The 57,671-nt window shown below is 43.2% G+C and carries 52 protein-coding genes and 5 pseudogenes (1 of these 57 only partly in view); 30 read left to right on the forward strand and 27 right to left on the reverse strand.

Annotated features, from left to right (window positions below):
* Positions 1-337 precede the first annotated feature (337 nt).
* The 4 genes from OCV52_RS17180 (at position 338) to OCV52_RS17195 (ending at position 4,035) form a co-directional block, all read left to right on the forward strand.
* On the forward strand, positions 338-937 hold the full coding sequence (locus OCV52_RS17180) for a chromosome partitioning protein ParA (RefSeq protein WP_137408210.1): 600 nt from the start codon (positions 338-340) through the stop codon (positions 935-937).
* A gap of 191 nt (positions 938-1,128) precedes the next feature.
* Positions 1,129-1,728 carry a chromosome partitioning protein ParA gene (locus tag OCV52_RS17185; protein ID WP_116870378.1) on the forward strand — a complete coding sequence of 200 codons (600 nt, stop codon included), beginning with the start codon at positions 1,129-1,131 and terminating at the stop codon, positions 1,726-1,728.
* Positions 1,729-1,919: 191 nt separating this feature from the next.
* The gene (locus OCV52_RS17190) at positions 1,920-2,519 is read left to right on the forward strand and encodes a hypothetical protein (protein WP_061031589.1); all 600 of its coding nucleotides are present in this window, start codon (positions 1,920-1,922) and stop codon (positions 2,517-2,519) included.
* A complete protein-coding gene (locus OCV52_RS17195) occupies positions 2,512-4,035 on the forward strand; it encodes a hypothetical protein (RefSeq protein WP_206383572.1) in 1,524 nt (507 codons plus the stop codon). The genes OCV52_RS17190 and OCV52_RS17195 overlap by 8 nt, the downstream gene beginning before the upstream one ends.
* A 420-nt stretch (positions 4,036-4,455) precedes the next feature.
* Here the strand turns inward: OCV52_RS17195 and OCV52_RS17200 are convergent, their stop codons facing one another.
* Together OCV52_RS17200 and OCV52_RS17205 are read right to left on the reverse strand one after the other, a co-directional pair.
* Positions 4,456-4,668: a hypothetical protein gene (locus OCV52_RS17200; RefSeq protein WP_137408212.1), complete on the reverse strand. Its 213-nt coding sequence runs from the start codon at positions 4,666-4,668 to the stop codon at positions 4,456-4,458.
* A gap of 8 nt (positions 4,669-4,676) precedes the next feature.
* Positions 4,677-4,844, reverse strand: coding sequence for a hypothetical protein (locus tag OCV52_RS17205; protein WP_170222460.1), 168 nt, complete (start codon positions 4,842-4,844; stop codon positions 4,677-4,679).
* A gap of 545 nt (positions 4,845-5,389) precedes the next feature.
* Here OCV52_RS17205 and OCV52_RS17210 point away from each other — a divergent pair.
* Positions 5,390-6,417 (forward strand): annotated as a pseudogene (locus OCV52_RS17210) (phage integrase).
* 113 nt (positions 6,418-6,530) lie between these two features.
* Here the strand turns inward: OCV52_RS17210 and OCV52_RS17215 are convergent.
* Positions 6,531-6,632: pseudogene (locus tag OCV52_RS17215) on the reverse strand (AraC family transcriptional regulator); the annotation flags it as partial.
* Between the two features lie 34 nt (positions 6,633-6,666).
* Positions 6,667-7,200, reverse strand: coding sequence for a YbhB/YbcL family Raf kinase inhibitor-like protein (locus tag OCV52_RS17220; protein WP_137408213.1), 534 nt, complete (start codon positions 7,198-7,200; stop codon positions 6,667-6,669).
* Positions 7,201-7,475: 275 nt separating this feature from the next.
* On the opposite strand from OCV52_RS17220, the gene OCV52_RS17225 reads away from it, so the two are divergent.
* The 4 genes from OCV52_RS17225 to OCV52_RS17240 all read left to right on the forward strand — a co-directional run bounded on the left by OCV52_RS17225 (position 7,476) and on the right by OCV52_RS17240 (position 12,759).
* Positions 7,476-8,885 (forward strand): ATP-binding protein, encoded by a 1,410-nt coding sequence (locus tag OCV52_RS17225; RefSeq protein ID WP_137408223.1) that lies wholly within the window; start codon positions 7,476-7,478, stop codon positions 8,883-8,885.
* Positions 8,863-9,513 carry a response regulator transcription factor gene (locus tag OCV52_RS17230; protein ID WP_137408214.1) on the forward strand — a complete coding sequence of 217 codons (651 nt, stop codon included), beginning with the start codon at positions 8,863-8,865 and terminating at the stop codon, positions 9,511-9,513. The genes OCV52_RS17225 and OCV52_RS17230 overlap by 23 nt, the downstream gene beginning before the upstream one ends.
* Entirely contained in the window at positions 9,510-10,328 is an 819-nt protein-coding gene (locus tag OCV52_RS17235) for a DUF2861 family protein (RefSeq protein WP_137408215.1), read from the forward strand. The genes OCV52_RS17230 and OCV52_RS17235 overlap by 4 nt, the downstream gene beginning before the upstream one ends.
* A gap of 118 nt (positions 10,329-10,446) precedes the next feature.
* On the forward strand, positions 10,447-12,759 hold the full coding sequence (locus OCV52_RS17240) for a glycoside hydrolase (RefSeq protein WP_137408216.1): 2,313 nt from the start codon (positions 10,447-10,449) through the stop codon (positions 12,757-12,759).
* An 86-nt stretch (positions 12,760-12,845) separates the two neighbouring features.
* Here OCV52_RS17240 and OCV52_RS17245 read toward each other — a convergent pair whose 3' ends face one another.
* The gene (locus tag OCV52_RS17245) at positions 12,846-13,748 is read right to left on the reverse strand and encodes a LysR family transcriptional regulator (RefSeq protein ID WP_137408217.1); all 903 of its coding nucleotides are present in this window, start codon (positions 13,746-13,748) and stop codon (positions 12,846-12,848) included.
* A gap of 127 nt (positions 13,749-13,875) precedes the next feature.
* On the opposite strand from OCV52_RS17245, the gene OCV52_RS17250 reads away from it, so the two are divergent.
* The 8 genes from OCV52_RS17250 to OCV52_RS17280 all read left to right on the forward strand — a co-directional run bounded on the left by OCV52_RS17250 (position 13,876) and on the right by OCV52_RS17280 (position 23,878).
* Positions 13,876-14,940 (forward strand): HlyD family secretion protein, encoded by a 1,065-nt coding sequence (locus tag OCV52_RS17250; protein WP_137408218.1) that lies wholly within the window; start codon positions 13,876-13,878, stop codon positions 14,938-14,940.
* 3 nt (positions 14,941-14,943) lie between these two features.
* On the forward strand, positions 14,944-16,494 hold the full coding sequence (locus OCV52_RS17255) for a DHA2 family efflux MFS transporter permease subunit (RefSeq protein ID WP_137408219.1): 1,551 nt from the start codon (positions 14,944-14,946) through the stop codon (positions 16,492-16,494).
* Between the two features lie 268 nt (positions 16,495-16,762).
* Complete coding sequence (locus OCV52_RS17260) at positions 16,763-18,352, forward strand: response regulator (protein WP_137408220.1); 1,590 nt, start codon at positions 16,763-16,765, stop codon at positions 18,350-18,352.
* Positions 18,346-18,678: an Hpt domain-containing protein gene (locus OCV52_RS17265; protein ID WP_008216978.1), complete on the forward strand. Its 333-nt coding sequence runs from the start codon at positions 18,346-18,348 to the stop codon at positions 18,676-18,678. Before OCV52_RS17260 ends, OCV52_RS17265 begins: the two co-directional genes overlap by 7 nt.
* A gap of 435 nt (positions 18,679-19,113) precedes the next feature.
* Positions 19,114-19,662 (forward strand): type 2 periplasmic-binding domain-containing protein, encoded by a 549-nt coding sequence (locus tag OCV52_RS25665; RefSeq protein WP_390903404.1) that lies wholly within the window; start codon positions 19,114-19,116, stop codon positions 19,660-19,662.
* Positions 19,663-20,316: 654 nt separating this feature from the next.
* Positions 20,317-22,323: a response regulator gene (locus OCV52_RS25670; RefSeq protein WP_390903412.1), complete on the forward strand. Its 2,007-nt coding sequence runs from the start codon at positions 20,317-20,319 to the stop codon at positions 22,321-22,323.
* A 9-nt stretch (positions 22,324-22,332) separates the two neighbouring features.
* The gene (locus tag OCV52_RS17275; RefSeq protein WP_137408221.1) at positions 22,333-22,809 is read left to right on the forward strand and encodes a hypothetical protein; all 477 of its coding nucleotides are present in this window, start codon (positions 22,333-22,335) and stop codon (positions 22,807-22,809) included.
* A 1-nt stretch (position 22,810) separates the two neighbouring features.
* The gene (locus tag OCV52_RS17280; protein ID WP_137408222.1) at positions 22,811-23,878 is read left to right on the forward strand and encodes a sulfate ABC transporter permease; all 1,068 of its coding nucleotides are present in this window, start codon (positions 22,811-22,813) and stop codon (positions 23,876-23,878) included.
* Between the two features lie 77 nt (positions 23,879-23,955).
* Here OCV52_RS17280 and OCV52_RS17285 read toward each other — a convergent pair whose 3' ends face one another.
* The 4 genes from OCV52_RS17285 to OCV52_RS17300 form a co-directional block, all read right to left on the reverse strand.
* Complete coding sequence (locus OCV52_RS17285) at positions 23,956-24,174, reverse strand: IS3 family transposase (protein WP_086738441.1); 219 nt, start codon at positions 24,172-24,174, stop codon at positions 23,956-23,958.
* A gap of 70 nt (positions 24,175-24,244) precedes the next feature.
* Positions 24,245-24,790, reverse strand: coding sequence for an IS3 family transposase (locus OCV52_RS17290; protein WP_261900891.1), 546 nt, complete (start codon positions 24,788-24,790; stop codon positions 24,245-24,247).
* The gene (locus tag OCV52_RS17295) at positions 24,771-25,292 is read right to left on the reverse strand and encodes a transposase (protein WP_261900892.1); all 522 of its coding nucleotides are present in this window, start codon (positions 25,290-25,292) and stop codon (positions 24,771-24,773) included. Before OCV52_RS17295 ends, OCV52_RS17290 begins: the two co-directional genes overlap by 20 nt.
* An 83-nt stretch (positions 25,293-25,375) precedes the next feature.
* On the reverse strand, positions 25,376-26,470 hold the full coding sequence (locus OCV52_RS17300) for a substrate-binding domain-containing protein (RefSeq protein ID WP_137407677.1): 1,095 nt from the start codon (positions 26,468-26,470) through the stop codon (positions 25,376-25,378).
* A gap of 81 nt (positions 26,471-26,551) precedes the next feature.
* Between OCV52_RS17300 and OCV52_RS17305 the strand changes: the two genes are divergently transcribed.
* The 3 genes from OCV52_RS17305 to OCV52_RS17315 all read left to right on the forward strand — a co-directional run bounded on the left by OCV52_RS17305 (position 26,552) and on the right by OCV52_RS17315 (position 31,027).
* The gene (locus OCV52_RS17305) at positions 26,552-27,670 is read left to right on the forward strand and encodes a substrate-binding domain-containing protein (RefSeq protein ID WP_137407676.1); all 1,119 of its coding nucleotides are present in this window, start codon (positions 26,552-26,554) and stop codon (positions 27,668-27,670) included.
* Entirely contained in the window at positions 27,667-30,156 is a 2,490-nt protein-coding gene (locus OCV52_RS17310; RefSeq protein WP_105023378.1) for an EAL domain-containing protein, read from the forward strand. The genes OCV52_RS17305 and OCV52_RS17310 overlap by 4 nt, the downstream gene beginning before the upstream one ends.
* Positions 30,157-30,370: 214 nt before the next feature.
* Positions 30,371-31,027: a DUF2057 family protein gene (locus tag OCV52_RS17315; RefSeq protein ID WP_137407675.1), complete on the forward strand. Its 657-nt coding sequence runs from the start codon at positions 30,371-30,373 to the stop codon at positions 31,025-31,027.
* Positions 31,028-31,139: 112 nt separating this feature from the next.
* Here OCV52_RS17315 and OCV52_RS17320 read toward each other — a convergent pair whose 3' ends face one another.
* A complete protein-coding gene (locus tag OCV52_RS17320) occupies positions 31,140-31,292 on the reverse strand; it encodes a hypothetical protein (RefSeq protein WP_198779063.1) in 153 nt (50 codons plus the stop codon).
* Positions 31,293-31,471: 179 nt separating this feature from the next.
* Between OCV52_RS17320 and OCV52_RS17325 the strand changes: the two are divergent.
* A pseudogene (locus OCV52_RS17325) lies at positions 31,472-31,639 on the forward strand (LuxR C-terminal-related transcriptional regulator); the annotation flags it as partial.
* A 162-nt stretch (positions 31,640-31,801) separates the two neighbouring features.
* On the opposite strand, the gene OCV52_RS17330 reads toward OCV52_RS17325, so the two are convergent.
* A complete protein-coding gene (locus tag OCV52_RS17330) occupies positions 31,802-32,302 on the reverse strand; it encodes a GNAT family N-acetyltransferase (protein ID WP_137407674.1) in 501 nt (166 codons plus the stop codon).
* Between the two features lie 139 nt (positions 32,303-32,441).
* A complete protein-coding gene (locus tag OCV52_RS17335; RefSeq protein WP_137407673.1) occupies positions 32,442-33,425 on the reverse strand; it encodes a DUF2860 family protein in 984 nt (327 codons plus the stop codon).
* A 203-nt stretch (positions 33,426-33,628) separates the two neighbouring features.
* Here OCV52_RS17335 and OCV52_RS17340 point away from each other — a divergent pair, with 203 nt between their 5' ends.
* Positions 33,629-34,126, forward strand: coding sequence for a fasciclin domain-containing protein (locus OCV52_RS17340; RefSeq protein ID WP_137407672.1), 498 nt, complete (start codon positions 33,629-33,631; stop codon positions 34,124-34,126).
* Positions 34,127-34,238: 112 nt separating this feature from the next.
* Here OCV52_RS17340 and OCV52_RS17345 read toward each other — a convergent pair whose 3' ends face one another.
* The 7 genes and pseudogenes from OCV52_RS17345 to OCV52_RS17370 all read right to left on the reverse strand — a co-directional run bounded on the left by OCV52_RS17345 (position 34,239) and on the right by OCV52_RS17370 (position 37,689).
* Positions 34,239-34,535 carry a hypothetical protein gene (locus tag OCV52_RS17345; RefSeq protein WP_137407671.1) on the reverse strand — a complete coding sequence of 99 codons (297 nt, stop codon included), beginning with the start codon at positions 34,533-34,535 and terminating at the stop codon, positions 34,239-34,241.
* A 152-nt stretch (positions 34,536-34,687) separates the two neighbouring features.
* Positions 34,688-34,867 (reverse strand): annotated as a pseudogene (locus OCV52_RS25675) (hypothetical protein); the annotation flags it as partial.
* Positions 34,868-35,033: 166 nt separating this feature from the next.
* Positions 35,034-35,504: a GNAT family N-acetyltransferase gene (locus OCV52_RS17350; protein WP_137407669.1), complete on the reverse strand. Its 471-nt coding sequence runs from the start codon at positions 35,502-35,504 to the stop codon at positions 35,034-35,036.
* A gap of 103 nt (positions 35,505-35,607) precedes the next feature.
* Positions 35,608-35,826: a DUF7661 family protein gene (locus OCV52_RS17355; RefSeq protein WP_137407668.1), complete on the reverse strand. Its 219-nt coding sequence runs from the start codon at positions 35,824-35,826 to the stop codon at positions 35,608-35,610.
* A gap of 24 nt (positions 35,827-35,850) precedes the next feature.
* Positions 35,851-36,165: a cupin domain-containing protein gene (locus OCV52_RS17360; protein WP_061031063.1), complete on the reverse strand. Its 315-nt coding sequence runs from the start codon at positions 36,163-36,165 to the stop codon at positions 35,851-35,853.
* 58 nt (positions 36,166-36,223) lie between these two features.
* Positions 36,224-36,727, reverse strand: coding sequence for a YgjV family protein (locus tag OCV52_RS17365; protein WP_137407667.1), 504 nt, complete (start codon positions 36,725-36,727; stop codon positions 36,224-36,226).
* Positions 36,728-36,891: 164 nt separating this feature from the next.
* Positions 36,892-37,689: a PhzF family phenazine biosynthesis protein gene (locus tag OCV52_RS17370; RefSeq protein ID WP_137407666.1), complete on the reverse strand. Its 798-nt coding sequence runs from the start codon at positions 37,687-37,689 to the stop codon at positions 36,892-36,894.
* A 417-nt stretch (positions 37,690-38,106) separates the two neighbouring features.
* Here OCV52_RS17370 and OCV52_RS17375 point away from each other — a divergent pair, with 417 nt between their 5' ends.
* Positions 38,107-39,144 (forward strand): ABC transporter substrate-binding protein, encoded by a 1,038-nt coding sequence (locus tag OCV52_RS17375; RefSeq protein WP_137407665.1) that lies wholly within the window; start codon positions 38,107-38,109, stop codon positions 39,142-39,144.
* 3 nt (positions 39,145-39,147) lie between these two features.
* Positions 39,148-41,586 (forward strand): putative bifunctional diguanylate cyclase/phosphodiesterase, encoded by a 2,439-nt coding sequence (locus OCV52_RS17380; RefSeq protein ID WP_137407664.1) that lies wholly within the window; start codon positions 39,148-39,150, stop codon positions 41,584-41,586.
* A gap of 276 nt (positions 41,587-41,862) precedes the next feature.
* On the opposite strand, the gene OCV52_RS17385 is transcribed toward OCV52_RS17380, so the two are convergent.
* Positions 41,863-42,882: a diguanylate cyclase domain-containing protein gene (locus tag OCV52_RS17385; RefSeq protein WP_102422926.1), complete on the reverse strand. Its 1,020-nt coding sequence runs from the start codon at positions 42,880-42,882 to the stop codon at positions 41,863-41,865.
* A gap of 9 nt (positions 42,883-42,891) precedes the next feature.
* Positions 42,892-43,359: a hypothetical protein gene (locus OCV52_RS17390; RefSeq protein ID WP_390903405.1), complete on the reverse strand. Its 468-nt coding sequence runs from the start codon at positions 43,357-43,359 to the stop codon at positions 42,892-42,894.
* 371 nt (positions 43,360-43,730) lie between these two features.
* Here OCV52_RS17390 and OCV52_RS17395 point away from each other — a divergent pair, with 371 nt between their 5' ends.
* From OCV52_RS17395 to OCV52_RS17420, 6 genes are all read left to right on the forward strand, one after another.
* Positions 43,731-44,117 carry a c-type cytochrome gene (locus OCV52_RS17395; protein ID WP_137407662.1) on the forward strand — a complete coding sequence of 129 codons (387 nt, stop codon included), beginning with the start codon at positions 43,731-43,733 and terminating at the stop codon, positions 44,115-44,117.
* Positions 44,118-44,141: 24 nt separating this feature from the next.
* Positions 44,142-45,566: a cytochrome-c oxidase, cbb3-type subunit I gene (ccoN, locus tag OCV52_RS17400; protein WP_137407661.1), complete on the forward strand. Its 1,425-nt coding sequence runs from the start codon at positions 44,142-44,144 to the stop codon at positions 45,564-45,566.
* Positions 45,567-46,181, forward strand: a complete 615-nt coding sequence (locus OCV52_RS17405) for a cbb3-type cytochrome c oxidase subunit II (protein ID WP_181143960.1) — start codon at positions 45,567-45,569, stop codon at positions 46,179-46,181.
* Complete coding sequence (locus OCV52_RS17410) at positions 46,178-48,334, forward strand: cytochrome c (RefSeq protein WP_137407660.1); 2,157 nt, start codon at positions 46,178-46,180, stop codon at positions 48,332-48,334. The genes OCV52_RS17405 and OCV52_RS17410 overlap by 4 nt, the downstream gene beginning before the upstream one ends.
* A 218-nt stretch (positions 48,335-48,552) precedes the next feature.
* The gene (locus OCV52_RS17415) at positions 48,553-48,780 is read left to right on the forward strand and encodes a PAS factor family protein (protein ID WP_102426376.1); all 228 of its coding nucleotides are present in this window, start codon (positions 48,553-48,555) and stop codon (positions 48,778-48,780) included.
* 289 nt (positions 48,781-49,069) lie between these two features.
* Positions 49,070-49,252, forward strand: a complete 183-nt coding sequence (locus tag OCV52_RS17420; protein ID WP_004741177.1) for a hypothetical protein — start codon at positions 49,070-49,072, stop codon at positions 49,250-49,252.
* Positions 49,253-49,392: 140 nt separating this feature from the next.
* On the opposite strand, the gene OCV52_RS17425 is transcribed toward OCV52_RS17420, so the two are convergent.
* From OCV52_RS17425 to OCV52_RS17450, 6 genes and pseudogenes are all read right to left on the reverse strand, one after another.
* Entirely contained in the window at positions 49,393-50,685 is a 1,293-nt protein-coding gene (locus tag OCV52_RS17425) for an alpha/beta fold hydrolase (protein WP_137407659.1), read from the reverse strand.
* 316 nt (positions 50,686-51,001) lie between these two features.
* Positions 51,002-51,739: a DUF3726 domain-containing protein gene (locus tag OCV52_RS17430; RefSeq protein ID WP_137407658.1), complete on the reverse strand. Its 738-nt coding sequence runs from the start codon at positions 51,737-51,739 to the stop codon at positions 51,002-51,004.
* Positions 51,736-53,549, reverse strand: a pseudogene (locus OCV52_RS17435) (hypothetical protein). The gene OCV52_RS17430 and the pseudogene OCV52_RS17435 overlap by 4 nt, the downstream one beginning before the upstream one ends.
* A 257-nt stretch (positions 53,550-53,806) precedes the next feature.
* The gene (locus tag OCV52_RS17440) at positions 53,807-55,414 is read right to left on the reverse strand and encodes a BCCT family transporter (protein WP_137407656.1); all 1,608 of its coding nucleotides are present in this window, start codon (positions 55,412-55,414) and stop codon (positions 53,807-53,809) included.
* Positions 55,415-55,645: 231 nt separating this feature from the next.
* Positions 55,646-56,641: a membrane dipeptidase gene (locus OCV52_RS17445; RefSeq protein ID WP_008217072.1), complete on the reverse strand. Its 996-nt coding sequence runs from the start codon at positions 56,639-56,641 to the stop codon at positions 55,646-55,648.
* A gap of 165 nt (positions 56,642-56,806) precedes the next feature.
* Positions 56,807-57,671, reverse strand: the 3' portion of a protein-coding gene (locus OCV52_RS17450; RefSeq protein WP_102426528.1) for an aldehyde dehydrogenase family protein. 596 nt of this gene lie beyond the right edge of the window; only the last 865 of its 1,461 coding nucleotides appear in the window; its start codon lies off the right edge, out of view; its stop codon occupies positions 56,807-56,809.

Consider the following 57,671-nt stretch of genomic DNA (forward strand, 5'->3'; position numbering starts at 1 on the left):
AAAGGATTCATTTGTCGTTTTCCAGTTACAAACATTTGAAACTCATTTTTGGACAAAAATGCGTTTCGGAAAATAGAACATTAGCAAAACATGAATAACTAAAAGTATGGAAAGTCACTTAACTTGGTATCCAGTGTTGATGGAGCAGGTCATTTTGACAATGAACGTGATTAAAACTGCTCGATAAGTACTTGCAATTCTTGTTCTTGGTTCATGCTCGCTTACGATTCATTCTGCCTATCACCACTCCTTATGCTGTCATTAAAATTTCTTATTATTCAGTGAGTTAATTTGTCCGTATTCTCTGGTGTCTACTTGAAATACTAGGGAAACAAAAATGAAAAATGGGTTAGTCTGCACATTAGCCGTGATGTTAATTGTAGGGTGCAAAGAATCGAATGAGCCAAACGCTGCTGTAGTGGAACAACCGAGTGTCATATCACACATAGAGAAAACACCTGAGCTAGTCGCGGAATTAAAGGCACAAGAGACAATTGATGCTCAACTTAGGCTGCTTTATGAGCGTTTTGAACCCATGCTTGACCGCAGTGACTCTCTTACTGGTACTGATGTAAACAAAGATGGTATCCGCGACGACATTGAGGCGTTTATCGATGCGTTAGAAGTGCCCGAGCCTGTCCGAAAAGCCTTAAAACAAAACGCTCGCTACTCACAAGAAAACCTTTACCACGACTTCTCGAAAAAGACTAAAGCCAATATCGACAAGGCAATGGCGATGGGTAATAGATATAACAAAGTTATCGCCTGTAAGAAGTTTGTTGGCATTCCAGTCAGAGATAGAACAAATACAGGAAGAACCATCAGGGCGCTCACTTACAACACCAAAGCCCGTACTATGGCGTACTTAGCTTATAATCATTTACAAGATGGCTCTGTAAGTTCTTCTCTGAAAGCTGAGGCTATGTACTGTGAATAAGCTAGTCACCCCGTTCAAATCTCCCCCTTAATTGATATTTTCCCCCTTTTTTGAAACACAGAAAAGGCGGAGGGTAAGAACATCTAACTTTCTATTTCTCTTTGTTATGCCCCTATGCAAATTCTTTATTATTCAGTGAGTTAATTTATCCGTATTCTCTGGTATCTATTTGAAATACTAGGGAAACAAAAATGAAAAATGGGTTAGTCTGCACATTAGCCGTGATGTTAATTGCGGGGTGCAAAGAATCGAATGAGCCAAACGTAACTGTAGTGGAACAACCGAGTGTCATCTCTCACATAGAGAAAACACCGGAACTAATTGCAGAATTAAAGGCACAGCCGACCATTGATGATCAACTTAGGCTTCTATATGAGCGTTTTGAATCCATGCTTGACCGCAGCGACTCTCTCACTGGTACTGATGAAAACAATGATGGTATCCGCGATGACATTGAGGCGTTTATTGATGCGTTAGAAGTGACCGAGCCAGTCCGAAAAGCCTTAAAGCAAAATGCCCATTACACACAAGAAAACCTCTATCACGATTTTTCACAAAAGACCGACGCTAATATCAAAAAAGCTCTATATATTTCAGATAAATACGACAAAGTCATTGCTTGTAAGGAATTTGTTGGTATTGATGTGGATGACAGGATAAACACCTCCAACACAATTACAGCTCTAACCTATAACACCAAAGCTCGTACTATGGCGTACTTAGCTTATAATCATTTACAAGATGGATCTGTAAGTACTTCTCTGAAAGCTGAGGCTAAGTACTGTGAATAAGCTAGTCACCCCGTTCAAATCTCCCCCTTAATTGATATTTCCCCCCTTTTTTGAAACACAGAAAAGGCGGAGGGTAAGAACATCTAACTTCCTATTTTTGTTTGTTATGCCCCTATGCAAACTCTTTATTATTCAGTGAGTTAATTTGTCCGTATTCTCTAGTATCTATTTGAAATACTAGGGGTACATAAATGAAAAATAGATTAGTCTGCACGTTAGCCGTGATGTTAATTATGGGGTGCAAAGAATCGAATGAGCCAAACGTAACTGTAGTGGAACAACCGAGTGTCATCTCTCACATAGAAAAAACACCGGAACTAATTGCAGAATTAAAGGCACTGCCGACCATTGATGATCAACTTAGGCTTCTATATGAGCGTTTCGAATCCATGCTTGACCGCAGCGACTCTCTCACTGGTACTGATGCAAACAATGATGGTATCCGCGATGACATTGAGGCGTTTATTGATGCGTTAGAAGTGCCCGAGCCTGTCCGAAAAGCCTTAAAGCAAAATGCCCATTACACACAAGAAAACCTCTATCACGATTTTTCACAAAAGACCGACGCTAATATCAAAAAAGCTCTTGATATTTCAAGTCAATACGACAAAGTCCTCGCCTGTGAAGAGTTTGTAGGAATTGATATTGATGACGGCATAAACACCTCCAACACAATCACATCTCTCACCTACAACACCAAAGCTCGTACTATGGCGTACTTAGCTTATAATCATTTACAAGATGGATCTGTAAGTACACTCCTTCCTGCTGAGGCAAAATATTGTGAATAGGCAAACAATATTATTCATATTAGTGGTTTTACTGCCATTCAATGCAATCGCTAACTCATGCAAAATAGAAGGTTACACTATCGGCTTTTTTAATGGGGTAGCAACAACCAAAGAACAAGCTAAAAGGGGACAAAAGAAGATCAAAGCCACTCTAGGTATCAGCCATTACAACGGTGAGTCTGTCGAATACCAGCTTTTCTACAACGATTCTTATATTGAAGGAAGTGGCCTTAACGTACTGGCTGATTTCGCTGAAACCTTTGACCAAAGAACTTCCGAGTTAGAGCAGAAACAATTCGACCGGTGGGAGGCCTTTTGGGATATTATGAGCAGTAGGCAAAACAGCGCTATCATCAAAAAAATCAGCGCCACTTTTGCTTGGTTTGCTGGATTCGTTCTCGACTTCACCAGTGAAGCCATCAATGCAACCATCACGACATTTTTAAAAGAATTAGCATCACTTGTTGATGCCCCCGAAACCAGCCAAACTAGAATGAAGCATCATCTTTTAAATAACTCTCTTACGTGGAAAGGAAAAAAGCTCATTTACATCGCTCATTCACAAGGGAACTTATGGGTAAACGAATCATATAAGCATGTTACGTCCCAATACGGTTACAGTGCCGATAACATTCGCGTCGTTCACATCGCTCCCGCTTCCCCAACCCTTAGCCCGGACAGTGATTATATTTTATCGACCTCAGATCTTGTGATTAATGGGCTGAACTTTACAGGGATAGGCAGCGTTCCGCCTCCCAACACCGTGATAGCACCGAGCAAATTAGACTTTGCGGGACACGGATTAATTCCGATTTACCTCACTCATCCTAAATCTATTGAAAAACTTAAAGCCTCCGTCGATAAGGCTTTCACGTCTCTGACTAAACCCGAGATGGAAGATTTTTTGTTTAAAATTGAGTTCGATTATAGTGCGAGTTATGACGCACTTCATGATAATCCTGTTTATGAAATTGTTGACGCAAATAAAACTGACGATTTTGGTTCTTACCTAAAGTCTCCTTCTTTTTATCTCAGCCCAGAGGGTGATTCTTGGTTCAAAAGGAACGTGGATTCTTATATACAAGATGAAGATAGATTACCATTTAGAGTTGAGAACAATGCTGTGGTTTTGTTTGATACTTGTAAAAGCCCGAACGAGACGTTGGATGACATACCATCGATTCCCTCGCAAGACACTTATATGTTCATACAATGGCGAAATTTGAAACGCTTTGAGCGAGGTACATTTAAAGATATTTGGAGGTCAAGAAAGATGACCGATAGATATGGATTGGTAGATGAAAGTTCAGTAGCGTTTCAAAGCATGGACGATGGTTATTTCATTTGCGTTGGTGATGGTGAAGCTATTGAACTAGAGGCAACACAACACTTTTACAGTGAACAGCAACGTCAATATTTAGCCTCTCAGTATTTGTCAGGACGTTATGATGTGTCGGCACGATATGAGACACCTTACCTTCCTTTCCAACCTACCAATCTTTGCCAAGGTCATTGATCATTATCTTCATCCACAGAATCAATGTATTAGTAACAAATTCTCATCAACTAATCGCTAAATGACAAATATTATGTAGTCATGATTTAGATAACGATTAATAAGTAAAAACAGTATTAGCAAGACGCTGATGAGTATCAACTCTAAATGATAATGGGGCAAAAGCGTTTTAAAGTGCTCGCACTAAAAGCACTCTTGTCCCGAAACACGTTAGAAACAAACTCAAATGCTTGAGGGAAATACCTTAACCAGAAATATTAGTGACATCCGTCACATTTTAATGTTATTTTCTTGAGTCCCCCTCAGTGTTACCCCAAATATATTAACTACTTATTTTTTAATTACAAAACAACAACTTAAAAAACAAATAAAAACCCCTCTTAAATGCTTTGTTAAATGCAATTTAATACACTTAAAAGTCTAAGATGTTAGATCAAAAGTCACATTGCCATTACCAGCTTTAGCAATTTCAACAAGCTGTTCAACAGATTTATTGGCTTTAATTGTTACTTTTGCTCCACTTCGTGATGAAGCAGAAGCGAGTACAACTAGTTGTTCTACTGACTTGTTGCCAACAATTACATTACCGCCAGCTTCTACGATTTGAATTAACTGTTCAATTGATTTGCTCATGATAATCCCTATTCCATCATCAATGTAATAACTAACGCATCTGCAAGCTCAATTGCTTCGTTGTAGCTTGTTGCAGCGTTAGCATAGTATTTTTTACTGGTTTTAGTGCATACGACAACTACTTGAAAGCCGCTTCTACACTTTGTCATTTTGTAGTTGTACTGTGTGTTTTTCATACTGAGTCCATTTTTTATTTACGCCATAGTATAAATAAGGTTCAAACTAAAATTCTCAAGGGGTGAGTAAAATTAATTGCACTTAACAGCTATATTAGACAGAATAATTCTGTACTTAAATATAGAATTATTCTGTATAGTATCTTAATGACGTAAACCATACATCTTTTTTGCTAAGAATAACGATAGTTTAAGTTCTACAGTTCCGTACCTACATCACTAAATACAGATTTTTTCTGTCTAGCATAAATTGATTGGCAAAATATTTTCCAGCCTGATGCACGAATAAGTGTTAGACGATTTGCCAGCAAGCTGTTGCCACAATAGTTATCATGCTAAATTCATACGTTCTAAAAACACTTTGGGGCATTTTTGATTTTAAACAGCCAATAAAAGGTTGTTCTTGCCATTAACAATTACAAACCCTGCTCTGCTCATTTCGATTACGCTAAAAATACGATGTTCCCCAACCTCAATTTAAAACATTGCTATGCATTTGAACACCCATTACACTGTATATAAACACAGTTTAATAAGGCTTGATTATGTCTGTTAGAAATCTGAAAGACGGCTCAAAAAAGCCATGGATATGCGAGTGCTACCCCAGCGGGCGAGATGGAAAGCGTATAAGAAAGCGTTTTGCCACCAAAGGAGAAGCGACAGCATTTGAACACTTTACGATGAGTGAGGTGAACGACAAGCCGTGGTTAGCTAATAAGGTCGACAATCGCAGGTTAAAGGACTTGCTTGATACCTGGTGGGAAGTTCACGGCCATACGGTGAAAACAGGTCAGAACTCATATCATCTTATGGCTAAAACGATCACCATGCTCAATAACCCAATAGCACATCTATTTACGAAAAAAGACTATTTGGCCTATCGCGCCAATCGTGTGAGCTACCATCGTAACCACCCAATTTAGCTATTTCATCATCTACTCAAAACATCGAACTAAAAACCTTACGTTCAATGTTTAATCGACTGATCAAGTATGATGTATGGAAATTACCGAACCCTTTAGCGGATATTGAACTCGTCAAAATTGCAGAGAAAGAACTTAGCTACTTAACAAAAGAGCAAATACATAACGTTCTTAGTGCTTTAGCTGCTGATGACAGCCTTCCAGCAAAACAGATTCATGTTGTCGCTAAAATATGTTTGGCTACTGGATGCCGTATAGGAGAGGCTCTTTCACTCAAACATTCTCAAATAACAAAATACAAGCTGACCTTCACTGAAACGAAAGGTAAAAAGAATCGATCCGTCCCTATTTCCCCTACTCTGTATGAAGAGATCTTAAGGAACTCAGTAAGTAGTCACGCTATATTCAATGTCAATTACAAAAAGGCTTGGATGTGTGTTAAACGAGCATTACCAAACCATGTACCCGCAGGACAAGCCACTCACGTTTTTCGACATACCTTTGCTAGCCACTTTATGATGAATGGTGGCGATATTTTGGTGTTACAGCGTATTTTGGGTCACCAGAAGATAGAGCAAACTATGACTTATTCGCACTTCGCACCAGAGCACTTAATACAAGCCGTTGAACTAAATCCACTAGAAAATTAGTGGCGACAAAATGGCGGCAAATCTCGGTTATGGTCTGATTTAGTCGGCTTTTCTCGTCTTTTCATGCTTCCCCAAAAACAGGTAAAACCAACAAAATCAGATACTTATAACAATCCAGCGTCAATATCGATAAAACTAGGGGATAGAATCCTCACATTACGCAGCTTTTGTAACTGCTCAGCTCGAAACACTGTCACTTGATATTGATGATTCATCTCATCCCCTTATTTGTTTTTTGTCTATAGCAAATTAACGAGTGTAAGTTGCTGTTAACCTTGCTTTGTCTAGCGCCATGCTATTCAGCGTAAAGCCCACGACTGCTGACGGTGTATTCTCATCGAGGTTTAACTTATCAGTTGATAGCGCCCAAACCGTAAATTGATAACGATGCATGCCGTCTTTCTCAGGAGGGCAAGCGCCACCAAAACCAACCGTTCCGTAATCGATGCGCCCTTCCTTACCACCCAACTTCGTAATGTCCGCTGCGCGAGGTAATTCATTCACGGTTGCTGGAATATCAAATGCAACCCAATGCCAAAAACCACTTTCGGTTGGTGCGTCTGGGTCATAAACCGTGATTGCAAAACTTTTGGTGCCTGCCGGTGCGTCTTTCCACATTAGTTGAGGTGATAAGTTCTCACCATCACAACCCCAACTAGAGTATTCAAACGTCTTAGCCATTGGGTGACCTTCTTGAATATCGTTACTGGTTAATTCAAATGCGTGAACTGAGCTTGCAGCCAAGATGCTCGCTGCCAATACTGATTTGATCATTGTTCTCATGATGATTCCTCTTGTTAGGTTTAAATCCAGTATATTCAGTTCCACCCTTTAATAAGTAACAGTAAGTACACAATTATCTAATCAAATTTAAATAAATGATACTTTCTGCACTTTAGAACCATTATTTTAAGAAATCATCGATTGATGATGTATCGCTAATTTCGCGACTCGCGGTCACAAATTGATAAAGTGGGGACACTTGTTGACATTCAGGTTACAAATCTCGAGCAAAATTCTTTAGACTCGCGCTAATGACTTTTAATGAGAATAACTGGATGCGCAGGCTGACATTAGCCCTTTGTTTGATCTTTTGGCTCCCTACGCTAGCCAACGCCCAAAGCTTGCAAGATAAATGGCAGTCCCTGTACCAATTGAGTTGGCAGGCGTCTCCGATCTTTGTTTCTCAGCAAGAGTTATCTCATTACCCAAAGGCTCTGCTTCAAGACAACAGCCGTTACCCAAATTTCAAAAAATTCACATGGCAAGATATTGCTTTATTGGCTGAGATTCAGCAGACCTGCCAAGCAATTGAGCCTTCTAACCCGGCTTTAAATGATGCCATAGAGTTCGAGCTTACTTTGTGTCGACAGCAAACGTTGGACTCTATCTGGTTTGCCGCACACTCAAAACGACATCCCGCTGGTGGCAGCTTTGCTGACCGTTATTTCGCTCATTACCCAGAAAACCGCGAACCAATACACCCATTTTTGACCATTTCGAACCCACTACATCCCCTCTATACTAAGCTGGAACCCTTGAGCCCAGAAGGAAAAGAAGCATTACTTAACGGATACCGAGCTTGGCAGCAAGGTGATGTTCTTTGGTTAAGTGGTGAGCAAGGTTGGAAAGTGGTCCCGCATGATGTTTGGAAGCCAATTGCGAAGGAACAAGGCATAACCTTATCTGAAGAAAGCTGTTCGTTTCGATACAGTAATCTCTGCCTGAGTGAAACGAACAACGACACTCTTTTCATGAAAGTGATGATCTTCTCTTTGCTAGTTGTTCTATTTTCAATATTAGCAAGGTCACTATTTCTAAGAACAAAACAGCGTAAAGAGAAACAGTTTGTGTTGCAGCTCCTGACTCATGAACTTCGCACACCAATTACCAGCCTTGGGTTAACCGTCGAAATGTTCAGAAATCGTTACGACGAGTTCCCTGATACCACTCAAGATGCAGTTTGGCGTTTGATATCTGACTATCAGAGGCTATCTCAACTTACTGAAAACAGTAAGGTTTACTTGAGTACAGAAAACGCTGAACCTTTATTGAAGCAAAACGCTTCTCTCGAAGAGTGGCTTGAACATGTATGCGAAAAGCACAACATCGACTATCAATGTGATTCCGGCGAAGTAGAGCTTAACCTGCCCTATTACTGGCTGACCATTTGCTTAGATAACTTGATCAAGAACGCTAAGCAACACGGCAAAGGTAATGTGTTAGTGACCGTTACCCTTGCTGACAAGTTAAGAATTGAGGTCCAAGATCAAGGACATTTCCCTTCATTCTTAGAACGAACCTTGTCCCGAGTCACTCCAAATGATGAGCATAGACACGATAACATGGGTATTGGACTCACCATTGTTGAACACTTGATGAAACAGGCGAATGGACGCCTCATTATTCTCCGTAATCCAACCCGATGTATTTTGGAAATAGCTTATGAACACCCTACTGCTGATTGAAGATGACCCACTACTTGGACAAGGCCTAGTCAGCTTCTTTGAGTCCAATGGTTATCAATGCCTTTGGGCACAAGAAGCTGCGCATGCCAATAAGCTTTGGTTACGAGCCGACCTCGTGGTGCTTGATAGGCAACTTGAGGACGGCGACAGCTTACAACACCTGCCAAACTGGTTACTTCTTAAAGCACTACCCGTGATCGTATTAACCGCGAAAGTAGAAGTTCAACAGCGTGTAGAAGGCTTAATGGCTGGCGCCAAAGATTATGTGACCAAGCCTTTTTCAAATGAAGAATTACTGGCGCGGGTCATCACTCAGTTGCGTCCACTGGGTGTCAGTCATCTAAATTACGCCAATATCCAAATCAACTTATCGGAAAGAACCGCCTATCTCGATCAAGCCCCAGTAGCGCTTAAACCGAAAGAGTTTCAGCTATTGGTCCTGTTTGTCCAGAGCCAAGGGCGAGTGTTCCACCGAGACGAGCTGCTTAACAAAATTTGGGGATACCAAGCCTTTCCGAGTACTCGAACTGTAGATAACCACATACTGCGTTTGCGCCAAAAGTTGCCAACACTCCAACTAGAGACACATCGTGGCGTTGGCTACCGTTTAGTTGGGGATTCGAAATGAAAGTAACATCGTTAACCGCTTTGCTGTGTGCGTTACCGTTTGCGAGTCATGCGACTTGGTTTACAGAGACACCTTTACAACGATCTTATCAATCGCTACTTAATGAGCAACCGCAGCTTGCATGGCAAGAGCTACAGATCGCACTCAATCAAGAATCGCTTGATAGTCAGCTTTGGCTGCCCGTAAAACAAGAAATACTCACTAGAACTCAATGTGGAAGAACACTTAAACAAAGCGACGGACCTGCCCACCACATCCAAGTGAGTTTTATTAAACGTTACGGTCTTTCGTCACAAGGCTATCAGATTAAGATCTCAGCCGAGCCACGCAGCAGTGACCTAAATAAAAAAGCACAGCCAGTCACACTCATCGCTCCTGATGGTCTTACGATGATTGAAGGACAGCTCAACTCGGGCGTCGACTATCAAGAAATCGAAACCAATGAGATGTTCATCAAACCAGAATCTGGTGTTTATCAGTTAACCGTTGGGACGAACAACTACCCACTTGTAGTCGCTTTAGATGACAGCAATCGCTGGTTAGCACTGGAGAATAAGCTTGAGAACGCACACGTTGTGGTCACGCCGCCAGAGGTTATCGATAACTGCCCTAGCACCCATGTAAGTTGGCAATGGTTTGATGAAAACTACAACATGTTAGGTTTCAAAGTTCCGATCAAAGCAAAACACGTCGCTGTTCCTACAGAAAGCCCATCAGTAGGTAAAGCTAGCCACTTGAGTGCCTCTGTAGAAAAGTTTGAATACCAAGGCGCGATTGAAATCCAATATGTTCAGCGTGTTGCGGTGCCCTTCTGAAGGCCAACCACAACAACATACTGATGGTTGTTTGAATTAGAAATAGAGACATATAGGTGACAAAACACTAACGCATCTCAGATGTAATAACCGTACTTACTCTTTACGGAATATCGATATGCTTAGTATCCACCACAAATTTAATGCTACATCTTGTGCCATTTTGGCCGTATTCGCCGCTTGTGCTTTTTCAACACATGCTCAAGAGAACGATTTAATACTTGCTGACCACACCGCCAACGACACCGTTTCGATATCACCAGAAACGCTCATGATAGATTGGAATGACCTAAGCATTAACAGTGCTTCGCTCACCGTTAACCGTATACCTCAAACAGTGGCCGAGATAACCAAGGATTCAACCAGTGCCGCTTGGACGTTAATGCCAAGCCGTATCGCAGTAACCGCAGAGTTAAATCAAGGTGAACTTGACCTCCAATTCACGCTACCTTCCGATATCAAGGTAAAGCGCAATCAACCAATAGAACTAGCGTGGTTCAACCTTGCGGAACAAGAAACACAAACACTGCTTCTGCCCTTTAGTGAAGGTATGCGCGTGCCTACCAACAATAAGCGATGGGCGAATTATCTCGCCAATAACCACTCTGGAAGCAACACCACTCAAGACCTAAAGATGCCGTTTTGGACCACACAACAGAATGGTCAATTCATCAGCTACCAATTGATCAACCCAACCAATAACCAACTGTTTTTTAATGATGTAACGTCTGAATCGGACTGTAAAAACAAGTCCCTTATCGATATGAGCTCATCACATCAGTTCACCGCGCTAAATCAGTCACAACCTTTTGCTGTACGTATCACGCTTGGCGATTCAATGCTCCATGGTGCCAAGCAATACCGCGACTGGCGCATCGCCAATGGGTTGTCAGAATCACTAGCCTCAAAGCAAGCGCGTAATCCAGACATTAGCAAGCTGGTTGGTGCAAGTCATGTCTACCTGTTTGGTAAAGATCCTTTGAGTATCCAAGATGTAACAGACTGGTGGGGAGCAAAAGAGTGGTACTTTGAACGCTCTAAGCTCAACATATCCAACCAAGCTAAGCGTGAGCTATCCACTTTATTTCAAGGTAAGGACTGGTTGAGCCGATATCATAAACAGTTGCTGTTGGATTCTATTAGCCAATCTCTACAAAGCTTATACCCCGTCGCATCCCCGACACTCACTGATAACACGATTGAGGCGCAATACATCGCGGCGCAAAGTCGAAAAAACTGGTTGTCTGAACACGCGTCGTCATTTCTCAACTCACCAGATACTTGGGGGCAAGCCTTATCATCCGGCATGGTCGATAATCTAAACAACGCAGGATTAAACAAGCTTTGGTTGGGCTTTGATAACTGGAAGCCTGCTTTTTATCAACCAAACGCAGTCGAGTTAGCAAAGCAATCTGGTTATCTGGTGGGGACTTACGACTCCTATAACACTGCAATACCGGCTCAGTTAAATGACAGCTGGTTAACCGCTCAGCTGCCAGATCCAATAAGAAAAACATGCGCGATTGAGCTAGCCGATGGGAGTTTAAAAAAAGGATTTCGTGGTAACGGGTTCTACTTAAATCCCAATTGCCATTTGGACTATGTAAAACAGCGCGCCAAAGACATCATGAACTTTGGTCACTTCAATAGTTTGTTCTTAGATGTCGATGCAACGGCAATGGCCCGTGAGGACTACAGAGACAATACCAGTGAGTCGGAAATGCTTTCTGCCTTTAATAACCGAATGCAGGGGCTGAGCGAACAACCGTCTCCGGTGTTGGGATCTGAAGACGGCAACAGCTTGACCACCAAGGGCATTGCGTTTGCACACGGCTTGGAAACGGTAGGGTTTGGTTGGACAGATAAAGATATGAAAGAAAACCGCCAGTCTCCCTACTTCCTAGGTCGCTGGTACCCAGATCATAAGCCGGACTTTTTCTTCAAACCAGCAAAGGTTAAAGAGCCCTATAAGTCGCTACTGTTTTCGCCGCAATATCGTGTACCGTTATACCAAACTGTATTCCATGATGAAGTGATTAATACGCACCATTGGCACTCAGACAGTCTCAAGTTTACCGATGTGAAAACCAACCGTGACTTAACAGCCATGCTATATAACACGCCCGCGATGGTGCACTTAACCAGAGGCGAAGCTCTCAAAAGTACAAGCCCGAGGCTCAGAGCGTTAAAACACTATCAAGATGGGTTTGAGCCGATACATGAACAGTTGTGGAATAAAACGTTGATTGATTTTTCATGGTTAGATACCCACGGTGCCGTCCAACAAACCACGTTCAGTGATGGCAGTAAGATCATCGCCAACTTCTCTGACCAAGCGTTTGATAAAGATGGCATCGATGTGGCTGCGGCTTCTATCAAAGCGATGTTAAGCAATGGAGAAGTCATAAAGTGGGGAACCAAACTTAACTGAATGTGATTGGTTTAGTCCCTTAGCTGTTAGCAGAAAGCTAAGGGATTGAGCTTTCGGTAATAACGCTCAGGCTCAAGCTAACCAAGCTAATTACGCTTTTGACTCTGAAACGCTGTGAGTAGATAATCGATAAATACCTTCTTGCGCTTCGGCATTAATTGTCTATCGGCATACACCAAGCTTACCGAGACTTGGGGCATGTTGTATTTCGGCAGCAGATTCACCAGTCGACCAGTCTTGAAATGCTCACGACAGATGAACTCAGGTAACACTGCCAGCCCTAAGCCATCGACACAGGCCGTTAAACAAGCGGTAATCGTATTTACCCGAAGTTGGCTTGGTAGCTGAATCAATTCAGACTCCCCATCACCTAGTTGCAATTCCCACTTAGGTAAACGTGCGGCTTTGTTTACCACCTCTATCATGCGAAATGGGCTCTTCAGATCCTTTGGCGTGTTTATCGGGCCAACTTGTTCTAGATATTTAGGACTCGCCACTAGCACACGTTTAGAGGTTGTTAGATATCGTGATACTAGGCTTGAATCGACTAGCTCACCAATCTGTGCGTACAGGTCAATTCCTTCACCGATGATGTCAACTTCTCGGTTGGTTAGCTCCAAGTTCATCGTCACATTCGGGTATTCAAGCAGAAAGCTATGGATGTATTTAGCAAGCACTTGATGACCCAACTCTACCGGTAGTACTACATTCAATGGACCACGAATCAGGTCTTGGTTTGCAGAGACTTCTAACTCCGCTTGATTCATGATCTCTTGCATTTGAAGGCTCGACTGATAGAAGCGCTCTCCTTCAGGCGTGAGTATCAAACTGCGAGTTGAACGAGTGATCAGTCTCACACCTAAATGCTGTTCTAGCTCTGCTAATTTTCGACTCACTGTTGATTTCGTCATATTCAACACTTCAGCAGCATGCGTAAAACTCCCACAATCAACCACTTGTGTGAAAACAGTCACAGCATTTAAGTCCATAAGACCTCCGAAAACTATAATTAGTAAGATTTTTGCAACAGTGTTTCCCTTTTTTCCTATCTTATCAATCAATCAGATTCATTTACAATTCGTTACATCCAAATAAAAACAAAATGAGAAAAGAGAAATGGCAGAGAACAACACCGCTTCGCAACAAGTAAGCACAAAAAAACGTAAAAAAGCCCCGCTTATTGCCACTGCGATCATGCTGTCATTGGGTTTAGCTGGCGCTGGATATTGGTACGGTTACGGTCAGTACTTTGAGTCGACCGATAATGCCTACCTACAAGGCGACATTACCAATATCAGCCCTAAGGTATCTGGCTATATCGTTAAGTCCTATGTAACGGACAACCAATCTGTTAAGGAAGGCGATCTATTGGTTCAAATCGATGATCGCGATTACCAAGCAGCACTTGCTCAGGCTAACGCTCACCTAGCCGTCGTCCAGTCTGATGTAAAGAACCTCATCGCCCAACAGACGTTACAACGTAGCAAAATTAGTCAAGCAGAAAGTGGCGTCGATTCAGCAGAAGCAGAATACGAACGTGCGATTCAACAAGTGCAGCGCTCGCGTAGCCTGTTAAAACGTAATTATGCTTCTCAAGATGAAGTCGATAGCATGGTCGCTCAACAAAAAGTAGCCCTTGCTGACTTAGAAGAAGCCAAAGCAAACCTGATTGCAAGTCACGACCAATTATCGGTTGTTGCCAGCGAAATAGATCAAGCCAAAGCATCGGTCACTGAAGCCCAAGCACAACAAGAACAGGCACAGCTAAACCTTGAATACACCAAAGTTTATGCGCCAACAGATGGCGTAATTGGTAAGCGAAGTGTTCGTGAAGGCTTATTGATTCAAGCTGGCTCACCGCTCATGAGTTTAGTGCCCAACAATCAAGTATGGATTGAGGCTAACTTCAAAGAAACGCAACTCAGTGGTATTCACAAAGGGCAAACAGTTGAAGTTGAATTGGATGCTTTCCCTGGGCAACCACTTGTAGGCGTTGTCGACAGCTTCTCACCTGCAACTGGCGCGAAGTTCGCACTACTTCCGCCAGAAAACGCAACAGGTAACTTCACCAAGATCGTGCAACGTGTACCAGTAAAAATTACGATTCCAGACCAGAAAGAGCTAAAAGGTCGTCTGCTTCCTGGTTTGTCTGTGGTTGCGACCATCGATAAACGAGGCTAGACCATGAGCAACGATGGCGCTATCACCCCTAAGAATGATGAGAATGAGATATCAACTCGCCATTGGATCGCCCTATTCGGTGGCTTGATTGGTGCGTTTATGGCGATCTTGGATATCCAGATCACCAACTCATCTCTTAAAGACATCCAAGGAGCGCTATCTGCAACCTTGGATGAAAGTTCATGGATATCTACGTCATACCTAGTCGCTGAAATGATCGCGATTCCACTCAGTGGTTGGCTCTCAAAAGCGCTAGGCAAACGTCGCTATCTAACATGGACTACAGCGATCTTCACCGTGTCGTCGTTACTGTGTTCATTCTCTTGGAACATGACCTCGATGATCGTATTCCGTGCGATGCAAGGTTTTAGTGGTGGTGCTTTGATACCACTCGCCTTCTCACTCGTTATTCAACTACTGCCTATCAACAAGCGTGCTATCGGCATGGCTTTGTTTGGTGTTACTGCAACATTTGCTCCATCTATCGGCCCCACGTTTGGTGGCTGGTTAACCGAGAACTTCTCATGGCACTACATTTTCTATATCAACATCCCACCGGCTCTGCTATTAATCACCATGATCCGATATGGCTTGGATGATGAGAAGCTCGACCTCGGCACGCTTAAACAAGCCGATTGGTTTGGCATCGCTACCATGGCTATGGGGCTTGGTTGTTTGGAAGTGGTACTTGAAGAAGGTAACCGTGAAGAGTGGTTCAACTCAAGTTTTATCATTACGTTGAGCATTATTTCTGCGGTGAGTTTGGTTTACTTCGTGATTAACGAGCTCCAACACAAAAAACCATTGGTTAATTTACGGCTCTTGCGTGATGGGCAGTTTGCGATGTCTTGTTTGGCGTACCTGATATTGGGTATGGCACTACTCGGATCTATCTACGTATTGCCGCTGTACCTTACTCAGATTCAGCAATACAACGCGATGGAAATCGGTAAAGTGCTTATGTGGATGGGTTTCCCTCAACTATTAATATTTCCAATCGTGCCTAAGCTAACTCAAGTCATTAAGCCCAAATACTTAGTGACCTTTGGCTTCGCGATGTTTGGTTTCAGTTGTTACGTAAATACCCACATGACCATAGACTTTGGTGGCCAACAGTTGATTTTATCAATGGTACTACGTGCGATTGGTAGCCCGTTCATCATGGTTCCACTTTCTTTAGTGGCAATGAAGAACATCAATAAAATGGATACGCCGGACGCTTCTACGCTAGCTAACGTTATGCGTAACTTAGGCGGGGCTTTCAGTATCGCGATTATCGCTACTCTGTTGGACAACAAAACGCGTGAACATCTAGGTCATATTAAAGAGTCATTGCCTTCAGTGAACCAGTTGGGTTGGCAAACACTGAAGGAGCAACAGGCGTTCTTTATTCAATCAGGAAGTGACGCTGCAACAGCGATGTATCAAGCCCAAGCAAGTTTGCTAGGAACCATGCAACGTGACGCGGCAATTATGGCCTACAATGATGTATTTCTTATGATGACCGCATTCTTGGCATTGGCTGCTGTTTTAATTCTTAGTATGCGTGATTAAGGTTGAAGGCTTAAAACGCCGCTTGAATCGTAGATAAATACGATTCTAATTCAACAAAAAAGCAAGACTAATCACTTGCCTCTTGTGAGCAAAAGAGTGTTAACCTTAGAAAGTTAAGGCTGAATCAGTCGCCGCAAAGAAATACTCTCGATTATTTATAAATATTCTTTAATTACCAATAGCTTACTAACCGCATAGATGTGAACTGAGCACCTTGACAATGTGCAACATGATACCTAAATTAAGAATATCATTAGTATAGAGGAAAATGGGTTTGACCTTACCAGGAGACCTAAGGGTGTTAATCGTCGACGACTCTAAGAGTGCGACGATTCTGATCAAACAACAGCTTGCTAGTTTAGGCATTGCTCACGAGTGTATTTTCATTGCGACAGATTATCGACAAGCCATTAGGGCTGTCGAGACGCATGCGTTTCATGTTTTGCTCATTGATTACCACTTAGAGCAGTCATTTACCGGCTTTGAGCTACTAAGTATTCTGTATCGTAATCGTCTTATCGACCACACGGTTGCAACAATTTTAGTCTCCGGGGATATGCGCCAAGAAACAGTACTTACCGCCCTATCAGGAGAGGCTCACCATTTTATTTCTAAGCCAATTAACACTCAGGTATTAGGCAAAAAAATCAAAAGTGCTGTATTCGAGTCAAGACAAATTGACCAACTCAACAGCCTATACCCTATTACGACACGGGAATTGCTTAAACAGGCATTAGAAATAACCAGCGAAAAATCTAATGTTCAATTCGAAGCAACACTGATTGAGCACTTGATCGCAGGGAAGAAGTGGCAACTGCTCTCTAGTCTAATCACTCACTCTAAAACTAATATGCACCCAACCAAATTGGTCGCAGAAGCGTTAATTCTAGATAGCTTAGGAAAACCGAACTTGGCGATAGAGAAACTGCACAACTATCTTATCGTTCAACCATTATCCCTGAACGTGATTGATTGCCTCAGCTGTATTTATGAAAAACACAAGATGCTACTGCCCGCTTTAAAATTGGCTATTCGTGCATTTGAGATGACACCAAGTATTAGTCATCGAGCAATCAGAGCTATCGATTTGGCCGAAAACGCTGATAATACACACATGCTCATTAAGCTTGGGGAGATGTACGCAAGCCATATTTCACCCGCCGATATCGACGTAATTCATTCAATTGGAACCCATTTCAATTCCATAAGAGCAACGTACCAAAGAGAAACTCAAGTACAAAATAAACGTCTTTTGCTTGAGCACGCCTCCCAATTTACCGAATTGGTCAATTTGAAGCTACCAGCCAAACTTCAACAACAAGTATTAGCAAGCCTAGCACTATTCCAAAGCAATATATTGTTGATTGAAGGCAGCCCGTTAGTTGCGCACAAAAAAGTGATACGAGCGACTAAATTGTTAGCTAATCAGTTTTACAATCAACCGACTTCACTGCTATCGCAATTTTTACCTTTGCTATGCCACTTTGGTGAATATTCATTGTATCACATCGTCGAGGAATGTTTGAAATTACGCGGTGAGGCAATAAACGATAAACTTGACTCTCGAAAAGTCGATCCTTCGAATTGTATCAACATCGGAAGCTCAGGATCGATCCAAGAACTACGCGACTTTATTACCAATTATCCCTATTCAGTCGCCGCTAAGCTAGACTACCTTTACGCTGTCAATAACGCATGCGTTGAAACAGACCTTAGCGACGAATACGTGGAAGATCTTATTCAGTTAGACCTTCCTCCTAGATGGAATCAATGGATTAGTGACTCATCAAAATATGGTTATTCCACTAAGCCGCCCAGCCCATTTTCAACATGCAGCCGACAGGAGTCTATATGCTAGATTTTGATGCTTTAAATGCCTACCTAGACAATGACAGAGATGTCATTTTTGCCGTGTTATCAACCTACCAAGAAGACCATGGTAATTCATTACAAGAGATCGAAGAACTGGTGCAACAGCAAGATTGGGGCAAGCTTCATTTCACGGTGCATACCTTAAAAGGCATATTAGCCAGCTTCGGGGAAGAGACAGCAACAGTTGCCCTCGAAAGAGTTGAACAAAACACGTTTAACAAAGTTGCTCCTGAAGCTGATGACCTTTCACTCATCTACAGTGAGATGAAAATTATTAATCAACAAATCGATGAAGTGCTCAGCACCTATTAATCTGGATGTCGTCCCTATTAATCAAGGAAGTCGTCCCGCTGACTCCATTTTGTCCCACCACCAAATAACGATCAGTGCTGAGGTTTTGTAGAATCACAGAACCTCTACACTTGTCATTTTCGTGAATAATTTATTCCTTTCGTATTACCTATGAGTTCAAATCGTTTGGATGTATTTAAGTAGCGAAGCTACTCTATACGTTTAAATTTTATGAAAATGAAAACTGTATACCCATCACCATGTATTAGAAAGAGAGTTTAAAGACCTATACAAATGTGATTAGAAGTAAGAACTATTCATTCAATCAAAATAAGCATCGGATTCATAAGAAGTTATACTCCTCCCACACTTCAAAAAAATTAACCCGCACAAAGTTTCAATATCGCTATTTTTACTCTACTGTTTTTAGATAAAAACAGTTGGATGGATCCTTATATGGCTAATACGGTCTGGAATAACCTTTCAGTCAAACATAAACTCTTTGGCTTAGTTCTACTTCCCATTTCACTTTTGCTCTTCCTCGCTGGCAGACAAGCCTATATCTTGACGACACAGTTAACTGATTTTGAGCGAACCAATCAGTTATCTGTCTACCTTCAAGATATTTCTATCTTATACAGAAGCACCTTAGCGTCGAGTCCTGAAGAGTTTACCGCTCAAAGTGAACAAGTTAAGTTAGAACTCAAAACCTTATCTCCTATTATCTTCCTCGGGGCTTCTGATGACATGGATCAGTTAGTCGCGGATTTTAGCGAAGCTACCCTATCGACTATGGAAGCAACGGACACTTACGATAAATTGGATGCCCAGGAGTGGCAGAGTGATTTATACAAACAGTTGTTGCTAGAGATAGAAAAAGTACCGTTCGAGAATACCAAGCGAGAAATCCAACAGCACCTGACCGCCTTACAACAACTCGAATGGTTAATGTTCTGGTCGAACGAAGAATTTAAATTGGGTACCTCACTTATTGAGATATTCTAAAGTAGCCAAGAATACGATCCCGAACTCGTAGAACAGATTAAAACCGTGAGTGAAAGGCAACAACTGTTTTTGGAACGCTTCGTGTCATTGAATGCCAATGAACACCAGGTTTCACTAATGGTTGAAGTGTTCAGAAATGATGTGTTTGCTCAAAGCCAAGAAATAAGAAACGCTCTACTAGATCTCAACGCTCTCAGTGGGTTAACACCTCAAGAGATATCTGTAGGCTTGGAAGCAATGAGCGCGCGACTGAACCTATTACAGAGTTTAGGGAACGTCATCAAACAAGAGTTCCAAGTTGAAGTTGAACAAGCAATCTCAGCGGCTCAAGTACAAAGAACATTATTCATCTCTTTAGTCGCCCTACTCGCAACGATTGTTATGGGCTTAACGCTGAGCTTAGCAAGACAGGTAACCAATAATCTTGGTTTGGTTCTGAAGTTCTTAAAGAGTGAGGATGATGAAACTCGCCCTTCTCTGGAAAAGCTCATTCAAGGTAAAGATGAACTGAGTCTATTCGCTCAACAAGTCGAACGCTTAACTATCGAGAGAGAACACGCCAAAGAAAAACTCACGCAAGCAAAAGAAGACGCAGAGCGAGCGAAAGATCACGCAATACAAGCGAGTAAGGCAAAAAGCAGCTTCTTAGCCAACATGTCACACGAGATTCGTACTCCGTTAAATGGCGTTATCGGTATCTCAGAGATCCTTTCTGATACTCCATTAACCCCGACACAGCGTGATTATGTAGACACCATAGAAACCTCTTCTCAACTCTTGCTCAGCTTAATCAATGACATTTTAGACTTCTCGAAAATCGAATCGGGTATGTTACTTATCAGCCCACATTCTGCGTCTATCCGCGAATCAATTTATGATATTGCGTCGATTGTTGCGCCAAAAGCCAAAGAACAAAAAATATCAATCAACGTTGATATCAGCCCGGATACTCCAGCTCGAGTGATGATCGACGATCACCGTCTAAGACAAGTCCTGATGAACTTCATGTCGAATGCTGTCAAGTTCACAGCTGAAGGTGGCGTTACCCTCTCAATCAACACACTCCAACAAGCTGATGACAAGGTTAAGGTTCGCTTTGCAGTGCGAGATACGGGGATTGGTATCGATAAGCAACAGCAAAAACAGATATTCGAACCTTTTGCGCAAGAAGATGACTCGACGACTCGTCAGTTTGGGGGCACTGGTCTTGGACTTGCCATCAGTACTCAGCTCGTAGAACTAATGGGCGGACAAATACAATTAGACTCAGTGAAAGGCGAAGGTAGCTGTTTCTATTTCGACTTAGAATTAGCGGTTGATCTAAGGCTACCTAAACCAAGCACGGCTTCTTCCGACATCTATATTCTTGGGCATGCCAACGTGCTTTCAGAGCGTATCGATAATGAACTAAAACTGTATGGACTTGATGTCGCTCAAACCACCGATAATACGAGCGTGATTATTGACCGCATAGCTAACCAGGCACACACAAAACCGATTACCGTCATCTTTGCCGAAGATGATAAGCTCCAAGCCAGTGACTACGCTGATAGCTTAGACACACTTCATAAAAATGGCGCTACCATTTGTTTGATTCGATCCTTCCTCAGCGACCCTGCGGATATCGGTCAATGTATCACAGCTCAAGTATCACAACCCCTACTGGGTCTACGCCTAATCAAAGCCGTCGAGCTGTGTGATACGCAGGGTTTGGCTGAACTGTCCAATTCGAAACAATCGGAACTTCAAGTTCAGCAAAAGATTTTGATAGTCGAAGATAACAGGATTAATCAGAAAATCGCAGGGCTGCACGTCGGCAAAAGCGGCTTTGAATTTGAATTCGCCAATAACGGGCAAGAAGCCGTGGATATGTTTACTGCCAACCCTCATTACGCCGCCATTCTCATGGACTGTATGATGCCCGTAATGGATGGCTTTGAGGCAACGGGTCACATTCGTCGTATTGAGAAACAGACAAAGTCGAACCGCCGCATTCCTATCATTGCGTTGACTGCCAGTGTCATCGATGACGACATTCAAAAGTGTTTCGATGTGGGTATGGACGATTACGTGCCTAAGCCGTTCAAATTCGAGATGTTAAAAGAGAAAGTGCTAACGGCAGTAGAAGCAATACCACTGCCGGCAACACACGATACACTGCCAAAGTTCAATTCGACAGTCCCCCCTATCCACAGTGCCGCATCAGTGACGCAGGCACCTAAATTAGCCAGCGCAACCCAAACCATATTGCCTGAAGAACCAAAGGAAGAATTGATACCAAGTAAGTCTGAAAAGATCCTCTTGGTAGAAGACAACCGCGTAAACCAGAAAGTAGCCTCGGTTATGCTTAAAAAAGCAGGTTATGCCTTTGAAATCGCGGACAACGGACAGATTGCCGTTGATATGTACCAGAGCGACAGCAGTTTCGACGTCATTTTGATGGACTGCATGATGCCTGTGATGGATGGCTTCACCGCAACCAAGGAGATTAGAGAACACGAGAAAAACCTAGGCTTAACAAAGACTCCTATCATCGCGTTAACCGCCAGCGTTATCGACGATGATATTCAAAAGTGCTTTGATTCGGGAATGGATGGTTACGTTGCGAAGCCCGTAAGAAAAGAGAAACTATTCCACCAAATTGAAAGCGCGACTTGCTAGGAGAAACCAATGGATTGGAAGAAAACAATAAAAACATTCCAGTGCAGAGCTGCGTTCATCGCCGTACTAGGGCTATTAGGAAGTCTACTTATTGTTAGCCCAGCTCATGCAGCGGAAGACTACGCCATATTCTCTTTAGACACAGAGTTTGAAGCGATTTCTATTAACAAAGCAAGAAAGCTATATCGAGGAAAAACCAAACGTCTTAACGGCAAACGTGTAGAACTGTCAGATTGGCCTGAAAACAGTGCTGAAAGAGAGGAATTTTACCAACTATTACTTGGAAAGAACGCCGCTCAAATGAATGCTCATTGGGCCGGTTTATCTTTTTCAGGAAAAGCTCGTTATCCAAGAGAAATCAAAACGGCGTCAACAGACAGCTTAGTGGACTGGCTCGATGACAAACCAAACCGTATTGGTTACTCCCCACTCTCTTCGGTACCTCAAAATGCCAACGTTCTCTACGTTATAAGTTCGGAGAAATAACATGAAAAGAATAATTACGTCAGTACTATGTGCTTCAATTGCTTCTCCGGCTTTCGCCATTATCGAACTCACCGATAACTTATCCTTGAGTGGCTTTGGCTCCACCTCTTGGGCAACATCTGACAACGATAATCCATTGATTATTAATCGCGGATTTACCGATGAAAGTTGTTACGATTGCGATACGAGTTTCGGTGTCCAACTCGACTATTTCTACAACTCATTTAAAGCGTCGGTACAAGTTGTTAAAGCTCCTCAGTACGACTGGAGTGACCCGCAATTAGAATGGGCTTACCTTGGTTATGAATTCAATGATTTTGATGTCAGTATCGGGCGATTGAGACTGCCTCTCTTCCTTGCATCTGAGTACTACTATGTTGGGCAAGCCTACATGACGGCAAGGCCACCTACAGAAGTGTATAACGCCGTATTAGGTATAACCGCATTTAACGGGATTAAAGTCAGCTGGACTCATGATGTGAGTGATGAGGCAACGCTGTTACTCTCCCCTTTCTTTGGCGTAAAAGACAAAAACGAAGTTGATTTTAATTCGAGTACAGAACTGGAATTTGAAACCAATCGCATGTTTGGTGCCAACCTTCAGTTAAGTGGAGAGAACTATCGTTGGAATTTGTCCTTCCTCGACTCCAACTTTGATCAGACCGTTAAGATTAAAAACGTTGGTGCGTTACCCACTGCAGACAATCAACACATCCAGCTTTGGTCTTTGGGTGCTGAGTATGAATTTGGTCAAGCGGTGCTATCAAGTGAAGGACAAATCAGTGACTTCTCTTCATCGATGTATGCAAGTCTAGGCTACAGATTGAATTCGTTTACGCCTTATGTCGTTTATGGTGCTGAATTTGACTCAAACGAACACCTCACAGGCAACAGCTATTTGATTGGTATCGATTACGACGTATTGCCGAACGTTTCCCTCAATGGTGAGGTACAATACTTTGAAGCTCGTAAGACAAACGGCGCCTTTGTTGAAGACTTCTACCCGCTGGGTACTTTTGATGATAAAGATGCAGTGCTCTATACCATTATGCTGAGTTTCGTCTTCTAACCTCTACTGAGAAAACACAAAACCAGTAAAGCGAAAAACCCAAGACTGAAGTGACCCCGTAAAGTTGGACATTTCTGTTAAGCGGCTTTCAAGGCCTGCGTTCGATATTCTATCGGAGTCAGGCCTTTTAGTTTCACTTTTATACGTTTGGTATTGTAGTACTCGATGTATTCTTTAATTTGCTCTATCAGAGCATCTGCATCTTCAAAGCTTTGGTTGTGATACATCTCTGTTTTGAGTAAAGCAAAAAAGTTTTCAGCAACCGCATTATCCAAGCAGTTACCTTTTCTCGACATGCTTTGCGTTAACCCACTCTCCGCTATCTTTTTCTGATACTGTCGATGGCGATATTGCCAACCTTGATCGCTATGTATAGTTGGGTTTCAGCTTTGATATAGCCTCCGCCAGCATATCCGTGACAAGCGGCAAGCAGGCATTTTTGGCCACTCTATAAGCAACCACCTCCCGAGTAAACAAGTCGACAACGGGAGACAAGTATACTTTCTGCTCTTTTACTTTGAACTCCGTGACATCAGTTACCCATTTTTCATCGGGTTGAGTCGCACTAAAATCTCTTTCAAGCACGTTAGGAGCTGCTGTTCCAGACTCTCCTCGATATGAACGATACTTTTTAATCCTGACCGTCGATTTAAGGTTGAGCTGAGCCATAAGCCTTTGAACCGTTTTGTGATTAAGCATGAACCCCTGATTTTTTAGTTCCAAGTGAATACGGCGGTAGCCGTATCGTCCCTTATGCTCATGATAAATTGACTTTATCAACCGCAGCTCACGTTCGTAGCTATTTGGGCGCTTGCTCGTTTGAGCCTGGTAATAAAAGACACTTTTTGCTAGCTGTAGAGTGTGCAGTAAGTGCTTTAACGGGTACTTGCTTTTAAGAGTTAGAGCTATCATCGCTTTTTCTTTGTTCGACGTTTTTTTCCTGCTCCAACTCTTCCAACTTTTTTAGAACGGCATTCTCGGTTCGCAAGTAGACCAATTCCTCTTTTAGCTCCTCAAGTGTCATTTCATTATCAGGCTTAGTCGTACGTTGAGGGTGCTGTTTCATTGAGGGTCTTCCTTTCTGGCGCATTTTGAGCCCTTTGATACCGAGCTCATTAAATCTTTTGAGCCAGACAGAGAGTATCCCAGGGGATGAGAGGTTTAATACTGCGCTAGTGTGCGTGAGAGACCATTTATTCGTCCACATTAAATTCAATGCTTTTCGCTTTGTCTGAGCAGAAGCAGCATGCTTAGTTGGTAAAAATGAATCAGTACCATGGATGGCAAAGACTTGAGCCCAATACCGTATCTGTCTTGAAGGGATTGAATATTGTTTTGCGAAGTAGCGAGATGACGTGCCATCTAAATATTGCTTAGCAATGATACATTTTAGCTCTCGGCTATATTTGGACATAAAAAGACCTCCAATAATTGGTGTCCAACTATTGGGGGTCAGTTCACTTTTTCACTGCTGGAGTACCGGTAACGTTCAGTGCACTAGTTTTTGCCTGAATAACGGAAAGCCTCTCGAGTTAACTGGCTCAACTCTTCATCATCCATTTTGTTGTGCACCACGGTGATTCTGCCTAGATAAACCAAAGGTACTTCTGTTTGTCGGCCTTCCAAGTGAAACTTGATGGCTTCTGCAGTGGCAACCCCCAGATCATCACTCATTCGCATTGGCGTTGCATCAAGCTCGTCAGATCGGATTTTCTCTATCTCTTTTGCGGTTCCACCCCAACCTGTCACATATATATCAGACAGCTTGTCTGCTTCGCCTAGCGCATCTACAGCGCCCATCGTCATTGCCGTGTTCGCATTATGAACCATAGTCACTTCTGGAAAGTTACCCAAGACCAACCGGATCCCATCAGCACCACCAATTTTTTGATACTGCCCAAAATGCTCATAAACCGTTAACCAATCGCCCTTATCTTCAACACAATCAATAAACCCTTGAGAGCGTTGTGTATCTGTAATACCTGGAATACCTCGGTTAGCGGAAAACTCCACGTCGTTACCTAGCTCTTTGACCACGTGGTCACACAGCACCTCGGCTCCCATTTCACTGGAAAAATCAAACCAACTATCTGGTTGGTGAGTCCACTGTTCGTTTGGCGTGTGAAATGCCCAAATGAAGGTTTTAAAGTCAGAGGAAGCCGACAGTTTTTGGATATTACCGGCTTGTATATCCAACTCTGATGGTCCAAAAATGACAAAGTCATATGGTTTTTCAGAGCTGAGTACTTGCTCGGTGTATTGAGTTTGAAGTGAGTGTTCGATCTGCCTAGATGTAAATTCATCAATCTCAAATTTGAGCTGTAAGGCAATCAATCTTTCCTTCAACGCGATGAAATTACGTATCCAGAAATCAGAAATATCTGCACTTGGATAAATTAAAGCGATCCTTACGGGCTTTTCAGAAAATTTCGATGCTACAGAAATGGGCTCTCCGCTTACAGTCTCTTGAAATTTTTCAAGTTTTTCAAAATCACCGTCAGGCCTTTCCCCATCAGCGCTCACAGGCAGTGAAACCATAAAACAAGTAGTTAGAAGCAGAGGTAAAAGAATTTTATAATTTTGACCCAGCATAAATGTTACCAAGTGTTTGAATATTTATTAACAATATTATAAATATAGAGAGGTAATAATTTAAAGACTTTTATAGAGCTGATGAATAGAATATTTCACTTTGCGAGTTTATTGCTTGCTATCACTTGCAGCTCAACGAGTTTTGCAGAGTATCCAGAGGACGTATTTTTCAAATACGCCGAAAACAAAGTCACACGTGCCGTATCAAATCAAGTCATATGGGGAGGCCCAACGGAAGGTCCTGCCGTACGCCATGAAAAGAACATTATTTTTGTTGCGTCAGATCTGCGCAACGGGGGTGTCTATGGTGTAGGAAAAGGTTTATCGGAAGCGATGTCCAACATTGATTGGCACCTGCGTTTTATCGACGGTCTTGGCTCTGAAGTACGCCAAGGGGCAGCCATTAGAAAAGCGATAGGTTTTCAGCCAGATGCTATCGTGCTTGGTGGAATTGATGCTGTCCGACACCAGAAGATCTTAAAACAAGCTCAAGATTTGGGAATTACTATCATTGGCTGGCACGCCACGGAGCTCGCAGGTGGAAACCCTGATATTGGTCTCTTCACGAATATCACGACCGATCCATTAGATGTCGCTGAAGTTGCTGCGCTGCTTGCGATTGTTGACTCAGATGAACAAGCAAAAATAGTAGTATTCACAGATCCAAACTACGAAATTGCGATGATTAAGGCTAACGCTATGGTCGACACCATCAAGCAGTGTCGTAAATGTGATGTTCTGGAACTTATCTACCTTCCACTCGACCAAATCGACCAAAAAATGCCTGCTACCTTGAAGATGCTAGAAAAAAAACACGGCGACAATATCACTCATATTTTGGCGATAAACGATCTGTACATCGACTATGCCATCCCCTCTTTAGAATCTAACCTAGAAGAAAATAAACTGATCCCAAACAACATTTCAGCGGGAGATGGTAGCAAAGCCGCCTACAAGCGAATCAACAAAGATCAGTTCCAATCAGCGACTGTTCCAGAGCCTTTATACCTGCAAGGTTGGCAAATCGTTGACGAACTCAACAGAGCATTCAATAGCATGCCACCGAGTGGTTATTCTGCACCTGTTCACCTCGTAACTCCAAACAACGTCGCAGAGCTGATTAACAACGAAGCGACTGGCATTTATGACCCTAAAAATGGCTACCGTGAAGCATATCTGAATATTTGGAAGCCGCAATGAAACTGAATCAAATAAACATTACCCAGCGCTTCATCATCTCCAACTTCATTTCGCTACTTATCGTAAGCCTTGCAGTGATCATGGTGATTCGCTCTTTATATTATGTCGAGTCGACACTTAAAAACGAAACCTCAACACATGTATCTGAATTGATTGTGAACTCAGAGATCAGCCGCCGAGTTTTCACGCTTACCTCTCGAGTGAAATTACTTGAACAGACCTTTTTGTTCAGTGAAAACACCTTATCAGAAGAAGCATTTAACGTTGACTACCAACTTCAAAAGCTCAGAGATTTATCGACCAACGAAGGTTTTTCGCAAAAGATCGACGCGTTCATTGATAACTTCCATCGTTTCTTGGGTAGCTCACTTGCACTCAATCGAATACTCAAGCAAACCAATCAAATAGATGCCACCTTAGCAGCACAATTGAACCAACTGGAGTTTGCGATTGCCGACAGCAAACTGAAGCACCTCAACCAACATGACTTTATTCGTTATAACAACGAGCTCGATCTCATGAACATGTTGAGAGAGTCCTTTCTTACTTCAGGAAAAATGGTCGGTGATATTCATAGCCGCATTACGCCAGAAACAGAAAAAGTGCTTTTGATTAAAGTCGAAAAAGAGCTCGACATATTCTTACTGCACTTAGAAAACGTTGATATTGAGACAGCAGCAGTCATTGAACAGAAGAAACTCATTCAGAAAACAGTTAAACGCTATAACGCGGCGCTGAAACGAATTCGTGCCAACCTTGAGCAACGCTGGCTAGTGATGGCTTCGCTTTTAGATGCGCAAAGCGACTTGCTCGAAATGGTTGAGAACACGGAATCACGCGTTCAAAATCAAGCATTGGTGCTTACCGCTCAACTGGAAGAAGAGATCGGAGAATCACGACTTAACGCCATTATGATCAGTTTCTCTGCCGTTATCTTATCTCTACTACTGCTTAACTATGTGGTAAGGAATCACATTCAAAAACCACTGAATGCACTCAAGCACGGTTTTGACCGCTTAGAATCTGGTAGCTTAAGAGAACCTATCGCACTTGGCAGAAGCGATGAGTGGTCTCATTTGGAGAAAGCCTACAATGACATGGCAGGAAGGTTGTCTGAAGCTTATCTAGAACTGACTGAAGAGAAAAAGAACTTCGACTTTCTCGCCCACCACGACCCATTAACAGGGTTAGCGAACCGGCTGTTAGCCACAAAAAAGCTGGATGAAGAGATCAAACGTTCACGTGAACAGGATACCTGTTTCTTGCTCTTTTATTTAGATATCGACGAGTTTAAAACGATTAATGACTCTCTCGGTCATGGACAAGGTGACAACCTACTTATCAATGTATCTAATATCCTAACCACCCTAGTTGGCCATAACGGCTTTGTTGCACGAATGGGCGGTGACGAGTTTATGGTCGTGTTCTCTAACATCAGCTTAAGTGAAGGCGAACAGCTGGCAGAGCGTTTAAACCAGTCACTTCGTAAGCCTTACTATACCGAAGACAACTCAATATTTGTTGCAGCCAGTATCGGCGTATGTGAATACCCCACTCATGGCGCTAACGGTGAAACTTTAGTTCGAAACGCCGACACCGCCATGTATCATGCTAAGCGTAATGGCAGAGACCAGTACCGCGTTTATGCCGATAAGATGACCCACGAAGTGAATGATCTCATCGAAACTAACATGGGTCTGCATCAAGCGGTTGCGAACGATGAATTAGAAGTATTTTTCCAACCAAAAGTCGATTTAGATTCGCAAGAGATCATTGGGGCTGAAGCACTTGTTCGTTGGCAACACCCGAAGCTCGGTCTACTTCCACCAGTGGCTTTTTTGGAAGTGGCCGAAAAGAGTGACCTGATTATCGACATCGATAAATGGGTATTTAAGAAAGTGGCGAACCTGATTACTGAATGGCAGCGCTCTGGAATCAATTTAGAAAGGGTGACTTTCTCTATCAACTTCTCTGCACGAATGTTTTACATGACCGACCTTGCGGAACAACTTCAAGTCATACTCGATGAAACCGACTGTAAACCGCATCAGTTGCTACTTGAGATAACAGAAAGAGATATGATGCGAGACTTCGAAACCTGTTCGAGAACCATAGAAGTGCTTCATTCCAAAGGTTATAAGATCGCAATAGATGATTTTGGTACCGGATATTCATCTCTTTCGGTACTAAAAAACCTCTCCGCTGACTGCGTTAAGTTAGACCGTAGTTTTATCGAAGACATCAACTCATCCAAGGTCGATTACGAGATCACATGTGCAGTGTTAAAACTTGCGCAGATACTTGATTTTTCAGTCATAGCAGAAGGACTTGAAACACAAAGCCATGTAAAAACATTACGTCAGATAGGTTGTAAATATGCGCAAGGCTATTTCTTTGCTCGACCATTGCCTATTGATGATTGGATCTCTTACTTTATGGGAAGTTATAGTTTAACAAGCAAACACCTCACCAGTACAAAAAGTTAACTTTGAGAAGTTTTTACTCCCATTTCAGGCCCCAGCATAAGTGAGCACCAGGGGCCACACCATCCTTATGTGAGCAAAAAATGCAAAGGTGATATACTCAGCAATTAGGTTTAAGTTAAGTTTCGGTGAATTTTACCAAATGGAGAGAAGGCAACTTGAAAAACTTCGTTTTGCGTGAGATTGTAAAATATCTCACACCAATAACTGTATGATTATGAAAACATTACAATCCATTGCGCTGCTTTCCACAATTATCGCAGCACCACAAGTGTTAGCTGATGTAAAAATTGAAGTTCCTTCTAGCGCAGATGCTCTAGTTGAAGTCTTAGCGGTTAATGAGGCTAAACCTGATCTTGAGGGTGGTTTTTTCTCTTCAAGCAAAACGATCACCGTGCCAGACGGTGTAAACCAAATCGTTTTCCAATATCAGCTTGCTTTTAGTCAAGGTAACGACCGTGAGTTTGTTGATAGTGACGCAATTATTGCTACTTTTGACGCGACAGACACAACAGTAACGTTCGACATGCCGAAGTTCCGCAACGCTAACGAAGCGAGAAAAGGCTTTCAGAACCTAGATTGGAAACTGGTTGATGAGAACCAACATACAATCAGTGTTAAGCAAGACAAATTAACCAAAGATGGCATGCAGATTGGCCGTAAATACCCTCAAGAAGCGAAAGAATACAACCGTACAGGTGGTATTGCCGCATTAACGACAGGTGCTACAGCCGCTGCAGTTGTTCAGCCAGTAACACTACCAGCAAAAATTTATGGCAACGCGTCTAACACGGCCGAAGAAATGCTGTACTTCTGGTATGAAAAAGCCGACGCTGAAACCAAGCAAAAATTCAAAGAGTTCGTGAACAAGTAAACCCTATTTGTTGATCTTCTAAATAAAAAAGCTGGCATTCAATCGCCAGCTTTTTTGTATCAACTTCAGGGAAACTACGTTTCCATATTCGCCCTATTGGTGCGCGTTTGCACTACGCGTTCTCAGTAGAAAACACTTCTCCGTCGATTTTGATTGGCCATCCCATCAACTCGTATTCAGCGGCAAGCAAATGAGCGCAACGGCTTGATATTCTTGTTTTTACCCACTCACCTATGCCACACACTTTGTATTCCAAAACAGCCATTTTTATAACAACACCATTTACTCAAAATTAAATTTATAAATATCAGGCAGAAGTTATCTACTCCAAGGTCTGATGTATGTTCCCAAAAGAACACTAACCTGTAGTTTACCTATAAAGTTGTAGGTATTTTATTTTCAATCATTTAGCGTAAACCATACGCTACTGGGATTTTATCTTGGCAACTGGCGCAAGGTTACACCGCTAAGCAATGTGCCGACATTCTGTTTTTAATCCCAAGAACTATCGAGTCACACAAATATCGAATGTTAGATATCCGCGAACTCGATAACCATATGGAGCTAATCCAGTTTGCGCTTCGTAATGGCTTCGGTATTGATAATCCATAAATGCTTGTTACCAAAAAACAGTGCTCGTGCTAGTTAGTCAACACACCTCAACTCATAACAAAATCATAAAGCCCTCAAACTTCTGCAGTTTGAGGGCTTTATGGCTTTACAGCGGTAATTTAATTCTTATTCAGATTATAAATTCAATCACCTAAAGCGAATTCAAGATGCTAGATATTCAGGCTTTATTCTCGACATCAGCAACATATCAATGTACTTGCCATTTTTGAAGGTACTCAATCGCTTAGTCCCCTCTAACTGAAAGCCAGCGCGTTCGTACAAAGCAATCGCAGCGTGGTTATCGGCATGAACCTCTAACTCCAGGCGAACTAGGTTTAGCCAATTATCCGCTTGATTGATGGCTTCTTGCATCAAGGCTTTACCAACCCCTTTTCCGTGAACATCCGGATGAATGGCAATAGCAAGCCCTGCGCAGTGTCGGTCCCTTACTTTAGTCGTCATAAACAAGGTAATGTGGCCTACGACTTTCTCGGATGATTCAGCGACCAACGTAAAATGGTCTGAATGACCAAATAGCCGATCCACTTGATCAGAACTGAGGTATGGTTTTTGTGACGTGTTTTCTGAAACTGAAGGGCGGCGATAAATATCGAATAAATCTTCGCTATCCGTTGCTTCTAAATGTCTAATTTGTATATCCAAATCGCTTCCTTAATAAGTTTCAATGTATTGTCTGGATTTCATATTACGAATAGCAGCGAGCACCTACAACCATAAAAAGTGTAAGTACCCGAAATAATGAAGTTAACTTAGAACTGCACAGCTATGGTGGCGATCTGCGTTAAAATTTATAGTCGATGCCGACGCTTGCCAATACCTGTTCAGAGTTATAGAAATCGATATTGGAATCAATGGCTCTTAGACCAAGTAACGTAATAAACGACCAATCTTTGTAACCCAGCAATCCACCAAATTCATACGCTAAAAAGGCACCATACTCGTTCTCTTCACGAGTTTTTCCATAGATTGGGTTAGCTTCATCATACTGACGGTCATTCGCATCTAACGTAACAACAAAACCATGACGGCCAATTCGCTTAGCGTAGTTCAACTCGATACCGTAGCTATCAAAGCTCAGAGCCCCCCCTTCCGCATCAGAATTGAAATACACCATAGAAGGTACTAACAAACCGGCCTGATTAGGCAGAATGAAGCGATAGCCTGCCTTAGCATATAAATAAGCTCTTTCTCTATCGAGGAGTGCGGCTTCTTGTGTAGACAGACTTTGGGTACCTGACAGTTCATCATCAACATCAGACTCACCAATAGCAAAATCTGTTTGGAAAGCAGTGCCGCCGATGTTAGTCAGTTGTAGGCGGCCCACGTTACCCTTTACATCAGTTTCGTTTCGATTCACACCAACAGCGTAAGGATCAGACCAAGCCTTGCCGGAGATAAGTGTCGGTAACACGGAAACATCTAATATGGTTCCGCCAGAGAGTTGGTGTCGATAACCGATTTCAAAAGCAATAGTACCGGTCGCAATATCTTCTCGGGTGGTACCGGCATAAACTTGGTGAGTAAGGGATTCACCAAAGGTATATTTAACAGTTCCAAGAAAACCAAGTAAGCCTTGATTCTCACTATCGCCTTCCATGGTATTGGTTGCTTGGTTTGAGTCTTGTTCAGTACTCAAATTACTGCTGTCAGAATAGAACCCAGCCAAGACACTAAAGTTACCACTAAAGCCCTCACTAGGAGCTAGTCCACTGTACGCTGGCATAGAAACAGCCGCGGAAAGTACTACAGGTAAAACAGACCTCATATTCACATCCACTAGTTGAATAATCACCCATTAAATATATGTACAAATTTAGAATTACAACAAGTATTTAACCTTTCTACATCCCCACTTTGTTGAGTTTTCGGGATAGGGCAATGTCTCAAGCGTGACGTAGATATGATCTATCGTGCTCGGCCTTTCGTAACAAGCCTCGGAAACAAAGGAAAAACTGAAAGGAACCCAATATGCTTAAAAACTTATATAAAAGCCTGTCGCTGTTCGCCGCATCACTTCTTTTATCAACGGCTGTCAATGCTGACCATCATGGTATGAAAAAAGACATCGTTGATATAGCGGTTGATAATGGCTCTTTCACAACGTTAGTAGCGGCAGTAAAAGCAGCAGGATTAGTGGATACACTGAAAGGAGAAGGCCCGTTCACTGTTTTTGCACCAACAGATGAAGCGTTTGCCGCTCTACCGGAAGGTACGGTAGATATGTTATTGAAGCCGGAAAATAAAGACAAACTGGTCGCAGTACTCACCTATCATGTAGTGCCAGGAAAAGTAATGGCTGAAGATGTGGTAAAACTAGACAGCGCAGTCACCATACAGGGTGAGCCAGTCACAATTAGTACTGACCATGGTGTTGTAATGATCAACAAAGCTCACGTCGTAACAGCAGACGTTAAAGCGAGCAACGGTGTGATACATGTCATTGACGCTGTACTGTTAACTAAGTAACAGACACCAATGGCCGTTAAAAGAGATTTAGGAGGTGTGACAATGTCACACGTCTTTTCTATTCGAACATTAGATTTTGGCTTATCACTTTAGATATTAAGTGGATATTGGGTTATACAAACAGTCGGCCAAATATCAGAAACGCGGCCATCGACACCACTTTGGTAAACACCACCACCCAAATACAGTCACCAATACTCGAATGAGTTGCCTTCCCAAGTAGAAATACGAACAGTATAAGCCCTAGAACCCACCCCACCGTCGGAATCATAGAGACTAGAGATACGATAATCGCTATCGTTAGAAGAGACTTAAAATCCGCCACCACAAACGACAGTTTAGATGCAATGTACATACAACATGCCGTGACTAGCGCATCCATAACAAATGCTAAAGCTTCGATTCCCACGTACTACCCTCACTCTTTTCAATCGAACCGAATAGTACATTGAAATTAAAGAGGAAATCTTAGCGCAATTGCAAAAACACCATCAAGATCTGTCCCACAATTGAGACTTAGAAGAGATTTTCGATAATCATTTTCGAGATTTATTCTTTGGCATTCTCATATTTATTGCCGAATAAACAAAGGAATGAATTAATGACAAAAGAAAAAAATGAAATAACCACGACGAAGAGCGGAAACAACCCAGAGACCCCAGATTGCAAGGCTAACACTCCGATTGCAAAAGAAAACATCGACACTAATGTGTATATTTTTAATCTACTCACATGACTCATGAACAACACTCCTTGTATTCATTCAATCTTTAAAATTAGACAAATTGGCTAGCACACAATTTGAACTCATCGACAATATCAGTAGATCAGCAAAATTTACCCTTAAAAAGGTTTAATAATCCTTTTAGGCCGGTTCCTCTTCACAATCTTCGCTCTTAACATAAACCTACTTATCGATAACCTTTTCCATCACGAAATTCGTAAGCGTTACTCCACGCATATCGACTTGCTGATCATTCACTACTTTAAAACCCATACGCTCATAAAATGGCCTCGCGGTGATACTTACCTCTGAGAAGTATCTTGATACCCCACGAAGTTGCCCTATCGTGAACACATGCTCCATCAACGCTCGGCCCACACCTCGCCCCTGATATTGATGATGGCAAAAAAAATGGTCGACTAAACCACTCGGCTGTAAGTCAGTATAGCCAACAATATGACCATCTAACTCAGCGACAAAAGGTTTTAACCCGACCATACGCTTTTGCCACAACGCAAAGTCAAAACCACTTGGTGCCCAAGCCTCGACTTGCTCTTGAGAATAATCTCGTATGTTCACGTTGCGAACCGTGTAAAAAAAGATCTCCCATAGCGCTTTGGCGTCACTTTCTTGATAATTTCGAATTCTAACCACACTCTCTTCCTTTGGTTGCTTTCAGATTCTAACTATTGGATTTGTTACTCTACAAACAGGCATCAGTTGATAAATAGTTGCAATGGGACACTCACTAGCCACATTAAAGAATACGTGTCACTGATGGGTATTTTTCTGAAGCAAACTCATGATAAATATCCGCTAAATAACGCGCAAACTCTTCCTCTGCTAAATCAGAAGGGATAATCACATCATAAACTCGAGATCGTATTGAAGTTTCCGATTCTCGATAAAGTAGCCACTCTTCGTTTTGCCTCTGTACCGACATTCTCTGGTGAAAAACCTGAAATTTTCGCCACATACGCTCTTTACCTCTATCCCAAAATCAACGATAAAACACCGCAAGCCATATCGTAACAGAGTCTTTGTCAGTCCCCTGAACCTTGTGCTTTTCACCGGCGGGAATATTGAGGTAGTCCCCTTTAGACAAAGTAACAATACGACCATCAGCAAATTCGATAACGCCTTGTCCCTCGAGCACCAGAACCCATTCATGCTCCTCTTGATCGTACCAACCCTCCTCAGGAGAACTGTGTCCATGTGAAAGTATCCTCTCTATCCGAATGTTGTCATTCGCTATCAAGTCATTAAATATTTCATTAGGTATCGACGAAGGGATATCCGTGTAGATATTTGACATAGCATTTCCTTGTTTTTTTAGCCGCTCAAAGGTTGTGAGGTGTTAATGACACAACACACTAAGCAGCTACGTTCTTCCTGAAATAAAAACGGTAATAGCCAAGCAAGTTACTGCCAATAAATAAGGCTTCCATAACAACCGCTGTTGGAGAGCCAACTAAGTAATTATGAACAAGCCAAAAACTGGTGCCGATGATCATTAGCTCTCGAAGTCGACGGTCATCCTTGTTAAAAGCAGCAAATGTTTGGAACATTGATGCAAAGCAACTCAATACGCTAGTTAACCCTGAGAAGGTAAAGACAGTAGCAACCACAGACAGAGAGCAAAACAGATATTTGAATTTAGGTGATGTGGAAAACACACTCGTTAAATAACGGATAGTGGCAATAATCATCAAGCATGCCGCAGTCCACTGCTCCAAAAGAATAAAGTGACTTGAAATCAGTACACCGGCAAAAAACAGGCAAGTCACAATCTTCTTACGCTCTTTAAACTGAAACGAAAGGAGATCAAAGCAAATCGCAATGGCGACTAAAACTTGAGATAGATAAAAAGCAGACACAGTGATTCCTTCAACAATAACTTAGGTTTAACGACCTCGCTAGGATTCATCAGGCAGCTCAATAGCCAGTAGCGCTCGTATGAACCCTCCATTTGTAACCTAAAAAAATGGGCTACACGATTATTTTTTGAATTACTGACTCGTTTTAGCGGCCTATGTGATATCTAAACCTTCAAGCGCCCACTGATCACGGTTTTCGCAGAGCCAATCAACTTTATGCGTCCATTAGCCAGAAGTTCTGTCGAAATATAGCCTCCACGACGAGAGGCTTGGTATGCATTAAAACAATACTTATTCAGTTTCTCAGACCAGTATTGCGTGAGAGCACAGTGCGCCGAGCCAGTTACTGGGTCTTCATTCGTGCCAACCCAAGGCGCGAAATAGCGAGAGATAAAATCAAGCTCAATATTGGATGAAAGCGCGGTCACCACAACACCTCTACCCTTCATCTTCTTGAGGGCATCAAAGTTGGGGGTTAGGTCTAAAACAACCTGCTCATTGGTCACCTCGATAAACGTTTTAGAGTCGAACTCCATGTATGACAACACTTGACTGTTCTCAATACCTAGATGTTCCAACAGCCTAGTATCAACCTCTACACTTGATAATTGAGTACACGGGAAGTCTAACTCGATGGACGAGTCACAAACTGTGGCAGTTAAATCACCAGATAAGGTCTGAAATACGACCCTGTCACTGGCTTTTACTAGTCCTTTTTCTTTCATCACATGAACCGTCGCCAAAGTGCCGTGCCCGCACAGCTGAACTTCTACTTCCGGCGTAAACCACTTAAGAGTCATAGATTCTAACGCAAGGAAAGCCGTTTCTGGAACCGCCATCTCATCCGCAATAGAAAGCATTAATGCTTCATCCAACACGTGTTGAGAAATACAGACACCTGCAGGATTGCCTTTAAAAGCTTGGCTAGTGAATGAATCGACTTGATATATTTCTAAATCCACAATGTCTCCGACGATTGAAATGAATGACAACGTTCGACCACAATAAGCACAAACTCCTTGTGCCACAAGTCATTAGTCAAAATTTCTCAAGGGGTGACCGATAGAATAAGCCAATGATAAATAATGAGTTATCGAACAACAGCATGATTTAGAAGAATGGACCCATTAAGCTTGCTCAGGAGCGTCTCCTCCTTTTTCAGCGCTTTGTTTTATCGCTTCTCACCGCCGCTCCATATCGAAAACCTAGCGATTGGGATAGCGCTAACTAACACCATGCTGATGGTTTTACTTCAAGTAAAACCTAGGCAATTGCGTGCGCAGCATAATGTTTAAGTAAAATTAGAGGCGTAAATTTGAAGCAGGTCTCAAATTTTGCGCTAGGATCTAGTTAAACAAAGAAGAGAAAGGAATCCGTCAGTGAAGGCATTTTATGTTTATGTTTCAGTTCTCGTGTCCGCATCCTTTTCGCCTGGGTTAGTATTTGGTCAACAACATGAAATTTATCTCTACAATTGGGATGAGTTTTTATCCGAGAGCGTCATTGAAAAATTGAATGACACCTATGGCATTGCATTAAAACAGCAATACTTTTCAGACGAATCGATTCGTGATGAAGTCCTATTGAGCGAACGCCGCGGTGCCTTTGAACTGGTTGTGATCGAGAGTATGAAGCTCAAAGCGTTGGCTGAGCAAAACCTATTTCACAACCTCAGTGGCATGCAGCAATCTCTCGCAAACAACTTTGACTCTCGATGGGTTGATGGATGCGGCGACTATGGCATCCCTTATGCTTGGGGAACATCGGGCATATTGTACCGTAGCGATAAAGTCGACACTCCTAATTCATGGAAAGCCATATTGGATCCTGAAACCGAAAACAGTGGCCGAATTAGTATGTATTACGAGCCAACAGATCTCGTGAGTGCTGCACTTCTACTCAACCAATTCGAACCATTCACAAACAATGAGCAGGAGCTGAGAGTTGCCTACAAAACCTTGCAAGCTCAAAAGCCCCACCTTGAGAGTAATGAATACGTCGTCGACTATATCCACCGCCCAGAAAGACTGGCCAATATAGACTTGGCTTACGGGTATTCTGGAGACAGTTACATATTGAATGAGGTCGATCCCGAAGCATCATGGGCCTATATCGTTCCTCAAGAAGGCACAACCCTTTGGTTGGAGTGCATCGCAGCGATTAACAACGGAGAACTATCAGAACAAGCATCAACGATACTCTCCTTTTTGTCACAACCCGAAATTGCAGCTCAAAACGCAATGGACTCCTGGTTCGCCACACCAAACTCAAAAGCTAAGGCTTTGACCTCTCTAGAGTATCAAAACGACCCAGAGCTTTTCCCTAGCCAAGAAGTACTAGAACGCAGCTATCTGTATCAGCCCCTTGAACCCAATAGCCTTCAAATTCGTAATCGTATTGTTGATAGTTTGAGATAAGAAATGCCTGTATTGAAGAAACTGTATTTTGTACTTATCCCAGCACTGCTACTCGTATTCGCAGTCTCGGGATTCATTACCTACAACTTCGCCTCAAACCACACCAAGCACATGTACTTAGACGAAGTGCAGTCCGATGTTAATACCGCGCTGGTTGCGGCTGAATATGAGCAATTGGGGCTATCTTTGCTCGTCAAAGATATCAGTTCATCGTTACAATTCTTGCGTTACATTCAAAATCCTACTGACTATACAACCCTATCTCTTTTAGAAAAAAGAGTATTGCGAGTTCTCAATCAAAGCCATGTTAATCAGTTCGGTCAACGCAACATTTACATCATTGATCCAAAATTTAAACTCACACTATCGACATTACGAGTTGACCCTTTTGAAGACTTAAAGATACCGGACAGTATCTACGAGCGGGTCTTCGACATTTACACCTCATTAATCAACCAAACTGAACTATCCCAAGAGGGCTTTTCATACATATCGGTTAATGGTGGATTAAGATATGCCTATGTTGCCGCCATCGACCCTTACCTAGTTCCTCAAGATAAACGAGCCAACACAAGCTCAAACCGATACATCTTAATTGCAGACGGTCCGCTAAAGCAGCTCTCAAACTTGCTCATTAGCTATAATGACGACGACAACATGCAACTTTTGATTGAACCATCAAATGAAGTAGAAAACATTGAAAACACTCAGTTTATTATCAAGTCATTTGAACAGAATAAAGACAGTATTAACGTTCAAATGAACAGTCGTCACTTCCTTGCTCAAGTCAACATTCGAGAACAGAAATTTAACATTGAAAAAGCCATGATCGCTCAGCACACCTTCTTAGGATTCCTAGCGACTTTATCTTTTATCATGCTCATTGTTCATTTGGTAGTGCGTTACCAATTGGTGCGTCCGCTCAAAGACCTTCTCCACGAAATATCGATTGGAGGGCTCAAACTCAGGTACTTTAAACGTTCATCAGGACAAAGTGAGATTGACGGGCTAAAGAATGCGTATATCGACTCACTAACAGAACTGAAATTTGAAGCTGAATTTGACCAACTTACTAAGTTGGCTAACCGCCGCTCATTCATTCGACATCTTGATGTGCGCCTAAAAAGCTCGATGAGTACACGCTGCTACTTAGTTTGCTGGGACATCATGGACTTTAGGAAGATTAACGACCTATACGGCGCAAAAGTCGGTGATAACGTGCTAATTAGCTTGGCGAAAGCACTTAGAGAAACGTTACAAAATCAACAATCTTCCTTTGGCTTTAGTTGCAGTGATTATTCATTGGCAAGGCTGGGAGGCAATCAATTCATCGCCATACTAGAAATGGCTGAACACCAATCGATAAACGAAGAGATCGAGAACATCAATAACGCCTTAACCGGCACAACCTTCCTTGATTACTATGGCTTTCGTTTAACTATCGCTACGGGCGTGCTCCCGGTTGACACCCCTAAATTTGAAGAGATCTGGCACCGTTGTATCGATGCAATGTTGATAAATGCCAAGGCTCACAGTGACGGAGATAGTCGCATCGTTTATGGCGAAGAGCTCATCCATTCCTTAAAAAGACACGATATTATCGAGAAAAGGCTTTTAGAGTGCTGTGAGAGCGATAACTTTGAGCTACGCTTTATGCCCATATTTAATGCAAAGACATTAGAAATCGATGGTGCTGAATGTCTTATTCGTTGTCCTGCTCTCGCTGATATCAAAGCTGGACCAGACGAATTTGTAACAGTCGCAGAAAAAAGCAACTTGATATCGAAAATCGATATGTGGGTAATAGGAATGGCGATTAAAAGCTACAAAGAGCTTTCCGATATCCATAAATACAAAGGTACCTTATCTATCAATATCTCGGCGATGGAGCTCTATAACCGTAATTTCGCAGACAACATTCGCAAGGTAATAGAACGTTTTAAAGTGCCACCAGGCAATATCATCATTGAGATCACTGAGACCAGTTATGTGAAAAGCACCAAACTGACGGTGCAGACAATTGAGAGCATCCGAGGCCTGGGGCTAAAAGTGTCACTCGATGATTTTGGCACAGGTTACACGGCGTTTAATCAGTTGCTTCATTACCCTGTCGACGAACTTAAAATTGATAAGAGTTTTATCGATCATATCGTCTATGACAAAGCGGACCGTAAAATGGTGGAATCAATGGTTAATTTGGGACATTCCTGTAACACCTTGGTGGTCGGAGAAGGCGTTGAATGTATAGAGCAGTACCAGTACCTGCGCAAAGCCAACTGTGACCTGATACAAGGCTATCTGTTTAGCCAGCCACTCACTTACACTGAGTTTATCGAGTTCATCTGCGACCACAAGCCGAATACCTTCCTAGAGCAATGTTCGATGCTTGACGAGATCAATGAAGATCGTATCGTGGCACTGTGCCAGAAAAGCAACCAATAAAAAGCGAAAGAGAGAAAGCGCTTTTGCATTAACAGCAGTGCTGTCGCCTACCAACGCTAACAAACAATCTAGCTTTATTTCGAGCCTTCTTCCTAAATCTAGGGGGATGCTGTATTCAATAGCTTCTGGGGGCTTGGGAAGACGTTTTTGACCACGAGGGCATATAAAGAATCAAAGCTCTCTGATATGTACTTCGTACCGTCAGGAAAGCAGAAAGTGACTCTACGGGATTAATAAAAGGCGAATAAAAGCTAAGCTATGACCCTCACTGTGACGTTACATATTGGTTAATAGTTCCATCATATCTTTGGAGCTGATATTCTTCTTGTGCCTCACAACAGCATCAATCATCAATTCTAAGTTACCAGCTGCAATATAGTCACTCAGAACGTCTTTAAACTGTTCTTGTATCTCATTGCTCGCGTAGAGGTGCTCGGGTATAAAGAATAAAAACTGGCTGCCACTGCTACGAAATGAAACCGTACTCTCTGGAATCTTGGCCGACAAAGATTTAGCAGCTGAGCTCACTACCAAATCACCATATTCAAGGCCATATTTCTGGTTAATTTCACTCAAGTTTCTTATGCGAACAAAATAGAGATCAAAATTACTCTCTTTGGGATAATTATGTTTAATAAATTTCATTAAGGAAACACGATTTTGGAATCCTGTGATGAAGTCTGTAGTGTAAAGCCTTCTTTTAGCTGAAAAATCAGCGTAAAAAATTATGCCAGTCGCGATCAGAACTAATGCGAGAAGCACACTACTAAACATGTGCATTTTTACCAGCCTTTCGACTAATGAGGTATTCTCTTCAATCACAGGACTTTGCAGTCGAAATTTTTCATTAATAAAGTCCACCAGCGTGTCGTAACAAATAGCGATTTTTTTCTGCAGTGATTCCCTCGACAACTCCCCCTCCTGAACGAGTTTTATTGAAGACTCTAACGATTTAAACTTTTCAAATTCTGAAGAGAAATAAGGCTTGAAGTTCGCAGCTTTAATGAAGTTAGAAGACTCATTGCTGTTTAGTAAAATATCAAAACGACTCCAGGTAATATCATAGGCTAACCGCAATTCATCATAATTGAGGTTACCTGAACGGCTCACCATCATGAAATTCGCATATTCCTTTACCAATTGAAAAACAAACCACGTTGCTTCGTTTTGTCGGCTCGAAAAACTCTTATTGATATCGTTAATACGCGTAACACTGTAGATATTCACACTAAGCACCACCACAGCCAATGCCAAAACGGCGATCTTGATGGTAGACAAGGGAAACAGTTTTTTCATGATAGCCCTCTACAAATGAATATCTCGTATCTGCCAGATCATTTTTGCGTGGAAATCGGTATTGTTGATTTCAGGCTTAGACGACAAGGGATAGATCAGCCAGTACGGCCCCTTCTCTCTCACCGGCATAAACTGACCATTTCGCTTAATCGCAATAATCGGCTGATGGTCATAAAAATCTTCTTTTGGTATCGCCACTTTATAATCGTTTAGAGCCACAATAGTAACCAGAGGTGGCATCGATAACTCCAAACCTTCTAAAACGACCTGCAGAGTAACGCCACCATATACATATTCACCTTCACTCCATGGAAGCGCTGTTGTGATTTCAGTTTGAGGTAACTGCAGTAGTTGCTCTCGACTCAATTCATGCTTTTTACCCGTATGCTCGAAAACGGATAAATTCGAAGATGCAAGCACAGACAGCGAATACGATAAAAGGAAGACAAGAAGAGTAGATCTCATTTTAAACTCCATTTAAAAAGGTCACTAAATTGAGTCTAGTTCAAATTGTTCGTATGACTCGCCTAACCATGGCTTAATTTTCCTAAAACATTCACTCATACCCGATCAAACCTTATTCCGACAATCTACAGAGTCTTTGAAATAAAACGAGCTCTTTTACGCCCTCAGTAATCCAATTCCCCGTGTGAATACGTAGTGACTGATAAAATTGACAAGAAAGATGGGTCATTTAGTAGCGATATTCCGTGACACTGCATAACCTTTAATCGAACGTAAGTGATTTTAATAGCCCGATTTAATGCTGTGAGCCGTTAAATATCACCAGCCAATATTGTCTAACTCTCTTAAGTTAATTACTCAATTCATAATCAAGGGAATCGATAATGAGTTTAAATAAGCAAAAGTTTAACCCCATGGCGGCACTGTCTCCCCTCTTACTGACGCTGGTCATGTTTCCTGTTTCAGCTGAAATCAACCAAGAACAATTCGAATTAGGTAAACAAAAAGCCAAGGTGTGTATGACTTGCCATGGTGATGACGGCATTTCAACACAAGACCCTTACCCAAACCTTCGTGGTCAAAAGATGGGCTACCTCATATCATCGTTAAAAGATTATCAAACAAGAGAAAGAACCAGTGGACTGGCGGTTCTTATGCAGCAACAAGCCGATACGCTCTCGGACCAAGACATCCGCGATATTTCTTATTTCTATTCGAACCTCGGTAGCGAATCAAAGTCGGTGAGCGACTCTAGCACAGTCAGCCAGTAAAAACCCTAGGCAAGGAGCCTTGTTATGGAACAAGTGACAACTCAGTACAGCATTAAGGTAGTGAAGTACTTTATTATCGCCTCCTTAATCTGGGCTATTTTAGGCATGATCATCGGTGTGATTCTCGCTGCACAGCTGTATTGGCCCATCTTAAACTTCGACTCGGAGTACTTTCAGTTTGGTAGGCTTCGTCCCTTACACACCTCTGGCGTCATATACGGGTTTGTCGTCAATATCCTGATGGGGACGTCATTGTATATCGCACAGCGAACCGGGCATTGTGAGCTCTTCAATAAGAGCTTGTCATGGATGGTGTTTTGGGGCTGGCAACTTGTGCTACTACTGGCGCTTATCTCTCTGCCTGCGGGTTACACCACGTCAAAAGAGTACGCAGAACTAGAGTGGCCAATTGATTTGCTTATTGTGCTCGTTTGGGTACTTTATGCTGTGTTGTTCTTTGGCACGATAGCCAAACGAAAAGTCGACCACATCTTCGTGGCAAACTGGTTCTTTGCAGCGTTTATTATCGTGATCGCGATGATCTTCGTCGTCAACAATCTCGCGATGCCCGTATCTGCAATGAAGTCCTATTCCGTCTTCGCGGGAGCTCAAGATGCCATCGTACAGTGGTGGTGGGGACATAATGCGGTAGGTTTCTTGCTGACGGCTGGCGTCATCGGTATGAACTATTACTTCATACCCAAAGCGGCTGACCGCCCTATCTACTCGTACCGATTATCCGTGATTCACTTCTGGGGCTTAGTTGGCTTCTACACTTGGGCTGGTACTCACCACCTCGTCTACTCTTCCGTTCCGGTGTGGGTACAAAACATTGGTATCGTGATGTCACTGATCCTCTGGTTACCATCGTGGGCAGGTGCGTTTAACAGCGCGATGACTCTACTGCAAAACAAAGAGAAACTTAAATCCGACTACAGTCTTTTATTCTTCTTTTCGGCGATTCTCTATTACTGCTTAGCCACATTCGAAGGCCCACTGCTCGCTATTCGTTGGTTCAACATGGTTGCACACAACACCGAATGGATTATCGGGCATGTCCACTCTGGTGCTCTCGGATGGGTAGCGATGTCGGGTATCGCCGTATTCTATTACTTCATCCCACGTTTATGGGGCAAAACCGAACTTTGGTCACCAAGGATGCTCAAGTGGCACTTCTGGCTCGCGCACGCAGGTGTGGCTATTTACGCCATTGCATTGTGGGTAGCGGGTATTGGTGAAGGCTACATGTGGCTCACTCAAAACGACAACGGCGAGCTCGTATACAGTTTTGTGCAAGCGATGGATTTCAAAGCACCTTGGCTGTTCCTGCGCTTCTTTGGTGGTGCTCTATTCGTACTTGGCTTGTTCTTAATGGCACTGAACCTTTACAAAACGGTGCGCATGCCAGCTGAGCTTGATGTTAAACGCACAGCAAATGGGGAGGCATAAATCATGAGTAAAGACTTTACCCACTCGTTGGTCATTCTAATTTTGACCACCGTAGTCGTCGCCTCTTTCTCACTGGTAGTTTGGGTGGTCCCAAACATCGTTCGAGGAGATGATATCGCTAAAAACAGCCTCGCTGTGCCGTTAACCGCTATCGAGCTAGCCGGTCGAGATATCTACATCAGCGAAGGCTGCCACGTCTGTCACACGCAGATGGTGCGCCCTCTTGACCCAGAAATCAAACGTAACGGACGCCCAAACCAAGAAGCAGACGATATCTATGAGTTTCCTAACTTGTGGGGTTCTAAACGTACTGGTCCTGACCTAACCAATTTAGCAAGAAAGTATTCTGATCAATGGCATGTGATACATCTAATCAACCCTCGACAAGTCGTGCCTACTTCTATCATGCCTTCTTACCCTTGGCTGTTTGAACAAACACTCACTGGGGATGATATCAGTGCGAAAATGGAGGTATTACGTACACTAGGTGTTCCATATACCGACCAAGAAATTGGTGATGCAAGACTACAGGTTAGAGGTAAAACCAAAGGCGAAGCCTTAATTCGATACCTGCAAAGCCTAGGTAAAGATACGTCACAGGAGGTATCACAATGAGCACATTTTGGAACTTATGGGCGGCACTCTTAACCATAATATTCTTTGTTCTAATGGTATCCGTTGTCGTTAAGTACTGGCGTAGTAATCACAAGGCCGACGAAGACCACACCGTTGGCACCTTTGACGGCATTGAAGAAAAAGACGCACCGCCACCTAAATTACTGTTTGTCAGTTATGCTGTCGCTTTCTCGCTCTCCGCAGGCTACCTCGTGTTGTACCCAGGGATTGGTGAATGGGAAGGCTTAGTCGATTGGCAGCAAAGTGACGATAAACTCAGTTCGCCCACTACAAGCCTCGATGAGCAGTTTGCCCTAACAAGTGAAACCACTTTAGCTGGGTTAGCAGAGGTACCTGAGATCGTAAACAGCGGTCAGATCTTATTCCAAACCCATTGTGCCGCATGTCACCGCGACAACGGTCAAGGCCAAAAACACTTCCCTAACCTGATCGACCAAGAATGGCTATATGGCGGTAGCGATGAAGCGTTAATCCATTCCATTGCCAAGGGGCGAAATGGTGCAATGCCGGGTTGGAGTGAAATCATGCGCCCAGATGAAGTGGCAAAGGTTTCTTACTATCTAGCGTCTCTAAACCAACGCCATACCGATGTGCCTGAGGTTAAAGTCGAACTCGGTAAAAGCTTGTTTGTCCAATACTGTTCGTCTTGCCACGCTGATGGCACAATTGCTAACCCAGAGATTGGGGTTCCCGATCTTTCCGATGACACTTGGTTACACGGGGGTAGCATTGAAGAGATTCAACATACGATTAACTATGGCTTGAACAACCTGATGCCAGCGTTTGATAACCAACTTACCGAAAACGAGATACTGGCTCTAGGCGCCTACATCCGACATGCAGGAGAAGCTGAACAACAGAGGGTTGCAAGCTTGAACTCAGAGTCAGTTGAGCGCGGGGAGTACTTGGCGCATGCTGGCGACTGTGTCGCTTGTCACAGCGCGGAAGGTGGTGAACCCTTTGCTGGTGGCCTGCCGTTTGTCACTCCTTTTGGCACAGTTTATTCAACCAACATTACTCCTCACACTACCGAAGGTATCGGAACCTATGATTTCGACGACTTCAGAGCCGCCTTGGTTGATGGCAAAGGTAAAGATGGCTACTTGTACCCTGCTATGCCTTACACCTCGTATCAATATCTGACAGATCAAGACATGGTCGATTTATGGGAGTACATGCAATCCATCACAGCGGTACCAAGACGCAATGACGACAACAGCATGATGTTCCCGTCGAATATTCGCCTAGGTCTGCTTGGCTGGAATATCGTATTCATGGATACCGATCCGGTCGACTATCAAGTACCAGAGGAACTCAAAGATAAGGTTGATGATGTCGAGAAGTGGCAACAAGGTAAATATTGGGTTGCAGGGCTTGGTCACTGTTCTGAGTGCCATACACCACGAAATATTGCACAAGCTCTAATACCTGAGCGCATTTTCCAAGGTAACTTAATCGATGGCTGGAATGCGCCCGATATTACCGCAAACGAGCTTTATATCGACGGCTGGGATGAGAAAACACTCACCGACTTCCTACACACAGGTCACTCAGACAAAGGCACGGCTTTCGCTGGTATGGCTGACGTAGTGAAAAATAGCCTGAGCTTGATGACACGTGAAGATATCGAGTCGATGTCCTACTACTTGTTGAACGGTGATACCAACAACACCATAAGCAGTGACGCGGTGCCGTTAGAGCCGAAGGGCTTTGATGAAGAGTCATACGCTGCCGAGATCTACACGACTTATCGCCAAACCTGTGGTGCGTGTCATGGTGACGATGGTAAAGGTCGCGACCCTATCGCCCCTACTCTGCTGAATAACGGCATCATCATGCACAGTGACCCATTCAACACCATTGCGGTAACGGTAAGGGGCTTACAACCTACGTATCTCGACAAAGACAGAAACTTCATGCCAATGGCGAGCTTTGAAGATGTCCTGTCTGATCAAAGGCTAGCCGAACTGATCACTTTCGTCCGATTACATCTCGGTGATAGAGAAGAACCAGTCACCGCAGAACACGTTCGTGAAGTGAGAGAAACCCTAGAGGCAGCGGGTTACGCGGGTGGGTTACATACCACACCTGACATGTATGACCGCAGAGATAACAACATCAACATCCGCTAGCGGATCTATCACTTAGAAAGTGAATTGCAAACGACCAAAGGAGACCTAGGTGTCTCCTTTTCTTTTGCGCTTTAAATGCCCTTGCCACTACAACACAATTATAACTAACTGATTACACAATTAAGCAGACTTGCACATAATGCGATCAATCTCGCAGAACAAAGATGACACCGAGTGCATAATACGCAAAATTTTATAATGAGTTACTAAGGACTGATATGGATACAACTACACTCATCTACGATACGTTGGAAGGTCTATCGAGCGCGAAACCACAACAACACGCTCAAATCCGCCAAAATCTATATAACCATCTAGATCTATCATTTGAGAAGCAGTTGGCTTTGTATTCATCCGTTCTTGGTCCAGCAAGTGCGGGTAGATTGACCGATTTAGACAGTGCGGTAATGTCTGCGCGCAAGATTGTTGGCTTAGACAACAACTAATCTGTCGTCCAAGTGAATTCTGAAAAAACGCTGCCTTATGCAGCGTTTTTTTTATGCTTCAATTTGCCGCAGGTACAACTTACCAGTGTTGCCCATTCTCAACCCTTTATCCGGATGAACAGCGATTTAGAGTAATAAGCTCGAACGCTGATAAGTGCAATTTGTCGAAATTTTCAAGTTGCGACCATTCTCATTTGGTTAATCTTATGTTCCATTTTTAACAGGTGTGTAACGACAATAATGGCGCTAATGTTAGTAGCACGTTAACCACACAGCGGATGGAAGAATCATGAGAGTACTTATTGAATACACACAGACAGGCAAATATCGTGATCAAGCTTGGGAAGCACTGACCATTCGCTCGAAAGGCGAGATTCAAGCTGTGACCCCATCTTACGCGGCTCAACTAATCGAACAAAATCGCGCCTGCTTAACCACAACAGAACATCAAGATATCGTCATCCAACCTTAATGGCTTATTGAGCTACCCCTCCTAGTTCCTTAAATCGAATAGTTCGATGACCTAACAAAAACGCTGCACGGATGCAGCGTTTTCTTTTTTCTAACGTCGCTTATTTTTTAACGTCTTTGTTTCAGGTAGGGCTAGCGAGATTACTTTGGCAAATTCTCTAATGCTTCAACCATCGTCATCAGCTTGTCTACGATTCTTTCGCCGTCTGCTCGTAAGCCGTTGTGCTCATATTCATTAGTGATCCACGCTTTTGAGTTTGGAATGTTCGCCAATGTTTCACGGCTGTAATCCAGCTCAACGTACATGTCGTCGGCATAAACTGCGCACGCCATAGGCACGGTATTCTTGTTAATCTGCGCTGCATTGTACAAAGTGCCCCAGTCCGACTTCTCAGCTAAGATATTCGCCGCTTCACGCAGTGGCTTCAGTGTCTCTAATTGGTCAAACATCCATGGGTAGACCATTTCTCCAGTAAACCAGAACTCACTTCCCGATTGGTAATTAAAGTGTGGATACTGCTCGCGTACTCGATAAGCTGACCAATTTGATGCTGTACCTTGGCAATAGATAGATTCATGCAAAATCGCGTAAATTGGATTGGTTAGGTAACCCTGCTCTTGTTGCATTTGATTTAGGAAGATATAGCTCAGTTGCTTTTTACCGTTCACTTCAACAAACGCACTTTCTAACGTGAAATACATAGGAAGGTTTGCTTCGCCAGCACCTAGGTTAATGCCAATCAATTGGAACTGTTCAACAGTAAATACCTGACCGTTTGGTAACTTCACTTCATTGTTAAGCAGATAATCAGAGATCTCACGGCACATGGCTTGTGCTTGTGGGAATTGAGCAAAGAAGGCTCTGTTTTTATCTTCAACACGCTTGTAGGTCGCGCGGTAGACATCGTCAGCTTCACGTTCAATCGACGGAATACCGCCCGTCACATAGCAGCGTTGCAAGCTTTGCGGGAACAACGATAGATAGCTCAATGTACAGAAACCACCAAAACTCTGGCCAATCGTCGACCACTGCTTAACACCAAATTGTTCACGAATCGCTTCGGCATCACGAACAATGTTGTCGGCTCTAAAATGCGTCAGATATTCAGCTTGTTGTTCTGGAGAAAGATGTGCCAAGGTTTCATGGCTAATTACCGTGCTATTGCCAGTACCACGCTGATCAAGAAGCAGAACGCGGTAGTTTTGTAACGCACGTTTCATCCAACCTGATTCACCACTCACACGCGGTGAAGGGAAGCCTGGCCCACCCTGAAAGTAGATAAGCCACGGGAGTTCTTGGCTGTCTTTTGCTAGGTCGACAACTTCACGAGCAAAGACTTGAATCTGCTGTCCATCTTTCGCTTGATAATCGAGTGGTAGTTCAAAATAGTGCTGACGATACAGGGTGGTTCCATCTATAAACTTAGCTTGCACGCTTCATTCCTTTTTATCTGATTCTAATGTCATCGGTACGAATAAAAGTGGCGCCCTATGGCACACATAGTTAGCAAGATACGCATAGTAGGTCGTAAATGAAACCGTTTGTTTAGCATGAATGTGAAGGGGCGTCATTTGACTGCTCAAGGAGTGTTCGCATCGTAACAACCTGTGTCAAAACAGCGCGTTTTTGAGGCTTTATCAACAGCTCAGTAGATAAAGCCGTAGGAAAATAAAAAGAGCTTAACGAAGTGAGGATACGTTAAGCTCTTTTGGTGTTATCTGATGTTTATGTTGCGCTAAGTTCAATCCGCTATGAGGCGACTAACTCTCCTGCCCCTTGAATTGAACGTTGGCTATTCTCAACCAGAATCGCAGTGGCCGTTTCTTTTAATGTCGTCCACTCTGAGTCGTTGACTTCAATGCCATCACGCCACGCGTTTTCTTGTGTCTTAAATAATGACTCAGACGTGACATGTGTTTGGTAGCCATCTGACAAGCGTTCGATATCGAAATCCTGGACGGAAAGTTCGATGGTCATATTATGGATATGTTCGTCCGATGTCAGAGGCAAATCTGATAAAAAAAGCTCTGGAGCAACACAACCACGGTTGAGCACATACAAGGTGCTCTTAGGGTTAGAGCCATTGTCCCAACGTGCAGTGCACGCAATACCTTTCGCTGCTAGTTTTACAAGCTCACTGTAGGCCAACCAGCGGTTGTGGCAGTTGTTTAGCTCAATTTTAAGCGATTTGTTGCCGACCATTTTTTCAATCGCATAATCCATCACGACAGGAAGATGACACGCCAAACTTGCCTTATGCAGGTCGACTTCGACCGTGTTATCGCTTGTCACTTGAATATCAACTGGGCAGTCGTCCTCTAGGCCGATAAAGTTGCTCGCATTATTAAAATGACGCACACCATCCAAGCCTACCATTTGTAAATCAGCCACCATGTTCGCTATCACATCGGCTTCACCACATGTACGGCGCATCCCTAAAAAGGCTTTGTTGACGGCCGCGACCAGTTCATTGTGAGAAACGATCATAGCGATTTACCTCCATGTTGAGCATTGATATGTGTAGGAACGTTATGTGAGCCTGCAAGCTCCGCTTCACTCGGCAACAGTGGGAACACCCATTCATCTTGATGAATTTCGTCAAGCAACGGTGCCCCTTGGAAGAAGGTCACGCGAACCCAACGATCTGAGCGCGGATCAAACTTAGTTGCACCAAACATAGCCAGTTTGCAACGTAACAGATGCATCGGCAGCGACTCTTTATGAAGCACATTCATTTGAATGTCCCCCATCGCTTTGTTGCCCAGTGTCCATACGCGGCGAGCTATAGCACGATGCTGTGGCTGTTTTACTAAGAACTCGGCTAACGAGAGCTCCGGCGTAAACTGCAATAAAGCATGGTACAAACGATAAGCTTGACGACCGATATCTAACGGCAGTTCACGCTCTTCACCCAGCTCTTCACCTCGAACACCGAGTCTTGGCTCTTCTTTGTCTTGAGAGCGATACCAGAACCAGTAGTTGTTCTCAGCCTTAGTAAAGTCCGTTGTAATTGCCCAGCGGTACTTCTCTTCTAAGATCACCAACAGATCTTGTATCTTTTTACCGCTTTGAAGTGACAGTGTCTCGCTACAATTCATCTGCTCCTGATGGGCGTCCACTAATTCTGGGTACAATTCCATCAAGCATGAGATAAGGATTTCTTGGGCTTCCATACTCATGTGCTTAGATTGTTCAACTAACTGCACCCATGTATCACATTGGCTGACAGACACTTCTAACGATTGCTCTGCGTGTTTCAACTCATCCACAGCAGCTTTGTTCAGCTCCTGCTGATGTTCATTGATGGTAACAACTTGTTCTAAATGACAAATCGCTTTTTTAACTAATGTACGTAGTGGCTTGATCAACACCGTATCCGTGTGATTAGCCAACACGTCAGCTAATGCATGTTCACGGGTTGTCATCCATTGGTCGACAATACTTGGGTGGTTAATCAGGTATGGCGCCATGCCTAAACCAGTAGCATTACCCACACCTAGATAGCGTTGTAAGCCTCTGTGCAAGGTAATCGCTTGTTCACCGCCTTGTTGCTCTGCTAGGTAATGAACCCAGTCGAGACTAAATTCACGCAGCATGTATACCGCACACATCTGAGCACTGAACGACTGATTGAAATCTGGGTTATTTTCTAAAATTTTGAAGTCAGCAATACCGAACTTACCATTGCCATAAACCGCAGTCGTTCTCAGGATGTAGCCTACTTCCGCTAACTCTTTTGGCGTTGGTTGAACCCCTTTGGCCAAGTGGCTCACTATGTGTTCAAACACACGCACACTTTTGTTGGCGCGCGCTAGAACAAGCACATTGTTAGGGTTACGACCCGCTTCTTGTAGCGGTACATTCGCACGAAGTCTCTCAAGTAGAGCGACATCCACATCGCCAAGAACCAAAGCAAATGTTACGTCCCACTTTTCAGCAATTACACGGTCATTTCGTTCGTCGTCTGCAATCTCATCGCAGAACACAACCAAATGATAGACATGGTTTGGCGTCTGTAGCTTATAGATAGCATGACCATACCCTTGAGGGTCTAATTGCCACTCATGTTTAGTCACTTTCCATTGCTGTTGCGCCATTTTACGAATCAGAGTTCTTACGAAGCTGATGCGTGTTTGGTGCATAGCACCCAGTCTTTCCGGTGCCATGACGACCGTTGCGTCACGTAGTGCTGATTCAGTGTAGGTAGAACGATGTGCATCCATTTTGCTCACCACCTTTGTAGTTATAAGGGTTTTGCTAGCCATTCAAAACCGATCGTTGCTGTCTTTTGAAGCATTTATAGCGACAGTATGTTGGTTAGCTTTCACGTTTTAATCGTTATTGATGTTGTCGGGGCAAGCGAACTCGCCCCTTATTATTTGTCCTGACTAGATCTGTTGACCTAAATAGTTGCCGTCCGATGTATCTTCACCAGTACGGGTTTTCTCTTCCTTTCGGAATCTGGTATCAGCCTTATTACAAAGGCTGATACCTTGTTTCTCTTTAATTTTTAGAGAGCGTTACCTCTACCGTTTCTTTACAGATTCTGCTCTTCTACAAACCTTGTTCTTTCGCCATCTTGATTGCGATTTGAGGCGCATTCCAAAGCGATGGCAGTAAGATTAAGGACACCGGAACCGCTGTGATTACGATGAAAGATTGCAGTGCTGAAATACCACCAGAGCCTAGAGAAATCAGAATCAACGCCGTTACGCCCATCATCCCCCCCCAGAAAGTACGGATGATTGCATTCGGCTCTGTCTCACCACTGATTACAACACTGATGGTGTAAGTCATTGAGTCGCCAGTCGTTACGATGAAAATGGTGGTTAAGATCAGGAACAAGATAGAGATAAGCATCGGCATTGGTAATTGCTGAGTTACCGCTAGCAGAGCACCTGGTAAGTTAAAGCCTTCAAACGCTTTACTTACGCTGCCTGGATCTGCGATTTCGAATGCAAGGCCAGAGCCACCAACAATCGTGAACCAGAAACAAGTAACAAACGGTGCAACTAAGCTGATGGTTGAAACCAGTTGGCGAATACTACGACCGCGAGAGATACGTGCAATAAAGATTGCCATCATTGGGCCGTAACCTAGGAACCAACCCCAGAAGAATACTGTCCACCAGCTCAACCAACCCTCGTCACCACGGTATGTCGCCATTGGGATGAAGTTATCGATCATGCTGCCTACACCTTGAATGTAGCCGTTAAAGATAAAGTTTGTAGGGCCAAAGATCAGGATGTAGACCATCAATGCCATTGCAAGAATCACGTTGTAACGGCTTAGCATTTGCATTCCACGGTTAAGGCCGCTCAATGCCGATAATGTGTATAGAACGATAGCGAATAAGATGATGATCAGCTGCGTCGTGAAGCCGTCAGGGATATCAAACAGTGCATTCAGTGCATAGCTCACTTGCAAGCCCAAGAAGCCGATAGGACCGATGGTGCCCGCCGCTACAGCGACAATACAACATGCATCAATCAAAGCGCCGGTGTGACCTTTCAGTGCACGTTCGCCTAAGACTGGGTAAAGCAAAATACGCGGTTTAAGTGGCAAGCCTTTGTCGTAGTGAAGGTGCATGACCACGATAGACGTTAAGCTGCCGACGATTGCCCATGCTAGGAAACCCCAGTGCATGAAAGATTGTGATAACGCATTAACCGCGCCTTGCTGTGCGTTTTCTTGTGCACCGTACAATGGTGGTGGGCTAACGTAGTGAGCAATCGGTTCTGCTGCAGCCCAAAATACGCCGCCACCCGCAAGTAGCGTACAGAAGATGATCGCCATCCAACGGAAACCATCCATTTCAGGTTTAGCGATGCCGCCTAGGATAACCTTGCCTGTTCGCCCTGCCGCCAGGCCAAGACCAATAAGAAAAGTCAGAAGAAGTAGCAGTTGCCAGTAAGGACCGAATACTTTTACCGACCACGCAAAGCCCGTGTTAACCAGAGTTGATAGCAGTTCGCCATCAAATAGGGCCAGTGTCACGAACAGAGCGATAAAACCGCCGCTGTACCAAAGTGCCGGGTTGGATAACCCTAGTTTGTCTGAGGTTGATTCAGACTGGTTGGTGTTGCTTGTTGCATTACTTGCTGTGTGTGCTTGACCCGCATTTAAGCTTGAAGATTTCACGCTATTGGTTAAATCAGACATACTCTGACTCCAGAGGTTTCTTTGCAGCTGTCATAAAAATGATGACTACAAGGGTGTATTTAACACCTGCCCTATTATTTTTGTGTTGAGCAGGCTAATCCATGTTTGGGTTACCGCGTTGCGAAATAGATCGTTGTTCCTTTTGAATAGTGAATTTGGTTAAAGCAGTACTCGCTAAATGAACGTATTTAGAAGACTGCTCATTAGATGCTGACTAGTGAGAAAAACGACTTAACCTTGGCTTTGAGGCTCTAGGCCATCTTTCAAAAAGTTAAACCAGTTTTCTCCTAAGACTTGTCCAGCTTCAGACTCGCTAAAACCATGACGCATCAATCCGTTATAAATATTTTCCATACCCGAACTACCACAGAACCAAGGCAACGCATCAGGCCAACCTGAGTTATTCGCAGAGCCTTCGCCGTAGTCCATCGCTTTAGACCAACGACCATTTCTCATCCATTCAAGGACAGCTTGAGGCTGGTTTAAGCATAGGTCACTACCAATACCGAGGTGTTCGACGCCAACCATGTCAGCAGTGGTCGCAACCATCTGACAGAAGTCTTCCAAGGTACATTGGCTGCCGTTTGGTAGGTGGAATGGGTATAAGCTGAATCCGATTAAGCCACCGCGTGCAGTGAGCGCTTTAATCACATCGTTTGATTTGTTACGAAGTGCATCATGAGCAAACGTCGGGTTCGCGTGGCTGATACAAATAGGACGAGAAGACAAATCAATCGCTTCAAGTGTTGAGCGCTCGGCACTGTGAGACATATCGATGATCATGCCCACTCGGTTCATCTCTTCGATGGCTTGCTTACCAAAGCGAGTAATACCGGTATCGTTCTTCTCGTAACAACCTGTCGCCAGTAAACTTTGGTTGTTGTACGTCAGTTGCATGATCAAAAGACCCTGCTTACGCATCACTTCGATAAGACCTATCTCATCATCGATTGGAGAACAGTTCTGAGCGCCTAAGAAAATACCGACTTTGCCAGTTGCTTTTGCAGTCTCAACATCAGCCATTGAGTGAATCGGCATGATAAGATCTGCGTTCTGCTCGAATCTTAAGTTCCATTCTGCAAAGCGAGATAAGGTTTCACGAGCTGTCTCGTGGTAAACCGCGGTAGCGTGAACTGCTGTAATGCCGCTCGCCTTTAGTGTTTGGAAATATTCTCTGTTCCAATTGCAGTATTGCAATCCATCTATAACAATCCGTTGCTGGTACATAACCACTCCTATTGAAAGCTCAGTGTTCTAGCTCGGTTTTGAAAACACGCTCAAGTAACATGTTTTCAAAAATGGGTTAAATCACTTATCTAAGTTCGTTTTCTGTTTTGGTTTGAATGTTGGCCTGACTCTGTGAATCAAGCCAATTCTTATTTAGAAAGCAGATTAGTAAGGACGCTGGTAAGCCGTCTTCACTACTGTGTAGAACTCTTTTGCGTATTGACCTTGCTCACGAGGACCGAAACTAGACTCTTTACGACCGCCAAACGGTACGTGGTAGTCGGTACCAGCGGTTGGTAGGTTAACCATCACACAACCAGTTTGAGCTTGTTGCTTAAACAGTGCGCTCGTACGTAGGCTTTGAGTGATGATGCCGCCAGTTAGGCCAAAGCGAGTATCGTTAGTTGTTGCAATCGCTTCGTCCAAGTCAGCCACTCGAATCACGCTTGCCATTGGTGCGAACACTTCCTCTTGGTTCACTTCCCAATCGTTCTTAGTGTTCAAGAACAACGTTGGAGACATATAGAAGCCTTCGTGTTGCATGCTCAAGCGTTCGCCGCCAAATGCTAGCTCACCGCCACTTTGACGCGCCTTCTCAACCCAACCTAGGTTTGCTTCAAGCTGGTTTCCGTCAACAACTGGGCCCATGAAAACGCCTTCCTCTAATGCGTGACCCACTTTCAGCTCGCTCATACGTTTAATCAGTGCATCAACGTACTGGTCGTGGATGCTATCCATAACAACAAGACGAGAAGACGCTGTACATTTTTGACCTGCACCAGAGAAAGAGCCGGCAATAGTTGCTTCAACTGCGGTTTGGATATCTGCATCATCAGCGATAACCAGCGCGTTCTTACTGCCCATTTCCAGTTGGCAACGAACGAAGTTTGGTGCGGTAGCCGCTGCCACTTTACGACCCGTGTCAACAGAACCGGTAAAGCTCACACCGTTCACTTCTTTAGAGTTGATCAGTGCATCACCTACCGTTGAACCGCTACCCAATACAAGGTTAAACGTACCTGCAGGGATA

The organism is Vibrio chagasii, from assembly GCF_024347355.1.
Classification (GTDB): Bacteria; Pseudomonadota; Gammaproteobacteria; order Enterobacterales; family Vibrionaceae; genus Vibrio; species Vibrio chagasii.

Bases quoted from the DNA above. Each gene is read 5' to 3' on its own strand.
- OCV52_RS17180 (WP_137408210.1), top strand. From the start codon at position 338: ATGAAAAATGGGTTAGTCTGCACATTAGCCGTGATGTTAATTGTAGGG.
- OCV52_RS17185 (WP_116870378.1), top strand. From the start codon at position 1,129: ATGAAAAATGGGTTAGTCTGCACATTAGCCGTGATGTTAATTGCGGGG.
- OCV52_RS17190 (WP_061031589.1), top strand. From the start codon at position 1,920: ATGAAAAATAGATTAGTCTGCACGTTAGCCGTGATGTTAATTATGGGG.
- OCV52_RS17200 (WP_137408212.1), bottom strand. From the start codon at position 4,668: ATGAGCAAATCAATTGAACAGTTAATTCAAATCGTAGAAGCTGGCGGT.
- OCV52_RS17205 (WP_170222460.1), bottom strand. From the start codon at position 4,844: ATGAAAAACACACAGTACAACTACAAAATGACAAAGTGTAGAAGCGGC.
- OCV52_RS17220 (WP_137408213.1), bottom strand. From the start codon at position 7,200: ATGAGAACAATGATCAAATCAGTATTGGCAGCGAGCATCTTGGCTGCA.
- OCV52_RS17225 (WP_137408223.1), top strand. From the start codon at position 7,476: ATGCGCAGGCTGACATTAGCCCTTTGTTTGATCTTTTGGCTCCCTACG.
- OCV52_RS17230 (WP_137408214.1), top strand. From the start codon at position 8,863: ATGAACACCCTACTGCTGATTGAAGATGACCCACTACTTGGACAAGGC.
- OCV52_RS17235 (WP_137408215.1), top strand. From the start codon at position 9,510: ATGAAAGTAACATCGTTAACCGCTTTGCTGTGTGCGTTACCGTTTGCG.
- OCV52_RS17240 (WP_137408216.1), top strand. From the start codon at position 10,447: ATGCTTAGTATCCACCACAAATTTAATGCTACATCTTGTGCCATTTTG.
- OCV52_RS17245 (WP_137408217.1), bottom strand. From the start codon at position 13,748: ATGGACTTAAATGCTGTGACTGTTTTCACACAAGTGGTTGATTGTGGG.
- OCV52_RS17250 (WP_137408218.1), top strand. From the start codon at position 13,876: ATGGCAGAGAACAACACCGCTTCGCAACAAGTAAGCACAAAAAAACGT.
- OCV52_RS17255 (WP_137408219.1), top strand. From the start codon at position 14,944: ATGAGCAACGATGGCGCTATCACCCCTAAGAATGATGAGAATGAGATA.
- OCV52_RS17260 (WP_137408220.1), top strand. From the start codon at position 16,763: ATGGGTTTGACCTTACCAGGAGACCTAAGGGTGTTAATCGTCGACGAC.
- OCV52_RS17265 (WP_008216978.1), top strand. From the start codon at position 18,346: ATGCTAGATTTTGATGCTTTAAATGCCTACCTAGACAATGACAGAGAT.
- OCV52_RS25665 (WP_390903404.1), top strand. From the start codon at position 19,114: ATGGCTAATACGGTCTGGAATAACCTTTCAGTCAAACATAAACTCTTT.
- OCV52_RS25670 (WP_390903412.1), top strand. From the start codon at position 20,317: ATGTCACACGAGATTCGTACTCCGTTAAATGGCGTTATCGGTATCTCA.
- OCV52_RS17275 (WP_137408221.1), top strand. From the start codon at position 22,333: ATGGATTGGAAGAAAACAATAAAAACATTCCAGTGCAGAGCTGCGTTC.
- OCV52_RS17280 (WP_137408222.1), top strand. From the start codon at position 22,811: ATGAAAAGAATAATTACGTCAGTACTATGTGCTTCAATTGCTTCTCCG.
- OCV52_RS17285 (WP_086738441.1), bottom strand. From the start codon at position 24,174: ATGTCGAGAAAAGGTAACTGCTTGGATAATGCGGTTGCTGAAAACTTT.
- OCV52_RS17290 (WP_261900891.1), bottom strand. From the start codon at position 24,790: ATGATAGCTCTAACTCTTAAAAGCAAGTACCCGTTAAAGCACTTACTG.
- OCV52_RS17295 (WP_261900892.1), bottom strand. From the start codon at position 25,292: ATGTCCAAATATAGCCGAGAGCTAAAATGTATCATTGCTAAGCAATAT.
- OCV52_RS17300 (WP_137407677.1), bottom strand. From the start codon at position 26,470: ATGCTGGGTCAAAATTATAAAATTCTTTTACCTCTGCTTCTAACTACT.
- OCV52_RS17305 (WP_137407676.1), top strand. From the start codon at position 26,552: ATGAATAGAATATTTCACTTTGCGAGTTTATTGCTTGCTATCACTTGC.
- OCV52_RS17310 (WP_105023378.1), top strand. From the start codon at position 27,667: ATGAAACTGAATCAAATAAACATTACCCAGCGCTTCATCATCTCCAAC.
- OCV52_RS17315 (WP_137407675.1), top strand. From the start codon at position 30,371: ATGAAAACATTACAATCCATTGCGCTGCTTTCCACAATTATCGCAGCA.
- OCV52_RS17320 (WP_198779063.1), bottom strand. From the start codon at position 31,292: ATGGCTGTTTTGGAATACAAAGTGTGTGGCATAGGTGAGTGGGTAAAA.
- OCV52_RS17335 (WP_137407673.1), bottom strand. From the start codon at position 33,425: ATGAGGTCTGTTTTACCTGTAGTACTTTCCGCGGCTGTTTCTATGCCA.
- OCV52_RS17340 (WP_137407672.1), top strand. From the start codon at position 33,629: ATGCTTAAAAACTTATATAAAAGCCTGTCGCTGTTCGCCGCATCACTT.
- OCV52_RS17355 (WP_137407668.1), bottom strand. From the start codon at position 35,826: ATGTGGCGAAAATTTCAGGTTTTTCACCAGAGAATGTCGGTACAGAGG.
- OCV52_RS17360 (WP_061031063.1), bottom strand. From the start codon at position 36,165: ATGTCAAATATCTACACGGATATCCCTTCGTCGATACCTAATGAAATA.
- OCV52_RS17380 (WP_137407664.1), top strand. From the start codon at position 39,148: ATGCCTGTATTGAAGAAACTGTATTTTGTACTTATCCCAGCACTGCTA.
- OCV52_RS17385 (WP_102422926.1), bottom strand. From the start codon at position 42,882: ATGAAAAAACTGTTTCCCTTGTCTACCATCAAGATCGCCGTTTTGGCA.
- OCV52_RS17390 (WP_390903405.1), bottom strand. From the start codon at position 43,359: ATGGAGTTTAAAATGAGATCTACTCTTCTTGTCTTCCTTTTATCGTAT.
- OCV52_RS17395 (WP_137407662.1), top strand. From the start codon at position 43,731: ATGAGTTTAAATAAGCAAAAGTTTAACCCCATGGCGGCACTGTCTCCC.
- ccoN (WP_137407661.1), top strand. From the start codon at position 44,142: ATGGAACAAGTGACAACTCAGTACAGCATTAAGGTAGTGAAGTACTTT.
- OCV52_RS17410 (WP_137407660.1), top strand. From the start codon at position 46,178: ATGAGCACATTTTGGAACTTATGGGCGGCACTCTTAACCATAATATTC.
- OCV52_RS17415 (WP_102426376.1), top strand. From the start codon at position 48,553: ATGGATACAACTACACTCATCTACGATACGTTGGAAGGTCTATCGAGC.
- OCV52_RS17420 (WP_004741177.1), top strand. From the start codon at position 49,070: ATGAGAGTACTTATTGAATACACACAGACAGGCAAATATCGTGATCAA.
- OCV52_RS17430 (WP_137407658.1), bottom strand. From the start codon at position 51,739: ATGATCGTTTCTCACAATGAACTGGTCGCGGCCGTCAACAAAGCCTTT.
- OCV52_RS17440 (WP_137407656.1), bottom strand. From the start codon at position 55,414: ATGTCTGATTTAACCAATAGCGTGAAATCTTCAAGCTTAAATGCGGGT.
- OCV52_RS17445 (WP_008217072.1), bottom strand. From the start codon at position 56,641: ATGTACCAGCAACGGATTGTTATAGATGGATTGCAATACTGCAATTGG.